The sequence below is a fragment of the Microbulbifer bruguierae genome (genome assembly GCF_029869925.1).
Lineage (GTDB): Bacteria > Pseudomonadota > Gammaproteobacteria > Pseudomonadales > Cellvibrionaceae > Microbulbifer > Microbulbifer bruguierae.
Genome location: NZ_CP118605.1, coordinates 2,146,028 through 2,203,698, shown reverse-complemented (window position 1 = coordinate 2,203,698; position 57,671 = coordinate 2,146,028). Strand labels below are relative to the sequence as shown.

Sequence of the window (57,671 nt, the reverse complement as noted above, 5' to 3'; positions counted from 1 at the left end):
GGACGTACTGCAACAACTGAATGCAAAGAGAGCAGAAATTGTCGACGCGGAATAAATCGGTTATCGCTCTGTTACTGGTGGCGCTGCCGGTGGCGGTGGTGGCGGCGCTGTCCAGTGGACCGGTCGCCATCGACCTGCCCGCCGCGCTGTTCGCCGGCTGGCGCGGGAACAGCAGTGACGCGGTGATCCTGTGGCAATTGCGGATGCCGCGCGCGGCGCTCGCATTACTGGTGGGTGCGGCGCTGGGTATGGGCGGCGCGGCGATGCAGGGCATGTTGCGCAACCCCCTCGCGGAACCGGCCCTGCTGGGGGTGAGTAGTGGCGCGGCACTGGCGGCGATACTGGTGCTGTATTACGGAACCCTGGTCAGTGGTGTGGCGAGTGGCATGGCGCTGCCGCTACTGGCGATTGTCGGCGCCCTGTTGGCGGTGGGCTGTGTGTGGTTGCTGGCGGGACGCGGCGCTAGTGCCAGTCGGCTGGTGTTGGCCGGGGTGGCCATCAATGCATTTCTGTCGGCGCTGATGGCGCTGGCCCTCAACTATGCGCCGAGCATGTTTGCGATGCAGGAAATCGTCTTCTGGTTGCTGGGGTCCCTGGCCAACCGCGGCTGGGACCAGGTGTTGCTGGCGCTGCCGTTTATTGCCGTGGGCGCGGTACTGCTGTTTCTCTCACGTAATTATCTGCGCGCGCTGTCCCTCGGCGAGGCCAGTGCCGCGTCCCTCGGCTTTGCCGGTCGGCGTTACCCATTACTGGTGCTGTTCGGTATCGCCTTTGCCGTGGGCAGTTCCGTTGCGGTGGCGGGCACCATCGGTTTTATCGGTCTTGTAGTGCCGCACCTGATGCGTCCGCTGGTGGCGCAGGACCCCGGACGCCTGTTGTGGGCGAGCGCCCTCGCCGGCGCCCTGTTGCTGCAATTGGCGGATGTGCTGGTGCTCAACACCGTGGGTACCCAGGAGTTGCGCATCGGTGCGGTCACCGCGTTTATCGGCGCCCCGTTCTTTTTCTGGTTGATCGTCAGCGGGCGGCGGGAGATGCGCTTGTGACTGAACAGGAACTTCCTGTGGTACTGCGCTGCAACGCACTGGCACTGACGCGCGATCGCCGGCCGGTGCTGGACGATGTCCACTGCGACATCCGCCCGGGCGAGCTGACCGCGGTCATCGGTCCCAATGGCGCCGGTAAAAGCAGTCTGCTGAGTGTGCTCGCCGGACTCCTGCCACCGAGCGCTGGCGAGGTATCCCTGGGAGTCCGCGCGCTGGCGGGTATCCCGGTAGCGGAGCGCGCGCGGCGCTGTGCCTTCCTGCCGCAGCAGGAGGTGCCGGCCTGGAGTATGGCGGCGCAAGACCTGGTGGCGCTGGGTCTGTTGCCCTGGGGGCGGGCCATCAGCAGGACAGCGGTGCGGGAACGGGTTGCCCGGGCCCTGGCGCAGGTCGATGCCACCGAACTGGCGCTCAGGCAGGTAACGCATCTTTCCGGTGGCGAGCTGCGGCGGGTACAGCTGGCGCGACTGCTGGTCGGCGATGCCCCGCTGCTGATTGCCGACGAGCCGGGTGCCGCCCTGGATATCCGCCACCAGTTGCAGCTGATGCAGACCTTCCGCCAGCAGTCGGACAGCGGCAAAACCGTGGTGCTGGCACTGCATGATCTGGGCCTCGCGGCGCGCTACTGTGACCGACTCCTGTTGATGCAGGGCGGGCGCTTGTTTGCGGAAGGTACGCCCGAGCAGGTGCTGACCCCGGCCCGGGTCGGCGAAGTGTACGGTATCCACAGCGAATTCCGTTGGCGCGACGGTCGCGCCGAATTCATCGCCGGCGACCTGCTGTAGTCCCGCCCGGCAATCCGCTATAATCCCGCCCGCTTCAGGTGCCCAGCAGCACTCGCCGCCACAAGCGGCTTGCTTGGCTGGGTTAAACGGGAAGTCCGGTGATCGCTTGTTCACAACAACTGGCTCAATCCGGCGCTGCCCCCGCAACGGTGATGTGCTGTCTGCTTGCTGCAGAGAGCGCTAAGCCCGATACCGGCCTCAGGCAATCCATATAGCGATAAAGCGGAGGGCTTTGTCTGGGCTTGTTTGCGGCACTTTGGGTTTATGCCAACTGGGGTTTGTCCTGTTTTGGTTTTCGCCCGCCGCTCTTTTCTCTCGCCCTTGTATTCCCCTCCCTCAATCGATCATTTTTCAGATTGGGGTTCTCATGCATCCATATTTTTCTTACATGCCTGCAGGTGTGTTCAGGCGTTCGGGTCTTTCCTGCGCACTCGCGCTGGTGGCACAGTCCGCGCTCGCCGCGGAAAATAACCTTGAACAGATCACCGTTACTGCCAGCCGGGTAGAAATTCCTCGCGCCGAGAGCGGTGTTTCCGTCTCCGTACTCACCGCGGCGGATATTGAAAAGCTCGGCTACAGCACCTTGCTGGACGTGGTCAAAACCCTGCCGGGGATTTCCGTCAGCAACAATGGCGGTCTCGGAAAAGTGAGCAACGTCTATGTGCGCGGTGAATCCGGCGCGCGCACCCTGGTACTGCTGGACGGCGTCAATGTGGCGGATCCTACCAATACCCAGGTCACCGCACAGTTTCAGCATCTGCTGGCGGGCGATGTCGAGCGCATCGAGGTTTTGCGCGGTCCCCAGGGCATGATGTACGGCGCCGGTGCCGGCGGTGTGATCAATATCATCACCAGGCGCGCCAAACAGCCGCTGGAGCTGCAGCTGTTTGCGGAAACCGGTCGTTACAACACCGACCGCACGCAGCTGGCGGCACGCGGCGAGCAGGGCGGCTGGAATTATCGGCTGAACCTGAGCCAGCTGAACAGCGACGGCTTCAACGCGCGGGTCGCGGACACCAGCGGCGAGCGCGACGGTTACGACAACCAGACCGCCAGCGCCGGCGTTGGCTATGCCTTCAGCGAGCGCCTGTCCGTAGAAGCACAGGTGCGCCAGACCGAGGCGGAAACCGGGTTCGACGGCTGCTACCTGGGCTGGGATGTGATCAACGACTGTTTGGATGACTATACCCAGACCAGCTATCAGCTGGGCGCAAACCTGTTGGCCGCGGGTGCCGATCACAAGGTCTCCCTGTCCGAACAGGCACTCGAACGGGAAAGCTTCTCTGCGGGCACCAGCAGTTACACCATGGAAGGCAGTATTACCGAACTGAACTATATCGGTAGCCGCGCGCTGGCCGGGGGTGCCTTCACCTGGGGCGCCGATCTGGATCGCCAGAATTACGAATCCGCCGGTACCACCCAGGAAATCGATATTGTCGGGCTCTACGGCGAGTGGCGTGCGGACCTGGCGGACAAGGTTTTTTACAGCGTCGGTTTTCGCCGCGACAGCCTGGAAGATCAGGATCACAACAGCTGGCGGATTTCCGCCGCACTGCCGCAGCTGATCGGGGACAACCAGCAAATCAAGTACCGCGCCAGCGCCAGCACCGGCTTCCGCGCGCCCAGCCCCTACGAGGTTTCCACCAACCTGATTGGCGGCGCCGCGCCGGTGGGGCCGGAAACCAGCCGCGGTTACGAGCTGGGCCTGGAGTACAGTTATGCAGAGCTGTTGCAGCTGGAGCTGGTGGCCTTCCAGCAGACGGTCACCGATGCCATTGTGTACGTCAACGGATTGGGCACCGGCTGGGGCGCCTACGCGCAGGACGATGGTGACAGCGATTCTGAAGGGGTGGAGCTGTCCCTGGCGGGCAACATCGGCGAAGCCGGTCGCTGGTATGCCAACGGTACCTGGCTCGACAGCACCGATAGTGCCGGTGAGCAGCGTCTGAATGTGGCACAGGAAGTCTACAATCTGGGCGGCAGCTACGCGCTGTTTGGGGACGCTCTGACATTGTCGGGCAACCTGCGCCATGTGGCGGATCGCCAGAGTCCGGCGCTGGTATTTGGTGGCGACCCGGAACAGCTGGACAGCTATAACCGCTTTGACCTGACGGCCATGTATCGACTCAACCAGCGCGTCAGCTTCAGTGTGCGCGGGGAAAACCTGCTCGACGAGGATTATCGTGAAGTCGCGGGCTACTATACGACGGGCGCGGCAGTGTATGCCGGAATCCAGTTCAACCTGAACTGATCCCCGGGAGCGCGGAGCTCCAGCTCCGCAAGCGGGCCGCGAAGGCCCGCCCTCCATTTCCCGTCCCACAACTTCCCAAAAATATTTTTCGTCCCGCGGGCGCGCACTGGCGGCCCGATACTCCACAACCTGCCGGCAATCGTTGCATACCGGGCCGCCAGTGCGCTTATCCCTCGGAAATTCCTGCACTCCGTTAGCTGTTATGCTTCGGTAAAATGTATTGGTTGATCGTTATGTCTGAACCCGAAAACAACAAACAAAATCGCCATAAAAAACGCATGCAGGCGCGCAAGGAAATCGTCGATGCCGGTGTCGCCAAGGCGCTGGAAGAGCGCGGTATCGTCATCGTGTACACCGGTGATGGCAAAGGCAAGACCACTGCTGCGATGGGCACCGTGACCCGCGCACTGGGTTACGGCTACAACGTGGTGGTGGGGCAATTTATCAAGGGGGTGTGGGAATGTGGCGAGAAAAACCTGCTGAGCCAATTGCCGCCCGAGCAATACCCGCTGCAGTGGTTTGAGATGGGCACCGACTTCACCTGGGAAACCCAGGACTTCGAGGCGGACAAGGCGGCGGCGCAGGCGGTGTGGGAAAAACTGAAGGCCGCACTGGCGGATGACAGCGTCTATCTGGTGGTGATGGATGAACTCACCTACGCGCTGAATTACAAATGGCTGGACAAGGCGGAAGTGATCGAAGCCATACACAACCGGCCACGGGAACAGAGTGTGATTATTACCGGGCGAGGGGCCAAACCGTATCTGCTGGATATTGCGGATACGGTGACGGAAATGAAATCCCACAAGCACGCGTTTGAACATGGTATTTCTGCGCGCAAGGGCGTGGAATGGTGAATTACAACGGACAGGGAAATGGGAGGGGGGAGCGCGGCTTGCGCCGCGCTCCCGGGAGTATCACATTTTCCAGTTCACCCGGAGGCCGGCGGTGCGGGGCTGGCCCCAGACACCGTAACCCCAGTCCGCTCCCAGCGTATTCTGGTAGGTGAAATATTCCTCGTCGGTAAGGTTTCTGGCAAAGGCTTCGACACTGTAAGTGTCATTGGGGGAGTGCCAGCTGACCTTGGCGTTGGCCAGACCATAGGCGGTCTGTTTCGAATAGGGGTCGTTTTCGATCTGTAAGTAGTGATCGTCCTGCCACGCGTAGTCGCCCTGGAAAACCAGCTCACCGTTGCCGCCGAGGCCTATGTAGTAACGGGCCATCAGGTTGTAGGTAAAGCCCGGTGCGGAGGGCAGTTCATTGCCGTCGAGGGTGTACGCATCTTCGGCGACCTGGAAAATCTGCTCCGAATCGAATTCGGTATCGAGCCAGCCGGCGCCGGCGATGACTTCAAAGTTGTCCGTAATCGGCGCGGTCAGTTCCACCTCGGCACCGGTGCCGGTGACATCGCCGGCGTTGGTGATCACACTGCCTTCCGCCACACTGATAAATACCTGTGCCTGATAGTCTTCCACGGTGTAATGGAAGGCGGCGGCGTTCAGTCGATAGACATCGGCGATGGTGGTTTTCAGGCCCAGCTCGAAGTTATCGATATTTTCCGCACCCACCGGGTCGGTGGCCAGGTCATTGCGGTTGTAGCTGCCGGAAAAGCCGCCGCTCTTGAAACCGGTGGAATAGCTGGCGTAGGCGAGGGTGTCCGGCGCCGGGCGCCAGTCGAGGCCGATGCGGCCGGTGGTGGCGTTGTCGCTCAGGTCTTTGCTGGTGTCGACCGCATCCTCGTAAAAACTGGGGCCGGCATCCTGGGTAAAGTCCCGCTCTTCTTCCGTATAGCGCAGGCCGCTCACCAGGGTCAGGGTGCTGGAGAGATCGTATTCCAGCTGGCCAAACAGCGCCCAGGATGCGCTGTCGAGGGTGACGATCTCCCGGTGCCAGAGGCCGTCTGCGGTGGTTGGCGCCTCGGTGACCAGGCCGCGGTCGTCCTTGTAGTAGTAAAAACCGGTTACCCAATTCGTGGTTTCGGAGCTGCCGTTGAGGCGGACTTCCTGGGTGTACTGTTCCGCATCCACCGCATACTGCTCGTCAAACCAGACGATGGCGGTGCCGTCACCGTCGTCCTGCAGGAACTTGTCCAGTTCTTCATAGGCGGTGATGGAAGTGAGGCTGAAACTGTCGAAATCCCAGCTGAGAGTGGCGGAGCTGCCGAAGGTGTCAATTTTGGTTGCCAGACCATCCGCGGCGCCGCTGGCAACATATTCCGGGCCGTATTTGCCGTCGGTGGCCTGGATGCCGGTGAGTCCGAAGGAGGCGCTGGTGCAGGCGCCGTTGTGGATGGCCGCCACGGAACATTTGTTCGCACCCTCCACCGCTTCTTCCAGGTAGCCCATATGGGCAAAGCCCACGGACTGCTGATCGGCTTCGCTGCCATGCACGTTCAGCAACAGGCTGCCGCTATCGCTGAGGTCAAACTCCAGTTGCGTGCGGTAACCAAAACTGTCGGTATCGTTGAGCTTGTCGCCGGTGACGGTATTGGTCTGCCAGCCATCGTTGTTCGTGCTTTTGATGGCGACGCGACCGCGAATATGTTCACTGAGTGGCCCGCTGACGGTGCCTTCGAGAATGCGTTCGGAATAGCTGCCGTAACTGGCACTGGCACTGGCTGCAAACTCGTCGGTGGGCTTGCGGGAAACGTAGTGCACCAGGCCACCGGTGGTGTTGCGGCCGTAGAGGGTGCCCTGGGGGCCGCGCAGCACCTCTACCCGTTCAAGGTCGAAGAGTTGAATCGCGGAGCCGGCGGGATTGCCGCGATAGACGTCGTCCACGTATATGGAAACCGGAGATTCCCAGGAGTCGGAGAAATTCACCAAACTGATACCGCGCAGGCTGACGGAGGGACTGGAGGCTTCGCCGAAGATGGCGAAGAAGTTCATGTTGGGCACCTGCTGGGTAATATCCAGTCCTTCCTCAAAGCCCATTTTGTCGATGGCGTCGCCGGAAAAGGCGCTGACCGCGACGGAAACGTCCTGCATCGACTGCTCGCGTTTCTGTGCGGTGACAGTGACTTCTTCCAGTACGGACTGCTGGGCGAGGGTAGGCACGGTGCCGAGTGTGGCGGTGAGGGCAATGGCGCTGGCTAACAGGGTGCGCCGGGTAAGCAGTGCTTTTATTGGTGCTGGTATTGTTCGTGGTGCTGTTATTGGTGTTGTTTCTGCTGTTGATACTGCGTCAGAGTGGTGATGATTGCTGCGATAGTTTGCAGACATTTTTTTCTCCTTGTGATCGCGCGAGTTCCGCAAATATCCGTATTGGTGTGCGCGATAAGATGGCGGGCGACAGTGCCCGGTATGCACGACGATGTTGCATCGCCGCAATGGTGCTGGAGGCTCTTGGGAAAAAGAGTCCAGAAAAAAGAGCGCCGGTATGGCTAATCTCTGGAGAAAACCCTACAAAAAATACGCTTATATCGCAATTTTGTAGTGTCGAGTGAGCAGGGAAGATTCTCTGAAATGAGACGTGAAGGCAAAGTGCCGGGCACTATGCCTTCACGTGGAGATTTACGTATCGGAAGCGTGGTGGGTTTACCTGGTCAGCCGCAACATCAACTTCATCATCTTATCCGCCAGCTTGCCGTATGGCGGCATTAAGAACTTCAGTGGATCCAGGGGCCCCTGGTAGAACACCGGGCGCAGTTTGGAGAAGGTGATAAAACCTTCGTAGCCGTGATAGTGACCCATGCCGCTTTCGCCCACGCCACCGAAGGGAATATCGTGCTGGCCTACATGCAGCACCGCGTTGTTCACACTCACACCGCCAGACATTACATGGTCGATGTAGTAATCCCGCAGGGATTTGTCGTTGGTGAACGGATAGATCGCCAGCGGGCGGTCGCCATTGTTGATGTACGCGGCCACTTCCTCACGGTTTTTGTAGGTCTTGATCGGCAGCAGTGGACCGAAGATTTCCCGCTTCATCACATCCATTTCTTCGCTGACATCAATCAGCAGATGCGCGGGGAATTTTTTCAGCGGGTCGTCCCGCTGGCCCTGGCCATCGGTAAGATCGATGACAGTGGCGCCTTTCTGCGTTGCGTCATCCAGGGTCTGCCAGATTCTTTGAAAGGAGCGCTCGTCGATCACCGAGGTGTAGTCCGGGTGCTGGATATCCGGGTAGCGCTGTTTGAAGATTTGCTTGGCCTTTTCGACAAAGGCTTCCACCTTGTCTTCCGGCAATAACAGGTAGTCGACGGTGGTGCAGATCTGGCCGGCGTTGAACAGTTTCCAGAAAAGTACGCGCTCGACCGCTTTGTCGATATCAAAATCGGGACCGACAATGGCCGGGGACTTGCCGCCCAGCTCCAGGGTAACCGGAACCAGGTTGGCGGCGGCGGCAGCCATGACCTTGCGGCCGGTGGTGCCGGAGCCGGTGAAGATCAGGTGGTCGAACTTGAGGGTGGAAAACTCGATGCCCACACCACCGCTTTCCTCGATAAATACCAGCTTGCTCTCGGGGAAATAGTCGCCGCTGATGCGCTTCAACAGCGCGGTGAGATTGCGGGAGTTCTCCGACATTTTCACCATCGCGCGGTTGCCGGCGGCGAAGATATTGATCAGCGGGCCGAAGGACAGGTTGATGGGGAAGTTCCACGGCACGATCACGCCCACTACGCCCAACGGCTGCGGAATCACTTTTACCGACGAGGTGGGGAAGGCGGTGATGTCGATATGGCGACGCTGTGGTTTCATCCACTTTTTCAGTCGCTTGATGGTGTCCTTGATGCTGTCCAGGGCAGGGAATATTTCCGCGAACAGGGTCTCGTGCTGAGAGCGGTTGCCATAGTCGCGGCTCACCGCCTGTACCAGTTCATCCTGGTGTTCGCGGATCATTCGCGCCAGCGCCTTGAGGTCGTTGATCCGCTGTTCGCGGTCCGGCGCGGGGTTGGCGAGGTAGGCCTGGCGCTGTGCGTGCAACAGCGATGACAGGGCCTGGGACTGATGGTTTTCTACGGGAGCGGCGATCTCGGTCATGCTTCTGGCTCGACTGGATGTTCGATTGTTGTATTCACTTGTCCGACAGTGCGCGAATGGCCACGGTCGAAAGCCGATTGTACGCGGGCTTTTCTTCACACTCTGGACGATTGCGGACGGATTTCGCAATGGGATAAAGGCGATATGAGGTGCCCACCGCAGCAGCATACGGTATCCGCTGCGGTGGGAATTGACCGAACTGGCCAGACGGTTGACATTTTGCGTCGCCCGCCGGCGCTGTCGTGGTTATTTCCTGGTGACGGTTCCGGTTTCCTCGGCGGTGAGCGCGGCCAAAGCGGCGAGCAGGGGCGATACCCGCGCTTCACTCAGCTCGCGGGCGATGTCGTCCAACTGCTGCTGCATCGGGTGGCGCTCCATGATCAGGTTGACGGGCTCCTCCTGCAGTGGCGCCGGCAGGGGCTCGGGGACCGGGGCCATGTCCGGGCTGCTCGGCAATTCGGGGCTGGCGGCGGGGCGCTCGAAGTCGCCGAACAGGGAGTTGGCGCGGTAGCGGCCAAAGTCCCCATCCATTTCCAGCGGGCTGGATGGTTCACCAGAACTGCCCGCGGCACCGGTCTCGATGCTGAGGTCGTTGCGGAATACCTGCGACCAGTCGTTGGGGTAGCGGTGGCCGTCTGTGGTGCCGAAGGCCGGGTCGAAGTGGTTGCCGTTGCGCCCGCCCTGCAGGTTGGCGGTGACGTCCTGGGTTTCTCTGGAGATCAGGCGGCCGTGCATTTCCGGGGCCTGGCGCTCCCATTCCCGCGGCGGGTAGATGTACTCCGGGTACAGCCGGGACAGGGTGATGTTGTCCACATTGGGGCCGGGGTTGAACAGGTCGGTGACATCGTCGTCGCGGTTGTTTTCCAGGTCCTGGTCCGGCCCGTGGCCGCCGTCGTCGGTGATTACCGCGGTGTTGTCGATCTGCTGCACCGTGGCGTCCAGGGGATAGTCGATGGTGACCGCAAAGGTGACGCTGCCGGTTTCCCCCGCGGCCAGGGTGCCGACGTCAAAGGTGAAGGTGTCGCCATTTTGCACCCAGCCGGAACTGGAGTTGGCGGCATCGAAGCTGGTGTTCGGCGGCAGCGTTTCCGTAATCACTACGCCATTGGCCTCGGCGGTGCCGAGATTGCCGTAGCTCAGGGTGTATACCAGGGTGTCGGTGGGGCCGGGTTCGGCGTCGCCGTGGTCCTTGTCCACAAACAGGTCCACGAACTCGATTTCCAGGGTCTCGTCGTCGCGGTTGTTGTCCGGGGTCGGGTCGAGGCCGTTGCTGCCATCGTCGTCCACCACCACGGTATTGGTCTGCGGGCCGACATTGGCGGGCACGCTGTCGCTCACCACCGCGGAGACGCTCAGGGTCACGCTGTCACCTACCGCCAGGTCGCCGATGTTCCAGGTGACAGTGCCGGCAGCGAGGTCGATCACGCCACCGTTGCTGGCGCTGAAATTGGTGAACAGGCTGGTGTCCGGCAGGCTGTCGGTGACTACCACACCGGTGCCGTCCTGGTTGCCTTCATTGCGCACTTCGATGGTCCAGGACACCGGGTCGCCGGGGTTGACCGGGTCCTCGAAGTTCTCGGTTTTCTCCGCCACATAGTCCGGGCGACCGTCGATGGGGGTGACTTCGTCGTCCTTGTTGTCCACCAGATTCTGATCCGGGCCGACATTGCCGTCGTCCTCGATACTGGCGCTGTTGCTGGTGCCCTCCACGCCGGCGGGCAGCGGGTCGATGACGGTGACCACCAGGGTGACCGAGCCGGTTTCACCGGCGGCGAGGGTGCCGATATCAAAGGTCAGGGTATCGCCGTCCAGTACCCAGCCGGGGTTGTCGGCGGGGTCGAAGGTGACGTAGTCCGGCAGGCTTTCGGTGATCACCACACCGGTGGCATCGGCAGTGCCGTTGTTGGCGTAATCCAGGGTGTAGGTGATGGTGTCGCCGGGTTCCGCCGGGTTGTCACCGTCCACGCCACCATCGTCCTTGTCGATGGCGAGATCCACATAGGTGATATCCAGATCTTCGTCGTCGCGGTTGTTGTCCGGGGTCGGGTCTTCGCCGTTGCTGCCGTCGTCGTCCACCACCACGGTATTGGTCTGGGTGGGGATATCCGTGGGCACCGAATCGCTCACCACCGCGGTGAGGGTGAAGGTCAGGGATTCGCCCGCCGCCAGGTCGCCGATGTCCCAGGTCACGGTGCCCGCCGCGAGGTCGATCACGCCGCCGTCGCTGGCGGTAAATTCGCTGAACAGGGTGGTATCCGGCAGGGTGTCGGTCACCACTACGCCGGTGCCGTCCTGGTTGCCCTGGTTGCTAACCTCGATGGTCCACTCGATGGTGTCACCGGGGTGGGCGGGGTCGTCGAAATTCTCGATCTTGTCGATCACATAATCCGGCTGGGCGATGACCGGGGTGGTGTCATCGTCGGTGTTGTTGCTCAGGTTCTGATCCGGGCCATTGCCTCCGCCATAGTCAATCTCGGTTTCGTTCAGTATTTCCTCTACACCGGCGGGCAGCGGGTCGTCGACGATCACGGTAAAGGTGACGCTGCCGTTTTCACCGGCCGCCACCGTGCCGAGATCCAGGGTAAGTGTGCCGTCTCCCTGATCCACCCAGCGCGGATCGGAGTTGGCCGCATCGAAGGTCACGTTGTCCGGCAGCGTCTCGGTGATGACGGTGTCTTCCGCATCAAACCCGCCGATATTGGCATACTGCAGTGTGTAGGTAACCGAGCCGCCCGGGGTGGTGGTGATGCCGCCGTCGTCCTTGGCGATGGCGAGGTCCACCAGGGTAATGTCGAATTCTTCGTCGTCGCGATTGTTTTCCGGGGTCGGGTCCTCCCCATTGGTGCCGTCGTCGGTGACTTCCACCGAGTTAACCTGGGTGGGCAGCAGCACCGGCGGTACATCTTCATTGACGGTGGTGGTCAGGGTCAGGGTGACGCTGTCGCCGGCGGCGAGGTCGCCGATATTCCAGGTCACGGTGCCGGCATCCAGATCCACGATGCCGCCATCGCTGGCAATAAAGCCGGCATCAAAAAAGTCGCCGGTGGGCAGGGTGTCGGTGACCACGACGCCGGTGCCATCCTGGTTGCCTTCGTTAGTGACCACGATATCCCAGCTGATAGTTTCCCCGGGGGCGGCGGGGTCATCGAACAGCTCGATTTTGTCGATCACATAATCCGGGCGCCCGTCGATGGGCGTTACCTCATCGTCGTCATTGTCTTCCGTATTCTGGTCCGGGCCGTGGTCGCCGTCGTCGGTGATGCTGGTGGTGTTGCTGGTTTCCTCCACGCCGCTGGGGATGGGATCGTCGATGATCACCGCGAACTCGACGGTGCCGGTTTCCCCGGCGGCGAGGTCGCCGACCTCGAAGCTGAAGGTGCCGTCGCCGTTGTCGATCCAGCCGGCGGTGGAGCTGCCGGCATCGAAGGTGGCGTATTCCGGCAGGGATTCGGTGATCACCACACCGGTGGCATCGGCGGTGCCGTTGTTGGCGTAATCCAGGGTGTAGACCAGGGTATCGCCGGGTTCGACGGTCACGCCGGCATCGTCCTTGTCGATGGCGAGATCCACATAGGCGATGTCGAAGTCTTCGTCGTCGCGGTTGTTGTCCGGGGTCGGGTCCTCGCCGTTGGTGCCGTCATCTTCCACCACCACACTGTTGATCTGGGTGGGAATATCCGTGGGCACCGATTCGTTGACCACCGCACTCAGGGTGAAGGTGTAGCTGTCGCCAACCGCCATGTCGCCAATTTCCCAGGTGACGGTACCCGCGCCCAGGTCGATAACACCGCCGTCGCTGGCGGTGAAATTATTGAACAGGCTGGTGTCCGGCAGGGAGTCGGTGACCACTACGCCGGTACCGTCCTGATTGCCTTCGTTGGTGACTTCAATGGTCCAGGAAATGGTGTCGCCGGGGTTGGCCGGATCCTCGAAGTTCTCGATCTTGTCGATCACATAATCCGGTGCGGCTTCCAGTGGGGTGACGTCTGTGTCGATATTGTTGTCGGGGGTTGGATCGGTGCCGTTGCTTTCGTCGCCGTCGATGGAAACCGTGTTGTTGGTTTCCTCGACGCCTGTGGGCAGCGGATCGATGACGGTAACCACCAGCTCGATACTGCCGGTTTCACCGGCGGCCAGGTCGCCGATGTCATAGGTCAGGGTATCGCCATTCAACACCCAGCCGGGGTTGGCGGCGGGATCGAAGGTCACATATTCCGGCAGGGATTCGGTGATGACCACGCCGGTGGCGTCGATATTGCCGGCGTTTTCATAGTCGATGGTGTAAACGATATCGCCACCAGGCACCGCGGTAATACCGCCGTCATCCTTGTCGACCACCAGGTCCACTGCACCGATCTCCGCAGTGACTTCGTCATCGACTTCATACTCCCGCTCGATGTCGCTGTCATCGCCGCCCTCGGGGGTGTCGAGGCTGGTGTATTCGCCTTCCACCAGGTTGGTGGTGGTCTGGCCCACGGCGGAGGGGTCAGTGGTTACCCGCGCATCGACGGTGATGGTGATGACGGTGTTGGGATCGATCTCGCTGATATCCAGCGACAGCAGGTTGGCGGTGGAATTGTCGACGATGGTGGGCGAGCCGCCAGCCACGTCGATCTGCACATTCTCCACCGCGGACAGGTATGGCGGCAGCGCGTCCTCGATGGTGACGTTGTAGGCATTGGCGCCGCTGTCGGGATCCAGCTGAAGGGTGATCTGGTAGGTGGCGATACCGCCCAGGGTGAGCGGTGTGTCGCTCAGCAATTCCTTGTCCAGATCCAGCAGCGGTTCCACCACGTCCACGGTGGCGTCGTCACTGATGCTGGTATCCGGGGTGCCGTCGCCGTCGGTGTCGTAATCCAGGGTGGCTTCATCCGTGAGGGTGGTGCCGTCCACGTTGGAGGGAATATCGGCAACCCGCGCACGGAAGGTGAAGGTGATGGTTTCGTCGGTGCTGTTGTCGGTATCGGTATTGACGATGGTGCCGAAGTCGACACTCACGGTGTTGTTGGCCGGGTCGTCGGTAACAACGATGTCGTCCGGGTTGTAGTCGATGGCGTCGGGGTTGCTCGCGGTCACGCTGACCAGATCGAGAAATTCGAGCCCGGGGCCATAGACATCGGTGAGCTGGCCGGTGAGTGACGCCTCCGGCAGGGTCAGGGTGACCGAGAAGGTGACGATCTCGCCGATGGTGGCCTCGGTGTCGTCGTTGAGGTCGTCGTTCTGCGAGGTCGATACCAGTACCTTGTCGATCTCCGGCGAGTTCACGGTGATGTCGACGTCGTCACTGGCAGTGTAATCGTTGATGCCGCCTTCACCGGTGCGCTCATTGTCATCGTCCCCATCCAGGCTGGTCCAGTCCACATCCGCGGCGTTGGTGATGGTGTCGCCGCTGATGGTGTTGGCGAGGGTACCGTTGACGGTGATGGTCACCACGCTGCCGGGATCCAGATCGAGTTCTGCCTGCGGATCCAGCACCAGTTCGCCGGCGACAATGTCGAAGAAGCCGGAAACATCGGTGGTGCTGTCGGCAGTCTGCAGCATCGCGCTGAAGGTGATATTGGTCAGCTCCGGGGGCAGCGGATCGCTGAAGCTGATGTCGTTGGCGGTGGTGCTGCTGCCGTCGTCCGGGTTGGTGATGGTGATGGTGTAACTGACGTCGTCGCCGTTGTCGCCGTTGGTGATGTTGGCGCTCTTGTCGATGGTCAGCACCGGCTCGATCACGGTGACGGTGGTGGAGGCTTCCGAAGTGCCATTGTCGGTAATGAACTGGGCGTTGTTGATCAGCTCGGTACCGGCCTGGTTGGACTCGACGTTGGTGACCCGCACCGTGTACACGAGCGTGATCATGTCCGGGACGTCATCGGTGCCGACGTTTTCGACGGTTGCGGAACCGAAATCCAAACTGGTGGTGCCGTCGGGATTGACGACCACGGTCGGGTCGCCGAAGCCGCCATTCTGAATGACGATATCGTCGCCGATCGTGATGCTGTCCAGGCTGAGGAACTCCATCCCCGCCGGCAGGGTATCCAGAATCTGGGCGTTGATCACCACACCCTCGGGGACTTCGAAACTGGCCTGATAGGTGACCTCTTCGCCGATCACCGCTTCGGTGAGTCCGTTGTATTCATCCTCCACCGAACTGCTGACGATGGTTTTGCCGGCTTCCACCGTCGCCACGGTAAACTGGAAACTGTCGTCGGTTTCGTAATCATTCAGTGCGCCACCGGCGCCGTCCTCGCCGGTGCGCTCGTTGGGGTCATCGCCGTCGATGCTTTCCCAGTCGACGGTGGCGGTGTTGTTGACCACCGAACCGAGCACCACGTCGTTGACCACATCCGCGCGGACTACCAGGGTCAGGGTCGAGCCCTGGGGCAGGTCAAAGGATTGGTCCGGGGCCGTTTGAACGGTATTGCCGTTGACCTCAAACAGATCGAAGACGCTCGCACCGTCCAGTTCGGCACTGACCAGTATGACGTTGGTCAGTTCTGGTGGCAGGGTATCGATAAAGGTCGCGTCGAAGGCATCGGTATCGGAGAACCCGGTGTGTGAAATCACGATGGTGTATTCGACCGTATCACCCGCGTCGATCGGCTGCGGGGTGTTGGTCAGGGTTTTGTCCACCTGCAGGTCCGGCTCGATGACCGTCACCTCCTCCGCCGAATCGGTGTCGTTGACGGTGGGGTTGTCGACGCCGTCATCGGTGCTGTCCCAGATAAACTGCGCGCTGTTGTTCAGCTGGTCGCCGCTTTGGTTCACCACGTCGTTGGCGACGAGGACCTCGTATTCGATGGTGATGGTTTCGTCGACGGCGTTATCGCGATTGATGTTGTCCAGGTCGCCCAGGTCGAAGGTTACCTGCTGGCCGTTGGTAGAGACATTGAGGTCGCTCTCGCCCCAGGGGAGGTCACTGCCATTTTCGATATCGCCGGAAGAGGAAGTGACACTGGTGACACCGAGAAACACCAGACCGTCGTCCAGGGTATCGACGACGCTGGCCGACGGGGTTACCCCCTCGGCAATGGTCAGGGTCAGGGAGTAGGTGATCACCTCGCCGATCACCGCCTCGTCGTTGGCGTTATTGGGGCCATCGATGTTGGTGCCTAAGAGGGCTTTGTCCACCGCGTTTTCTTTCACCGTGACGGTGGCGTCGTCCTGCCAGTTGAGGTTGGAGTTGCCCTCGGTGTAGTCGTTGCCCTCATCCACGCCGCCATACTGTTCCAGCTGTGCCGTATTTTCGATTTCCTGGCCCGGCTGTACCGCGTCGGTGGCGATCAGGTCGTAGGTGATGATGATGATGTTGCTGCCATCGGTGGTGTCGCCGCTATCCGGGTCGCGGCCCTCATTCAGTGCGCCCTCGTCAGCGGAAGGATCGACCAGGGTGATACCGCCGCCAAACAGGTCCTCCGGGTTGCCGGTAAAGTCGATCTGGGTGCCGTCGCCGGTGTAGACCTGCAGGTTCAGTCCGTCCGGGGGTATTTCGAAACCGTCCGGCAGGGTGTCGCTGATGACCAGATTGAAGGCATCGGAACCGCCGGTATTTTCCAGGGTAATGGCAAAGCGCACCGTGTCGCCGGCGTCCACGTCGCTGAGATTCGAATCGATTGGCAGGTTGTCCAGGTCACCGCTGGTGACGGGGACGCCCCAGGGCGGCGTGCCTGGAACGGGATCTGTACCGGCATCAGCGAAATCCACCGGCCCCGGGGGCTCCGGATCGAACACACCGCCGTCGTCGACGCCGGTGGAGACTACGCCCTTGGTGACATTTACATCCGGTGATACGACTTCGATTTGAATATTGCCCGGCGGCAGGGTGAGGGTTTCATCGGTGCCGTTGACGGTGACCTGGGCGACGTTGGTCAGGAACAGGCCGTCGGTAAACGGCTGGTCCTGTACCTGCACCGTAAACAGCAGCTGCACATGGCCGCCGATGGACTCCAACTGATCGATGGGGTCGAAATTCCAGGTGATGGAATTGTTGCCGTCGTCGGCGCTGGTGGTGATGTTGATTCCGTCCAGATAGCCGTCCGGCCAGTTGTCGAAGTCGGTGTCGGGGCCGAAGCCCCACTCATTGATGCCGGGGATGGTGGTGCCCTCACCGGTGTCGGTAAAAGTAGGGGCCACGGCATCGAACACCGGCTGCGGCAAGTAGTCGGTGATCACCAGACCGTTGTTGTCCAGGGTGGACAGGTTGATATCAATGGCGAAAGTTACCGTCTGGCCGACGGCGATATCGGTGAGATCGTCGGGGTCGGTGCTGTCGTCAATGGCATAGACGCTCTTGCTGGAACTGGCCGTGCCGATGGTAAGGCTCGCATCACCTTCGTTGTCGACTTCGGCTCCGGTGGTGGTATCGGTCGCGGTGACGGTGGACTGGTTGTTGATGACATCCAGAATGTTTACCGGCCCGCCGGTGGCGAGATAGTTCTCGCGGATGGTGCCCTCATAGGTGATCACCACGGTGGTGGTGCCGTCGATGTCATTGTCGGAAAACATGTCGCCGTCCAGGCTGCCATCGGCACTGATACCGAGGTCGATCAGTTCTTGCGACAGGTCGATACTGATATCGGTACTGCCGTCACCGGCATTTTCCGTCACCGTTACATTGCCGTCGCCGAAAGCGCCTGGTCCGAAGCTGTCGCCGTTCACAAACAGTTCAAAGGAAAAAGAGTCCGGATCGATTTCCATGCCATCGCCGACACTGTCCGTCAGCACCAGATCCGCCAGTTGCATATAGTCGGAAATTTCCAGGGTCAGGGTGTATTCCACCGTGTCGCCCGGGGTGTAATCCGTATCGCCGATGGGGTCGATGATCGCAACGTCTTTCTGCAGTGCGGTGGCCACGGCGACGATGATGGCGTCATCGTCGTCGCTGACGGTCTGGTCCTGGTAGTCGCCGGTGACACTGGCGGTGTTGCGCACCACATCGTCGGCGCCATCGTTGATCACGATGGGATTGCCATCGGCATCGAAGGCCGGCACGTAGCCCCGATAGGTGATGACAATATCGTTGCTGTCTTCGGTACCTTGGATGGGGTTGAGAAATTCGATGATCAGCTGCGCATCGTTGTTGGCGCCTGCAGGGGGCTCGGTGAGGATGTAATCTGCATTTGGAGCCGGAGCCGGCACCAGGGTATTGCCGGCGGCGTCGGTGACCGTAACGGAACCCGTCTGGTAGTAGAAATTATTGGGAACATCCTCGGTGACCACGAGATTTTCGATCGTCGACAGATTGGCGATATCCACCGTCACCTGCCAGACCACCGGTTCACTGGGGCCGGTAACGGTTTCGCCATCATCACCGATGGAAATGTTATCGCCATCGCCGTCCTGGGCGACTTTATCTACATCAATCACGGTGGGGGTGATTTCCGTTTCGATCGGGTTGCCGATAATCGGCGGGTCTACATCCGGGTTGTTCAGCGGGTCGTTGCCGTAGGCAAAGCCCGGGCGCACCCAGATGGGAATCGGAACCCCGACAAGGGCGCCGGCGGCTTCATCGAGAATCGCGGAGACATTGAAATCGAACGACGGCTGGTCCGGCGAAAACGAACCGAACGGCAGCTGAATCGCATACCAGGTGGCCCCTTCCTCACCGGGGGGCAGTGGAATGGCGCCGGTCTGGTTGAAGTCGTAGGGGTGGTACTCCACTACATTGCCGTCGCTGTCTACCCACTGGCCGTCTTCGTAGGTGTAGGTAATTACCGAGGCGCCGTCGAGACCGCTGACACTGCCGAGCTCCAGCCCCGGGCCGGCGACAATATCCATAAACGGGCCATAGCCCTCTGTGTCGCCGTCGTTTTCAAAAGAAAAGCCGATATCGGTGGACTCGTTGATAAAGTCCTCGGCAGGTGCATCCACCGTGGCCGAGGGCGTCGCCACCATCAACCCTTCCCAGGTGCCCTGCAGCAGTTTGGAAAAAACAATATCGGTTTCCACTTCGCCCTGTTGCTGCTCGAGATCCCAGTCGCCGCCGCGCAGGGCGCTGCCGGTGGGGTCATCGGAAGCGGCCACATCGGCGCCGGTGAGATCGGCAACCTGCTGGATGAAATGTTCCCCGGTAAGGCTGTAACCGGTATTGCAGCCGTACATCAGGATATCCGCACCGGCGCTGAGGCTCGCGGCCCAGTTTTGCAGCTGGGCCGTGTGGCTGCCGGCGTCGCCCGCACTGCTGAGGGAGTCCAGTGACAGTTGCTCCCCACCCACGTCGATACCGCCGGCGCCGCCGTGAGAAATCAGGTGTACGGCGTCAAAGGTGGTGCCGCTTTGTGCGCTGGCATCCTGCAAAAAGTCCGTTACGGTCTGCAGACTGTCGCTGGCGTCCAGGGTGAGCAGGGTGACAACGCGATCGCCGATAGTGAGTTGCAGGGAATCTTCCCCTTGCACGACGTCGCTGGCCTGTTGCAACAGGTCGTCGATCAGGGCCTGGGCCTGATCCAGTTGCAGGTCGATCACTACCAGTTCGTTGCGCTGATTCGTATCAGTCACGGTGCCGTTGATGGTTTGCTTGTCGCCGTCGTACTGAGTGGCGGACTTGTCGCTCTGATCCTGTTTGGCATGTTGACCTGCATCACTGTCCACAGGCCCGTTATCGCTGTCCCCATGGCTGAGGGACTGGCTGGCATCCGCGGCGATGGTGGCATCCAGCAGAACCCGTTTCTCCAGCGCGCGGCGCACACTGGAGAGCTGTCTGCCGTGCAGGTTGATGGCCTTGGCCAGGGACGATCTGGAAAACTCGTTGAGCTCCATGGGATACCTCTTTCCTTGTCGATATTGCACGGCTTTCCCGCCGCGCAAAAAAACTGTCAGTTACTGCTGCAATTGCCGCAGCGTCACACGCCGCTTTCCCGAATCAATACGCCGGCCACACGATCCACCGCCAGAGACAGCAGGCTGGTGGGCTTGCCGAGCAGTACTAGATAACCGCTGCGCTGGGCGCTGTTCAATGTCGCGCGGGCGTCGGCATCGAAGGTGAACGAGAGAATATGCAGTGCTTCCGCCGCGCGTTCCGGCTCGTCCGCCACTGTCTGCAGCGGACCGCCGTAGGCGGAGGCCAGCGCCGGGTCCTGGATACGGCGCGAGGCAATCTGTTCCGCGCTGTGCACGGTGGCCGCCAGCGGCAGCCACTGGCCTTGCACAAACAATTTGCCTCGCAACGGCTGCCCGGAGTTCTGTTGCAGGCGCGCCAGCTGCTGGGCTTTGCCGTAGGCGCGGCCGGCGAGACTGTCGCGGCGGGCGATGGACAGGAAGGGCTGGTTGACCTCGAGGTATTGTCCTTCGTGCAACCCTGGTGATACCCAGTCCACGGTGCCGGCAACCTTGGCGACGATTTCCAGCTGCTTTTTCTCGGTGAGCAGCGCGTGTAGCAGTTGTCGCTTGCTGAGCAGATCCTGGAGATAGACCCCGTCGAGGGCATCCAGGCTTTCGGCAAAACCGTCACTTTGCTGGCGGCGGTTGAGCATTCCCAGCTCTTGTTGCGTGCGCGCGATACGGTAATCCAGTTCGGTGTCGCGCAGCTGTGCAATCACACTGCCCGAGACCACCGTGCCGCCGGGCTCCAGAGCCAGTTTTTCCAACACGGCGCCGGCGGGGGATTTGACCTGTTGCTGGGCGGAAAAATAGGTGCTGGCTGGAAGTTGTACCGGCCATGGCAGGGGAATCAGCAGGACCGCCAGTAACGCCGAAAATGCGAAAATAAATTTCGGATTGAGCAGCTGCACGAACGCGAAAAAATCAGACCGCGATGGTTGTGTCGGCGGTGTGCCGTTATCCGTGTTCTGGCTAGTCATGGCTTGGGATTGCGGCTGTTCTTTCTGTACTTTCTGTTCGTTTTGTTCTTTCACAAAAGCAATAAACGCGCGCGCTTCCCGTACCGCCGGCAATACCAGGAGCAGAAAAAGGCACAGCACCAGAATCAGAATTCCGGCGGCCTTGAACAGCAGCTGGTAGGCGCCGTAACTGATCAGTGCGAACACCGAAGTGCGGTAGATAAGGCTTGTCAGGCCGAACAGCACCAGCAGTTTCTGCCGGCGACTGATCGCCGGCTTGGGTCCGCGCAATAACTGGACCCAGAGCCAGTGCCGCAGGGTTGTACTCGCGCCTTGATGCAGGTTTTTTTCCCCGGTGAAATCGCTCAATAGATAGTAGCCGTCGAATTTCATCAGCGGGTTGGCGTTGATCAGCAGGGTGCTGACCAGCGAGGTGGTGAACAGGTAGAACATCAGCGCCCGCAATGGACCGTCGTCCAGCAGGCACCAGGTGGTGGCGGCAGCGGCGCCAATGGCAGCTTCGAACAGCACGCCGGCAGCGGAGATATGCAGCCGCGCCTTGCGCGGCAGCCGCCAGGCATCGGTAATTTCGCTGAACATGATCGGCATCATCGCGATCAGTCCCACACCGACACTGTTGGCGCGCACACCATAGAGCCGCGCGACACTGGCGTGCCCGAGTTCGTGAAACAGACTGAGGATCAGGTAGCAGAGAAAAAACACCAGCGCGCCGGCGGCATTCCAGCTCGCATCAAAATACGCAAAAAATTCACCGCTGTGCTGACCGATGGAGATGGCCGAAAAAATGGCCGCTGCCAGCAACAGCGCATAAAACCAGGGCGATTGACTGGCGCGGGCCAGGGGCAATAGCAGTCGGCTGCTGAGTTCCGGGGTAAACAGTGGCCGGCGCCAGAACAGGGTGCGCTGCAGTTTTTGCAGCCGCTGTTGTTGTGGACTGATCGCCGCCAGTTTCTGCAGCAGCGGCAGACTTTCGCTCTGCAACAGTTCATTGTCGCGCACAAAGCCGGCGACGGCTTCCACCTGTGACGGCTCCAGCCGGCAGCCCTGTTCCGCGGCAATGCTGCGGGCGATTTTTTCCGCGCTGCCCTGGTGCCAGTGGTGCAGCACCAGCAATTCCAGCTCTCCCAGCTCCAGGTATTGGCCGCGCAGAGGATCGTACAGCATCCAGCCGGTCTCGCCGTCGTCTTCCGCGAGTCGGTGAAACCGCAGGTCGCTGCGCAGTTTCGGCCAGCCCGTACGCGGCGGCGAAGTGGGGCCTGTGCCGGCCGCGTGTGCAGGCGGTGCCGCGATGAAGGGCTGGTTGGCGTATGGCGTTGACTGCACGTTTACCTCTCTACTTCTTTACCTCTGCTGCGATTACACCCCGATCCAACGGCGGGCGGTGGCCAGTGGTCGGCGCAGCAGGTAATAAATGAGAGGCACACGGGCACCGTAAAGGCGCGCGTGACCGCGGGTGTTGATGGGAATCTGCGGCTGGTCCTCGTCAATGGTGGCGAGCAGGCGGTAACTGGCGGGGAGGTTTTCACCCTCGCTGGTGAGCAGACTGTGGTAGTGCAGTTGTCCCTCGATCGGCGCCAGTGGGTTGGATTCCGCATAAAACACCGTGCGCGCCTGTTGTGGCAGGCCGATGGCATCCACGGTGGGCAGATCGATCTGAATCTGGCGCGCGTCCGGCTTTACGATTTCCATGACTTTTTCACCGGCGCGGATCCGCCGCCCGATCCACTCGGCGGGGTCGGTATAAATGGCCACACCTGAGGCGGGCGCCTTTACCCGGGTTTTTTCCAGCAGGGTGTTCTGGTATTCCAGATCAAGCTTGCGAATGGACAGGTCTGTTTCCGCCTGTGCCAGCTTGTGGCCCGCGGAGGCCTGCTGGAAATTGTATTGGCGAGTCATGCGCAGGCGCTCCTGGTAGAGCACAATCTCCTGCTGCACACGGTCGATTTCTGCGGTGACCTCTGCATCTTCCAGGGTGAACAGCAGCTGTCCACTTTGCACCGGGGCATTGGGTGGAATCACGATTTCCCGCACGACACCATCGGTGCGCGCAGACACAATACGCGGCTCTATCGCCGCCAGGGTAGCCGGTGCCAGCACACTCTGGCGCACCGGAATCAGGCCGATGGCGGCGAGGGCGGCGGCGACCAGCAATGGTCGCCGACGGCACCAGCGGCGCAGGGAAAATCGCCGCGCACCGCGCTGGGCCAGTATCGCCTGATGCACGGCAGCGGCCAGCTCCCGCAGCACCTGCAACTCCTGTTCGGAGAAGCGTCGCTGGCGCAGTATGGCCAGGCAGCCTTCAGGGTTTTTATTGCCCAGTGGCATCAGCGTCAGGGTTTGGCTGGCGACCTCATTGCGGTGGTGTTCCGGCGGGGGAATTTCCAGTTGCAGTGGCGGTTGCGCGGTGGCGTCGGCGAAGTGGCGGCGCACCTGTTCGCGCCATCCCTGGGCCTCGCTGCTGGTGGCATCCACGGTGGAAACATTGGAGGCGGCGATCAGTTTCAGGTGCGGGCCGGAAAAAAACAGGCAGCTGTCAAACGCGAGCAGTTGCTGACTGTCACTGCTGGCAATCTGCGCGATCTGCTGCAGGTTGCTGGCATTGCGCAGCCGGTTTTCCAGCGCGAGAAAATGATTCAGTTTTTCCAGCAGCCGCGCATCCACGTCAGTCGGCTCCGTCGCGTTTGTTGGATGGCCTGTCCGCGAGCAGTGCCGCGGATTTGTCATCAGGGCGGTCGAGAGCAAAGTGCGCTTCGCCGCTCATCCCGGAAATCAGCAATGCGCCAGAGGCGGACAGCGGGGAAATTTCGCCGGGTGTTTTTTCGATGTTGCCGATCACTCGCACCGTGCGGGTAACCGGATCCACCACCGGCACTATCCGCTGCAGGGTGGCGGTGTACTCGCGTCCGGTTTCATTGATCACGACCCTGAACGTGTCGCCGATGGAGAGGTGTTCCAGCCAGGCGGAATCGATGATGGCTTCCACTTCCAGCCCCCGGTTGTCCACCAGCTCCAGCAGTGGTGCACCGACTTCCACCCGCTGGTGGGGCTCGATACTGCGACTGATCACAAAACCGGAGAAAGGTGCGCGCACCTCGCAGTAACCGGTGCGGTGCTTGAGCACTTTGGTATTGGCGGTGGCTTCTGCAAGCTGTGATTCGCTCTGTACCATTTCCAGCTCGCTGATATTGCCGCCCAGCTGTTTGAGGGAAATATTGGCATCCAGTTGCCGGCGGGCAAGGGCGCGGCGGGTGTCGGCGCCCTCCAGTTCGGCCTTGAGTTCGGTGCAGTCGAAACGCGCCAGCAGATCGCCTTTGTCGAAACGGTCGCCGGCACGCAGGCGCACTTCGGTAATGCGTCCGGCCAGTTCGCTGGAAAGCTGTACCCGGCTGAGGGCGTTGAGTTTGGCGGGGGCGGTGTGATTGCTGTCGACGGAAGGCTGGCTGGCACTGTGCGCCTGCAGCGGGGTTGGCAGAGCGCAACACAGGGTGAGCGCGGCTGCGAAAATGAGCGCGGGCAGGGGATGTCGCGCTGCCGCTACAGCAGGTTGGTTCACCCCGGAATCAGAGACTTCTCCCTCGGATACTGCTACGGATACTTCTACCACGGATACCTCTACCTCGGTCTGGTACAGACACTCCATCCTCAGAGTGTCTCGTACATTGCGACCATCATTACCGTCGGACTGCGAACGTCTGCATGCATTGAGTGCGATGGCGTTTACCAGTAAGCGGCATCCAGCCCGTCTTCACGGATTTCCGCCTCGCGTTTCTCGGCGCCGTCCGAGTTGTACCCGCCGACCGGCAACAGTTCCATGCTCGCGCCCTGGGTGCGCATGTCTGCTACCTGCTGCTCGATAACCTCCAGCGGCTGGCGGTAGTCGATATAAAACTCCGGCTGGAAGCCCACGGCGTTGGCGAGGCGGCTGTTGGCGCTGCGCCAGTCGGCATAGCTGGCATCGCGCTCCACATTCGAGAGCAGGGCCTGGGTGGCGGCGTGAATGGTTTCCAGTTCGGTGCCCTGGCTGGACTGCCAGCGGGCGCGGGACTGGCTCGCCATGGCGCCGTCGATGTCTGCCAGTTCTTCGGCATAACCGTGATTCAGCTGTGCGCGGCGCATGTGGCTGTAGGCCAGGTTGACCTGGGTGAGTACTGCCACGGTGAGCGCGGCGCGGCGCACATCGCCGAGGCGCTCACTGTCACGGGCGTAGCCCACCAGATCGCGGCCGGCCACCACGGTGCCGAGCAGGTCCCAGGTCAGCCTCAGACTGCTTTCGGCCCAGTCGTTGTACAGCAGGTAGCTGTTGTCGTCGTAGAAATAGCCGGTGCGCAATTCCAGGCCGGGCAGCAGTTGCAGGCAGGCCTTGCGGATTTCGGTGGCGGCGATGCGCTCGCGATAGTCTTCTTCCAGCAGTTCCGGGCGGTTGCGCAGGCTGTACTGCTCCAGCTCCGGCACACTCATTTCCGCAAACGGGCTGCGCAGGATATCGCTCTGGCTGGCGCTGACGGTGAACTCTGTCCCGGGGGGCAGACCCATCATCGACGCCAGTTCCATTTTTGCGTTGAACATGTCCGCTTCCAGGGCCAGCAGCTGTTGCATCAGGTCCAGCAGGTCGCGGCGGTAGGAAAGGCTGGCCTCGGTCTGGCGCAGGCCGCGCTCGGCACTTTGGCGGGATTTCTCCAGCGCGCGGTGGGTCTGTTCGATCAGCCCGGGCAGCTGAGTGTGGGCGCGCTGGGCGGCGGCGGCCATCCAGAAGGCGTACTCCACATCCATGATGACGTTGTGCATCAATTTGCGCTGACGCTCGATGGCGATCATCACCCCGTCCGCGGCCTGTTTGGCCGACAGGTAGTTGATGCCGAAATCCAGCACATTCCACGACAGTTCCAGCCCCGCGGTGCTGTAGGTTTTGTCCAGGGAGGTGGACTGGGCCAGGGACTGGTTGCCGTTGACGTCCTCACTGGAGGCAAAGTGCTGCTTGTTGCGATGGTGGTAGCCGGCGCTGGCGGCAATTTCTGGCAGCATGTCCCAGCGGGACAGTCGCAGGTTGCGGTTGGCGACCACCGCCTCCATCAGTTTGAGGCGGTTGTCCATGTTGTAGGCGATGGCGCGGGCAATCGCTTCGTTGAGGTCAATCGGACCGGTAACCGGTTGCTGATTGCCGAACACCGTCATCCAGTCAGTGCTGGCTCGTTGGTCCACGCTGGCTTCATCGATTGCTTCGGGGGTGACAGAGCAAGCGGCAATGGTTGCCACGGTAAGGCTGAACGCGGCGAGGGGAGCCAGGCGCATATCTCTTTGTCCTTAGGATACTTATTGACTGCTGAGTGCACGTTACTGCTGCGCCCGTTAAATTTAGTACAGGGGTGTAATTTGCAAGCAATTGGGGCGGATAAAAGCGCTAATAGTGCATCGGTGGCGTGTGACTAGACGGCGAGAGCCAGTCGTGTTGTTTGGCGGGGAGCAGTAACGCCATCGCCCGGTTTGTGGCGTGGATTTTTGCAATAGATGCGTTGTTCATTTATTGTTCAGTTTTTGTGGCTGGCCCCGGCTTATCCCCCCTGGCCCCGGGGGAGGCGGATAGCGCCAGGTGGCGGCAGACTGTTACCGCTGGCAAAATTCGCCCCAAAAAATGACAGTCCTAACAGTGACTGCAACCACCACCGCGATGAGAGAGGCCTGCCCCGTGGCCAGTATTGAATTCAATGGCATAACCAAGCATTACGGCGACGGTCCCGCCACGGTACCTGGCCTTGATCTGCATATTCGCGATGGCGAATTCATGGTGCTGGTGGGCCCGTCCGGCTGCGGCAAGTCCACCGTGCTGCGGATGATCGCCGGGCTGGAGACGATCACCAGCGGCGACCTGTTTATCGGCGGCCACCGGGTCAACGACCTGCCTCCCAAAGACCGGGACATCGCCATGGTGTTCCAGAACTACGCCCTCTACCCGCACATGACCGTGTTTGAAAACATGGCCTTTGGTCTGCGGGTGCGCCACGCCCCCAAGCTCGCGATCGAGCGCCGGGTACGGGAGACCGCCGAGTCCCTGGGGCTGACGGACTTCCTGCAGCGCAAGCCCGGGCAGCTGTCCGGCGGTCAGTGCCAGCGGGTGGCGCTGGGGCGCGCGATGGTGCGCGACCCCCAGGTATTCCTGTTCGACGAGCCGCTGTCCAATCTCGACGCCGAGCTGCGGGTGCAGATGCGCGCCTATATCCATCGCCTGCACCGGGAATACGGCACCACCTCGGTGTATGTGACCCACGACCAGGTGGAGGCTATGACCCTGGGTACCCGTATCGCCATCCTCAATCAGGGGCGGCTGATGCAGGTGGGCAGCCCGCTGGAACTGTACAACGACCCGTACAACACCTTTGTGGCCAGCTTTATGGGCTCGCCGCCGATGAACCTGGTGCCGGTGCGGAACACCGGCAGCGGTCTGTTCAACGAGCTGGTGAAACTGCCACTGGAGGGCCTGGATGGTCTCGGCAGCGCGCTGGTTTTCGGGGTGCGCCCGGAAAAGCTGCTGCACACGGAGCGCGCCCCGGCCCACTGGCCGCGACTGCGCGGCGCCATCGAGCTGGTGGAAAGCCTGGGGGCCGAGCGGCTGGTACACCTGCGCGCTGGCGACAGCAAGGTGATTGCACGCCTGCCAGGTATGCATCTACTTACTCCCGGGGAATCCCTGGAGCTGGCCTTCGATCCTGCCGCGGTTTACCTGTTTGATGGCGACAGCCAGCAGCGCATCCGTCACATTGATAGGCGCGCCGGAGTTGGCGTGTGTTGATGCCCCACTCCCCAAGACCCCACCTCTCCCGTAGGAGCCTGCCTGCAGGCGAACCCCCGACCGGATTTGCGCCAAGGTTCGCACTGTGGCCGTCACCGGGGAAGGCTTCGCCTGCAGGCAGGCTCCTACAGAGAGTGTTTGTTCTGTTGTTGCTGTTTTTGTGCGCCGGCCGCGCCAGTGCTGCCGACACCCTCAACTTGTGGCACGGCTACCGCGGTGCCGAGCGCGCCGCCTTCGAGCAGTTGATCGAGGAATACAACCGCAGCCAGAGCGCGGTGCAGGTCAGGACCCTGGCGGTGCCCTTCGGCAGTCTCGCGGACAAGCTCGCCGCGGCGCTGCCGCGGAGGCAGGGTCCGGACCTGTTTGTGTTTGCCCACGACCGCCTCGGCGGCTGGGTCAGTGCCGGGCATACGGTGGCGCCGATCGACGAGTATGTGAGTGAAGCCCTGCTGGCCCGTTTTCCGGACAATCTGGTGGCGGCGATGACCTACGGCGGCCAGCTCTACGGTCTGCCGTTCAATTTCAAAAGCCCGGCACTGATCGTCAATACCGATCTGGTGCCGTCGCCACCGGCGGACACCGACGCGCTGGTTGTGGAGGCCCGTCGTCTCACCGATCGCAAGGCAGGCCGCTTTGGCCTCGCTTACAGCTACACTGAGCCCTTTTTTCACGGCGCGCTGATGAACAGCTTTGGCTCCGGTCCCTTCGATCGTGCAGGCAACCTGGATCTCAACAGTCTCGCCAATATCCGCTCCCTGCAGATGCTCACCCGGTGGGCGCGGCAGGATCGCATTCTGCCGGAGGAGCCCAGCAGTACCCTGGTGACCAGCCTGTTCAACCAGCAGCGCGCGGCCATGGTGATCAGCGGTCCCTGGATGCTGGGGGAGATAGCGCCATCGGTAAATTACCGGGTGGTGCCGCTGCCGCTGAACAGCGAAAGCGGGCAGCACCTGGCCCCCTGGGTGGCTGTGGAGGGTCTGTTTCTTTCTCCCTGGTCGCAGCAGCCCGCCGCCGCGGTGGCGGTAATGGCACATCTCACCAGCCGTAAAGCGGCGGAAAGAATGGCTATTGAGGGCGGACAGCTGCCCGCCAATATTCGCGCCTTCGCACACCCGAGTATTGCGACTAATGACAGCGCCATGGCGTTTCGCCGCCAACTGGAATACGCGGTGCCCATTCCCAGCTGGCCAGCCATGACCCTGATCTGGGTGCCGCTGGAAAACGCGCTCAAGAAAGTGGTGAAAGGTGCGGCGCAGCCGGAAGCGGAATTGCGCCAGCTGCAGCGGCAGATTGGCGCCGATCTGGCCCAGCTGGAACGCTCCCGCGCCCGCGGTGATGGCATGCCGGCGCAGATGCCGCGGGGTCTTTGGCTGTTACCGCTGCTGTTGGTGGCCGCCGCCCTTTACTGCTGGCGACGGTATCGGTGTCAGTTGAGCGCCGGCTGGCGGGCCAACCGCAGCGCCTATCTGTATGTGCTGCCGGCGGTGCTGGGCATGCTGGTGCTGGTGTTTTTTCCGCTGCTTTACGGTCTGTTGCTGTCGTTTACCGACACCACGGTATTTAACGAACATACGCCGCTGTGGTCCCGCTGGGTGGGATTGGACAACTACGCTTCTATTCTCGGGAATTTCAGTGTCTGGAGCGGGGAGGGCGCCGCGCGCAGTCTGGATTTCGACAACTTCTACTGGACCCTGTGGATAACCGTGCTGTGGACCGCGAGCAACGTACTGCTGGCGGTGGGACTGGCGCTGGTACTGGCACTGGCGCTGGACAAGCCGATCTTCGGCCGCGGCCTGTTTCGCCTGATCCTGATCCTGCCGTGGGCCATACCCAATTACATCACCGCGCTGGTATGGAAGGGCATGTTCCACCCGCAGTTCGGGGTGATCAACCAGGGCTTGCAGGTGATCGGGTTGGCGCCGGTGGCCTGGTTTGATTCCATCGGCGCCAGCTTTTTTGCCGGGCTGGTGACCAACGTCTGGCTGAGTATTCCGTTCATGATGGTGGTCATACTCGGCGGCCTGCAGTCGATACCGAAGGAGTTGTACGAAGCCGCGCGGGTGGAAGGCGCCGGCCGCTGGCTGCAGTTTCGCACCATCACCCTGCCGCTGCTAAAGCCGGTACTGATCCCGGCGGTAATCCTGTCGGTGGTGTGGACCTTCAATATGTTCAACGTCATTTATCTGGTCAGCGACGGCGCCCCGGCCGGGGCCAACGATATCCTGATCACCAAGGCGTTCCGCATCGGCTTTGAAAAATACCAGTACGCCTACGCCGCCGCTTACTCGATGGTGATCCTCGCACTGCTGTTCTGTTACGCCCTGTGGCAGACCCGGGTAAGCCGCACCCTGGAGGCCTCCCGATGAGTAACCGCCACCAATTCGCCTGCAAGCAGGCTCCCACCGGTGTGGTGTTGGAGGGTGTGGTGTTGGAGGTAGTGGGATGATACCGGGAGAAAACCGTAGGAGCCTGCCTGCAGGCGAACCACCGCGGACCTGGCTGCATAGCCTGTACCGGTTCGCGTGCGAACTGGCTCCTGTGAGAGCGCTTGGGCGTGTGTTGCGGGATATTTTCAGCTGGCGCTTCGCCCTGCTGCTGTTCGCTTCGCTGATTGTCATCTACCCGCTGTTGTGGGTGGTAAGCCTCGCCTTTTCCGGCCAGCAATCGCTTACCCTGGTGCAGTTGCCGGCGGATGCCACTTTCGGTGAGCAGTTGATGGCCCTGATTCCCCTGCCGGAGCAGTGGACCCTGGCGAATTTCCGTTCGGTACTCACCGAGCAGCCGTTCCTGCGCTGGCTGGGCAACAGCCTGATCATTGCATTGGCCACCACTGCGGTCGGCCTGTCTCTCAGCTGCTCCGCGGCTTACGCCTTTTCCCGCTTCCGCTTTGCCGGGCGCGAACGCGGCCTGATGCTGTTCCTGATTTCGCAGATGTTTCCCGCAGTGCTGATGCTGATTCCCCTGTACGTGATCGTGGTGCAGTGGCTGGGACTGGGCAATTCCTGGCTGGGGCTGATCCTGGTGTATGCCATCACCGCGCTGCCGTTCTGCGTGTGGATGCTGAAGGGTTACTTCGATACCTTGCCCTACGAAATCGAAGAGTCTGCGCTGCTGGAGGGCGCCTCCCGCTGGACCATCTTTACCCGCATTATCCTGCCCCTGGCGCGCCCGGCGATTGCGGTAACCGGACTGTTCGCCTTTATGACCGCATGGAACGAATTCATTCTCGCCTCCATTTTTATGGACGATGAATCGCTGTATACCGTACCCGTGGGGCTGCGTTTCTTCGTCAGCGACTACGCCTCCGAATGGGGTTACTTCGCTGCCGGCTCCATACTGGTGTCGTTGCCGGTAATGCTGCTGTTTCTCGCGTTGCAGCGGTTCCTGGTTTCCGGACTCTCCGCTGGTGCGGTAAAAGGATAAACCCGCCGGTTCTGTGTTTCCCCTGTCGCCATGCTGATTTGCACTTCTTTCTGCCGGCTATTGCGCCATTCCTGTGCAAAATGCCGGATAACGTTTAATGCATTGATTTTAAAGGATATTTTTATTCCCGCTTTGCTGGTTTCAAGGTGGGATAGTCCATTTTGAGGTAATTCCCCAAGGTGGGACGACTCAATCTGGAGCGTGGCGGGACTATAGCGTGGCGCCAGATCGGGTTATCCTTTTGCGGTCTCAGTGATACCCGGTTTCGGCGAAATCAATAACGAAAATAACGTGACGATGGGGGAGACAACTCCATGAATAAAATGACCGGATTCAAGAAGAATTCCATCGCGGTAGCGATCGCCACCCTCGCTGGCGTTAGCGGCGCCGCCTTTGCACAGAGTGAGCTGGATGCCGCACTCGAAGAAGTGGTGGTGCTGGGTATTCGCGGCAGTCTCGAGAAATCCATGGATGCGAAGCGCGATGCCAAAGGTATCGTCGATGCCATCTCCGCGGAAGATATCGGCAAATTCCCCGACACCAACCTCGCGGAATCCATGCAGCGTATTACCGGTGTGTCCATTGACCGGGTCAACGGCGAAGGCAGTAAAGTCACCGTGCGCGGCCTGGGTCCGGACTTCAACCTGGTAACCCTGAACGGACGCCAGCTGGCGCGCACCACCGGCGGCCGCTCCTTCGACTTCCAGAATATTGCCTCCGATATGGTTACCGGTGTGGAAGTGGCCAAAACCAGCGATGCCACCCTGCCGTCCGGCGGCATGGGCGCCACCATCAATATGCTGACAGCGCGGCCCTTCAATACGCCGGAGCGCACCGCGCGCTTTGCGGTCAAGGGCGTGTTGGATGAATCTTCCGATGACGCCAGCATCACTCCGGAATACAGCGGCTTTTACTCCGACACCTTTGCCGATGGCAAATTCGGTGTGGCCATTTCCGGCAGTGTGTCCGAGCGTGAGAGCGGAAGCTCCCAGGCCGTGGTGCCCGGCGGCTGGATCAGCTCCGAAGGCCAGATGGACAATAACTGGGACGGCGTCAACGATGCCTGGGGTGCGGTTCCGCTAGTCAACCAGGTAAACCGTCCGGGCGAAGGGGATATCTATTCCGTTTCCCAGAACACCGGTTACAAGTTCGAAGAGCAGCAGCGTGAGCGCGCCAATGGCCAGCTGGTGCTGCAGTGGGCACCGACTGACGATATAACCGCGACGGTCGATTACAACTATTACAAGAACAAGATCGCCAAGCAGTTTAACGATATTTCCGTATACCACAGCTGGCAGAATGACCAGCGCGGTGTGTGGAGCGATGGACCCATTGCCTCGCCGATCATCTATACCGAACTCTACCCGAGCTACACCGACGACACCAAAGCCCCAAGTGACGTTGCCATGGGTGGCGGCAGTACCCGCGAAGTGTACGAAGGCGATATGTTCGCGGTAAACCTGGAGTGGCAGGTGAGCGACAGCCTGAACCTGTTCTTTGACGGCCAGCACTCCGAGGCCGAGCGCCGCCCGGACAGCCCCTGGGGTACCAGCAATGTGCTGAGCCTTGCGGCACTGGTGCGCGATGGCAGTAGCGTTGACTATACCGGCGAAATTCCCGCAGTTTACGTTTACACCAAAGACGGTATCAAAGCCGCGGATATTGAAGTTACCGGCTCTGTATTCACCAACAGCAAAGATCACTCAGAGATTGACCAGTTCCGCTTTGGCGGTAACTTTGAGCTGAACGAGTCCAGTGATATCGATTTCGGTATCGCCCGCCAGGAAGTCAGCAATCGCAGCCAGTCCACCTTTGTGCAACGCAACTCCTGGGGCGGCGAAGCGGGTACTCCCGCAGATCTGGATGATTCCCTGTTTGTGGCGAAAAGCATTTCCGATCGCTTTAATGAATCCTGGGGCGATTTCTCCGAAATTGGCGGGCTGGAGCCTCTGGATATCTACTATGCCTGGGACTTCGAAGCCGTTCGCGCAGCGGCGGAATCGCTTTACGGGGATAGTGCAGTAGACCTGGGATATGCCAACCGCCTCGGTGACTGCGGTACCGCCTTCTGTGCTTCCACCGATTACGCCTCCGACACGGACCGTGGGACCACCGAAATTTCCAACTCGGCGTATGCCCAGTACAACTTCTCTTCAGAAATGTTCCGCATGCCCTATCAGGTACATGCCGGTCTGCGTTATGAGGAAACCGAAGTCGATTCCGTTTCCGTAGTGCCGTCCTACACCGGTGCCGAGTGGAAATCGAATAACGAGGTCGTGGTTACCGGTGACGGTACCCAGGAGTACCTGCGCGAAACCGGTGAATACGACTACTGGTTGCCGAGTATTTCTTTCAAGCTGAATTTGATTGATGACATAGTCGCCCGCGCCGCGGTCAGCAAAGCGATCACTCGCCCCAGCTATGAAGATATCAAAGGCGGCACCACCATCGGCACCGTGGCCAACGGCGGTATCGGCGGCGGATCCAGTGGTAACCCGGGCCTGTTGCCGTTTGAATCCATCAATTACGATCTCTCTGTCGAGTGGTATTACGGCGAAGCCAGCTACGCGTCCATGGGCCTGTTCCGCAAAAAGGTTTCCAACTTCATTAGCGGTGGTATAACCAATAAAACCGTGTTCAACATCCCCAACCCGGCGGATGGTGCACTGGTGGATGAGGCGCGGGCGAATGGTGCCAACAGCGCTGGGGCTATTCGAGAATATATTGCGACCAATTATGCCGACAGTCCGTTTGTTGAAGTCACCCTCGATGACGAAGGAAACTTCGACCAGATCTTTATTTACGGCAATCCGGCCACCGACAACGACATGGTGTTCCGCATCAGCCAGCCGGTAAATGGCGATGTGGAAAATACCATCGATGGCGTGGAGCTGGCGGTACAGCATATGTTCGGCGAGAGCGGATTTGGTATGCAGGCCAACTACACCTACGTGGACTCGGAGCTGGAGTATGATCCGTTTATCCTGGCTGATCAGGAAGCGATGGTCGGATTGAGTGACTCGGCCAACCTGGTTGGCTTCTATGACAAGCACGGTTTCCAGGCCCGGGTTGCCTACAACTGGCGCGACGACTTCCTGATGTCGCGCGGACAGGAAACGGGTCCGAATCCGCAGTACACCGAAGCCTACAGTCAGATCGATCTGAACGTTAGCTACGAAGTGCCGCAACTGGAAGGTCTGCAGGTGTTCCTGGAAGGCATCAATGTGACCGACGAGCACAAACGCGATCACGGCCGTGCCAAGGGGCAGCTGATGGGCCTCTACCAGGGTGGACCGCGCTGGCAGCTGGGGGCGCGCTACGCCTTCTAAACCATTTCACAGGATGGGTTGGAATCCCTGAAAAACTACTGCGCGTGCGTCTGGCGGCGACCGGCGGTGCTCAAAATGCTCATGTATAACTAATACATTCCGCTTTCTGCGCTCCGGCGGTCACCACCAGTCACCCGCTCGCTACGTTTTTCATAAATTCCGTGAAGCAGGGAAGCCGCTGGTCGAAGGACCAGTGGCTTTTTTGCCAGAAAATAACAACAAAATAATCGAGATGAGATTTACGTTATGGCCAATGCGGTATTGCTGAATAACGTCGAACACCGTGAATTACGTGTGATCACCCAGCGCTCGGGCAAGCTGGGGGACAACAGCTGGTATGCGCTTACTTTCCCGTTGGAATTTCGCGCTTTGCAGGGTCAGTACCCGATTTTCTTCCAGAAAGACCCCAATACCGGTAACTTCTTCCCCCTCGCCTTACTGGGCCTGCAACCGGGAGAAAACCTGTATCTCCGTGGCGAGCAGTGGGTGGCCTCCCATATTCCCCTTACCATCCGCCGCGAACCTTTCCTGATCGGGCGGCAACACTTTGTTGAAGACGGCGTGCAGAAAACCCGCCGGGTCATCCATATCGACCTGGACAGTCCGCGTGTCAGCCGCGAGCAGGGTGAACCGCTGTTTCTCGAATACGGTGGCAGCACGCCTTTCCTCGACAACGTCTCGGATATGCTGGATGCCATCCACAATGGTATCGAGCAGAGCGAAAAATTTGTCCGCGCCTTGCAGATTCACGGGCTGCTGGAATCTTTCACTCTGGATGTCACCCTGAACAATGGCGAGAGTAATCAGCTCAAGGGTTTTTACACCATCGATGAGGAACGCCTGCGCGCGCTCAATGCCGAAGATCTGAATGAGCTGCACCGGGCTGGCTTCCTCGAAGCCATCTACATGGTGATGGCCTCGCAGTCGCAAATGCGCCGCCTGATCGATGAAAAAAATCGTCGCATCGAGCTGCAGTAAGGGGGCGATGATGTCCACCCTGATGGAGCCCGGAACACCCTTTATCGAACGCGTCGGTCTGCCTGAAGTGCAGGTGCTACAGGGCGTTACACCGGAAAATGTTCTGGAGGCAGTGGCCGGGGTTGGTCATCCGCTGATCCTGCGGAATTATTGCGCGCACTTTCCGGCGGTGGCCGCGGGCAAACAATCCCCGCAGGCCATGGCAGAATATCTGCTACAGCATTACAGCGGCAATCCGATTATCGGCTGTTACGGTGGTGCAGATGCGGGCGGTCGGGTGTTTTACAACGAGGACATGAGCGGGTTCAATTTTGACAGCCGCCGGGTGCCACTCGGGGCGCTGCTCGATGAAATCCTGACTTCCGCGCACGCGCCAGCAATGCCCATGCGCTACATGCCCTCGAGCGAGGTGTCCTACTGGTTTCCACGATTTTCCACGGATAACGATGCCGGTGTCGGCAGTGTATCTCCCATCGGCTCTCTGTGGCTGGGTAACAAAGTACGCGTGGCCGCCCATTACGATTTTCCAGACAATCTCGCGTGTAATATCGCGGGTATTCGCCGCTTTACCCTGTTACCTCCGGAACAGATCGCCAACCTCTACCCGGGTCCACTGGAGTTTGCTCCCGGCGGCCAGGAAGTGAGTCTTGTGGATTTCTACAACCCGGATTTTGAAAGGTTTCCGCGCTTTCACGCGGCCCTTGAACATGCGCAGGTGGCGGAGTTGAATGCGGGGGATGCCCTGTATATTCCCGGTATGTGGTGGCACCACGTGGAAAGCCTGGGCGTGTTGAACGTGCTTTACACCCACTGGTGGCGGGATTCCGAAGCTTATATGGGGCGGCCCACCAATGCATTGCTGCACGCAGTACTCGGTCTGCGCAACCTGCCGGCGCGTCAGCGCGAGGCGTGGAAGGCGCTGTTTGACTACTACATCTTTGATGCCGAAGACGACGCCGCTGGACATATTCCGGAAAATGCCCGGGGGGTTTTACAGCAACCACTGGGGCTGGAGGCTGCCATGCAGTTACGCGCAAAACTGCTGAACGATTTAAAGCGCTGAAGAAAAATACATAAAACAATAAATCATTGAGAGATTACTCCCGTGAATGACGAGAAAAGAATTCGCAGGGTCATCGTTGCCGGCGGCGGTACCGCCGGCTGGATGGCCGCTGCGGCACTGGCCAAGCTGCTGGGCAAAAACCTCGATATCAAACTGGTGGAGTCGGAAGCCATCGGTACCGTGGGCGTGGGCGAAGCGACCATTCCCACCCTGCACCTTTTCCACCAACTGCTCGGTATCGACGAGCGCGAGATGATGGCCTACACCAATGCCACCTTCAAACTGGGGATCGCTTTCGAAAACTGGAAGGACGTGGGCGAGCAATACATCCATTCCTTCGGCGCTGCCGGCAAGGATTGCTGGGCGTGTAATTTCAGCCATTTCTGGGTAAAGGGACGGCAGCTAGGTATTCACCACGATATTGGTGATTACACCAAAGAGCATCTGGGGGCGCGGGAAGGGCGCTTTGCAGTATCGCCGCGCGCCGAGCGCACCCACGCCTACCACTTTGATGCCAGTCTGTACGCGAAGTACCTGCGCAGCCTGGCGGAAAAACACGGTGCACAGCGTATCGAAGGGAAAATCGAGCAGGTACAGCTGGATCACCACAACGGGCATATCAAAGCGCTGAAGCTGGACAGCGGTGAGCTGCTGGAAGGCGACCTGTTTATTGACTGTACCGGTTTCCGCGGATTGCTGATCGACCAGGCGCTGCACACCGGTTACGACGACTGGGGCCACTGGCTGCCCTGCGATCGCGCGGTCGCGGTTCAGACCGGCAAGGGTGAAAACCCGGTGGCCTATACCCGCTCCATCGCGCGGGAATCTGGTTGGCAGTGGCGTATTCCCCTGCAGTTCCGCACCGGCAATGGACTGGTGTTCTGCAGTCACTATATGAATGAACAGCGGGCCATAGATCAACTGCTGGAAAATGTGGAAGGCGAGCCGCTGATGCAACCGCGGGTTATTCCCTTCCGCACCGGCACCCGCCGCAAGCACTGGAATAAAAACTGCGTGGCCATCGGATTGTCCAGTGGATTTATCGAGCCGCTGGAGTCCACCAGTATCCATCTGATTCAGCGCAGTATCGTCCGCCTGCTGACCTTTTTCCCGTCGAACGGTTTTGTGCAGGCGGATATCAATGAGTTCAACAATCTCATTCGCGAGGAAACGGAAAATGTACGCGACTTTGTGGTGCTGCATTACAAGCTGACCAACCGCGAGGATTCCGAGTTCTGGCGCCATTGCCGCAGTATGGACATTCCCGACAGCCTCGCCCACCGCATGGAAATGTTCGAACAGGGCGGGCGGGTTTACCAGAATGGCACCGAACTGTTTGGCGAGAGTTCCTGGCTGCAGGTTTTACTGGGGCAGGGGCTGATGCCGCGCAGCTACCACCCCATCGTGGACGTGATGAGCGACGAAGAACTGGCACGTTTCCTGTCGGGTATACGCAGCGATGTACGCGCAACCGTGGACAGCTGGCCAAATCATCTGGAATTTATTCACCATTATTGTCGGGCAAAACAGGCGTGATGCCCCAGCTTGGTGAATTTTTTGAAAGTGGGACGATTCCCGCCTCCTCAGCCGTTACAAACCGGGACTTATAGCGAAAGCCACCGAAAACAATAACGACTGTGATGAGGGAAAATCCATGGGTACCTTTCAAATTCGCAACACACTGGCGGCATCGGTTGCCGCCGCGGCCATTTCGACGACAGGCTGTGGTGGTGGCGACAACAATGGGCAGGTCAAGCTACCGGTGGATCCACCGGTCGGTGAGCGCCCCGAGCGCTGTCTCGAAGATCCGCTCAACTCCGGTTATTGCCTGGTATGGGCGGACGAATTTTCTGGGGACGCCATCGATCCGGAAAAGTGGAACCACGAAAAGAACTGCACCGGCGGCGGCAACAACGAAGCTCAGTGCTATGTAGATGACGAGAAAAATTCCTGGGTGGCCAACGACCTGCTGACCATCAAGGCCATCCGCGAAGATGCCAGCGGCCCCAATCGGGTGGATGACGACCCGAATTACGACCCCGATGACACCTCCGGCAATGGCTCCTACACCTCCGCACGTCTGCGCAGCAAAGGACTTGGCGACTGGAAATACGGCCGTTTTGAAATGCGCGCGAAACTGCCCCAGGGACAGGGAAGCTGGCCGGCCTTCTGGATGTTGCCCAGTGAATGGGCTTATGGCAGTTGGCCGCTCTCCGGGGAAATTGACATTCTCGAAGCGGTAAACCTGAAAGTCGGTGGCGAAGACCAGATCCACGGCACTCTGCACTATGGGGATATCTGGCCGGGTAATGTGTACACCGGGGAGGCCTACCGGATCCCCGGTGACCTGAATCCCGCGGACGATTTCCACACCTATGCGGTGGAGTGGGAAGAGGGCGAAATTCGCTGGTATGTAGACGGCGATCACTACGCCACCCAAACCCGCGATGGCTGGTTCACCACCGCGGCGCTGGAAAATCCCAATGCGCCCTTTGACCAGAGTTTTCACCTGATCCTGAACCTCGCCGTGGGTGGCGACTGGCCCGCAAACGTCAACGATACCGGTATCGACGAAAGCGCCTTCCCGCAGGAATACCAGATCGATTACGTACGGGTCTATCAATGCACCGAGGACTTCGACACCGGCCGCGGCTGCGCCAGCAGCGATGGGGAATTCGTTCACAACCCCGGCGCGGAGCCACCGAAAACACCGGACCAGGCCGGGGATGAACTGGTCATCTTCGACGGTGAAATCCATCCGCCCTACCAGTGGTATACCTACACCACCGATGGCGAGGTGGATATGGAGATCGTGGCGTCATCTCCGGAAGGTGTGTACGGCGCGGGTGACTGCTTTTGTGGCGATGTGGCGGAGATTTCCTGGAACACCAACGAAGGTATCGGTTTTTTCCAGTCTACCTCCAGCTACGACCTGAGTGATTACACCTACATCGAATTCGATTTGAGAGTGCTGCAGGAGCCGGTCTACGCCGACTCCCCGACCCTCACCTTCCGCGCTGACTGTGTTTATCCGTGCAGTTCCGGTGACTACCCACTGGATATGCCGCCCAAAAATAACTGGCGACATATCCAGATCCCGATCCTGGAACTGGAGCAGGCCGGCCTCAACAGCAAGCGCATCAACACGCCATTTGTACTTTCACCGGAATGGGGGCGTCAGCTGGGCGCGGTGGTTCAGGTGGATAATGTGAAACTCATCCGATAAATCCCTCTCCAATCCGTCCCATTTTGGGTTTTCTGCGGAAGTGACAAGGTGGTCTGCACCATTTTGTGGAGGAAGCAGGAAGTGGGACGACCCTTTTCGGCGCAATTCGTATAACAGAGCCTGGAAAAGCCGGGTAGCGGGCCAGAACTAACTGACCATCCGGTTTAACAAAGTCACAGGACAAATCAAAAAATAATGGCATTTCGGAATGGGAGTAGTGCGGTGATGAAAAAGCGAATTTTGCTGGGCGTCATCTCCGGTTTGATTGCAGGCGGGGGACTCGCCGGCTGCACTGAACAGGACGGTGATAACAGCAATGATAACCAGGTGATTGCTGAACCACCGCAACCATCGGCGGATGTCAGTGCGCACTGGCCGCAGTTACGCAGTGGCATTGCCAAAGATCCGGCGGTGGAATCCCATATCGATACGTTGCTCAGCCAGATGAGCATCGAGGAAAAAGTCGGTCAGATGGTCCAGGTGGAAATCCGCACGGCCACCCCGGACGATGTAAAAAAGTACCACATCGGCTCCATCCTCAATGGTGGCGGCGCCTTCCCAAATAACGACAAGCACGCGAGTGTGGCGGATTGGGTTGCGCTGGCCGACGCCTATTACCAGGCCGCCATGGACACCAGTGACGGCGGTATTGCGATCCCGGTAATTTGGGGTACCGATGCGGTGCACGGCCACAACAATGTGATCGGTGCGACCCTGTTCCCCCACAACATCGCTCTCGGCGCGGCCCACAATCCTGAGCTGATGCGCAAAATCGGCGCGGCCACCGCGGCAGAGGTTTCCGCCACCGGCATCGATTGGGTGTTCGCCCCCACCCTCGCGGTGGTGCGTGACGACCGCTGGGGCCGTACCTACGAATCCTATTCCGAAGATCCCGAACTGGTCCGCGCCTACGCCGGCAAAATGGTGCAGGGAATGCAGGGTGCCCCCGGCAGTGAAGACCTGCTGAAGGGTAAACACGTGGTGGGCACCGCCAAACATTTCCTCGCCGATGGTGGCACCCTGAACGGCATCGACCGCGGTGATGCAATTGTCAGTGAGGAGGAACTGGTGCGTCTGCATGCCCAGGGTTACTTCACGGCAATCGAGTCCGGTGTGCAGACGGTGATGGCCTCCTTCAGCAGCTGGAATGGCGAGAAGATGCACGGCCACAAATATCTGCTGACCGACGTGCTGAAAAACCGCCTCGGTTTTGATGGTTTTATCGTTGGCGACTGGGCAGGGCATCAGTTCGTCAACGGCTGCAGTAGTGTGAGCTGTCCGCAATCCATCAATGCCGGTCTCGACATGTTCATGGCGCCGGACCCGAGCTGGAAAGAACTGTACAAAAATACCCTGGCGGAGGCCAAAAGCGGTGTGATCTCCGCGGAGCGACTCGATGATGCGGTGCGCCGTATCCTGCGGGTGAAAATCCGCTCGGGTCTGTTTGACGCGGGTGCACCGTCCACGCGCCCCTACGCCGCGGATGAATCCCTGATCGGCGCCCCGGAACATCGCGCGGTCGCCCGTCAGGCAGTGCGTGAATCCCTGGTGATGTTGAAAAACAACGGCAACCTGTTGCCGCTGGCCCGCGACCAGCGTGTGCTGGTAGCTGGCGATGGTGCCGACAATATCGGCAAGCAGGCCGGTGGCTGGAGTATTACCTGGCAGGGTACCGGCAATCAGAACAGCGACTTCCCCGGTGCCACTTCTGTTTACGGTGGCATCGCCGAGGTGGTGGAAGCTGCTGGCGGCTCGGTCGAGCTCTCCGTGGACGGCAGCTTTGACCAGAAACCGGATGTGGCCATCGTGGTCTTTGGTGAAGATCCCTACGCGGAAATGCAGGGCGATGTGTCCAATCTCGACTACAAGGGCGATGCGGATCTCGCGCTGATGCAGCGCTTGCGCGCCCAGGGCATTCCAGTGGTATCGCTGTTTATCACCGGTCGTGCGCTGTGGGTGAATCCGGAAATCAATGCGTCCGATGCCTTTGTCACCATCTGGCAGCCGGGTACCGAAGGCGGCGGTGTGGCCGATGTGATCTTCCGCAATGCCGATGGCGAAGTGAACCACGACTTCAAAGGTTCACTCACTTTTTCCTGGCCCAACGATGCGCAGCCCACCCCGCGCAATCGCGGGCAAAATGACGCGCTGGCCCAGTTTCCGTTCGGCTATGGACTGAACTACACCAGCAGCGTGCAGGTGGCGGCACTTTCGCAGCACAGTGGCCTGCAACTGAACAGCGGCGACGAAACACTGGCGGTATTTAATGGCCGCGCTCTGGATCCCTGGAGTTTTCAGGTCACCGATGCGGGCAACAATCACTCGGTGATCTCCAGCAGCGTCGCCGATCTGCAGGGCATCCGCGTGCAGTCCGTGGATCGCAAGGTTCAGGAAGACAGCCGCCGGTTACAGTGGAGCGGAGAGGGCAATGCGATGGCCGGCTTCTTTGCCAATCGCCGCACCGACCTGTCCAGCTATCTCGGCAAGCAGGGCGCGCTGGTTTTTGATGTGAAAGTGGATGGCGCTCCGAGTGATGCGGTTTCGCTGGGTATCAACTGCGGCATGGATTGTGGCGCGGAGCAGTCCATTACCGGATTGTTGCAAGACGCAATCCCCGGCGAGTGGAAAACCGTGGCGGTAGATTTGCAGTGCCTGGCAAATGCCGGGGCAAAAATGGATATGGTGCTGTCACCTTTCTATGTGCGCACCGCAGGTGCACTGGATATGACCATTCACGATATCCACATTGCGTCGCAGACGGATGCAGATATTCACTGCGGTTAATGTAACGTTTGGAAAAGGCCGGTTGCCGAACTCCCACCTTGTCGGCAGCCGGTGTTCGCGAAGCCCGGGAATCTAGCACCTAGGAGTGCTTGTCTAACAGGCGTCTAGTCATAGAATTCTATAAATAGGGCTCTATAAAAGTCGCGGGCTCGACCATTAATAAGAATAAATACTGATCCATCAGTAACGCAGTTCCATACCCGATCTTTCCACAGATCGATTAGTTGTACCCCTCTGCCAGCTATTCCGGCGGATTTCGAGCAGTATCGGACACTCAGCCTGCCCAGATTTTTCGGGACGGGATCTTTGTGCCCGAAAAAAGCTGATCAGACGAATTTGCTGTTTTATCTGATCCATAAAATTCATAACAAGCATGATGGGAAAACAATGAAAACCAACAGAGCATCGGTTAAAAACCGGTTGCTGCTGACGGCCGCGTGTCTGTTGGCGCAACCTGCGATTTTTACCACCACCCAGGCGCAGACCGCGCCCGTGTGGGCAGAAGAATTTGACGGAGAGCGAATCAATCGCGATACCTGGAGCTTCACCACCGGCGGTGATGGCAATGGTAATGGCGAGCTGCAGTACTACACCGCCTCACACAAAAATGCCTACCTGGAAGACGGCAATCTGGTGATCGAGGCGCGTCGGGAAAATTACGAAGGCAAGGAATTTACTTCCGCCCGCCTGCACACCAACGGCCGCTTCGGTTTCAAATACGGCACCCTGGAAGCGCGAATTAAACTGCCAAAACTGGACAATGGCCTGTGGCCGGCATTCTGGATGCTGGGCAATAATTTCGGTGTGGATGGCTGGCCCAAGTCCGGCGAGATCGACATCCTGGAAGCGGGTTACAAGGCTGCTATCGATAACGGCACTGTGAATAACGCGGTTTCCGGTGCACTGCACTGGTGGCACGAGTCCGGCGACTGGAGCGACTGGCTGCAGGCGGACCACGCCGCCGAAGTGGTACTTGAAAACAATCTCTACGAGCAGTATCACACCTATCGCCTGGACTGGACCCCGGACGCGGTGGCGATCTCCGTGGACGGGACCGAGATCCTGAACATGGATATCACCGACCCCAATCTGTCGGAGTTCCGCGACAACCCGAACCACATCCTGCTCAACCTGGCGGTGGGTGGCTGGAATTTTGTCGAGATTACCGATCCCGCGCAGATCACCGCACAGTTCCCTGCAAAAATGTACGTGGACTATGTGCGCCTCTACGCGAACGAATACACCGAGCTGGATGTGGCCAGCGATCATTACTATCGCGGTGATTTCGGCATCATGACCGAAACCTATCCGGTGCTGGATGAATTCAACTGGGGCGATCACGCCAACCTGTATATCTGGAACAACATGACCGCCGTGGCCACGGTGCCCTCGGAAGGTAGTGCCGCGTTGTCATACTCCGTTGCTGCGGGCGACTGGTGGGGCATGGGATTGCTGCATAAAGATTACAATATGCGCAATTACAAGCACGGTTACCTGCACTTCGATGCCAAGGTCAATTCCAGTGTGAATATCGAAGTGAATATGGCCAGCACTTCCGGTGGCGACAGCAGTGTGGTGCTGGCACAGGGGAGTGAACAGTACGGCCTCGAGCGCGATGGCGAATGGCATCACGTGGCCATTCCGCTGTCGAAATTCGGCGGCCTGGATATGGAAACGGTGAAAACTTTTTTCAGTGTTTCCGGTCCCGGTGCGGCGGAAGCCTTTGAAATCGCCTTCGACAATATCTACCTGACCGAAAGCATCGCGCTGGAAGCACCGGAGTACGGCAGTTACGGCATTTACACCGAAACCAGCGCGCATATGGATGCGGGCAATTTCGGTTTCGGGGTCAACGGTGATCTTTTTGTGTGGGACGAGACCCTGACCCTCGGCAGCGGCGACAGTCGCGAAGGTAATACTGCGCTCAACCTGACCTCGACCGGCAAAGGCTGGTTTGGCCTCGGGCTTACCGCCCGCGAAGGCTTCAACCTGACTGCGTTCGACAACGATACCGCGGCGCTGCATTTTTCCATGAAAACCACCGACCAGACCGAGTTTCGCATCGGTATGAAGGGCGGCAACGTGGATGGCATCGGCCAGGTATGGCTCGACTTCAAACCCGGCGCCGACCCCTATGGCTTCGCCCGCGATGGCCAGTGGCACGACATTGTGATTCCCATGAATGAACTGGCGCCGGATCTGGACCTGGCGGATATGCGCCAGGTGTTGCAGGTGCTGGGCTTCGGTGAGGTTGCGAACCTGTCCATTGACGATGTGTATATTTCCGGAGGCGCGCAGGCGCAGGACCCGGACACCGATGGTGAAGTGGTGAACCGCGCACCGTCCGCTGCAGTAAAACCCTCGCTGATGGGTGGCCCCGTTGGTACTGCGGTGACGTTTGACGGTTCCCGCTCCACCGATGTCAACGGCGATGCACTGACGTATAGCTGGGATTTTGGTGACGGCACTATGGTAGAAAATATGGGCGCAGAAGGTGCGACCATTTCCCACACCTACGCAGACAACGGCAGTTATCGTGTGCTGCTGACGGTGAGTGACGGACAGACTGCCGACACCGCGGTGACCAATATTTTCATCGACGACAATTACGGCTCAGCGAAAAGCAGCAAGCGCGGACTCGGTTACGGTCACCATTCGGAAGAAGACCTGGCGGTAATGTCCCATGGTATTTCCTGGTGGTACAACTGGAGTCACGCGCCTGACGTACAGGTTGCCGATATCTACCAGAACTATGGTGTCGAGTTTGTGCCCATGGCCTGGAACGGTGCCTTCAACGACCAGGCGATGCGCGACTATATTGCCGCACACCCGGGGGTGAAATATATCCTCGCGTTCAACGAGCCGAACTTTCTCGACCAAGCCAGTATGACGCCCTCACAGGCTGCTGCCGAGTGGCCGCGTCTCGAAGCCATCGCCGATGAATTCGGTCTGGATATTGTGAGTGTGGCGATGAATTTCTGTGGCAACTGCGTCACTGAAAACGGCACCACCTATTATGACCCGATTGATTACTTCGACGATTTCTTCGCGGTGTGCCCGGACTGTCGCGTGGATGCCATGTCCATTCACGCCTATATGCCGGTGGTGGGCGCCATCGAGTGGTATGTGGACCTGTTCAAGAAATACAACCGCCCGATCTGGCTCACTGAATTTTCCGCCTGGGAAGACACCACCACCGAAGCAGACCAGCAGAAGTTCCTGATCCAGACCGTGGACTATCTGGAAAATGATCCGGATGTGGCCCGTTACGCTTGGTTCACCGGTCGTCGTAACGGTCATCCCTATAACGGCCTGTTCGATTATCGTCAGTCTGGCGTACTCACCGAACTCGGCAATATCTACGTGAATATGCCGGTCCATGGTGCGGCCAGTGTGCACAACCTGCCGAAGAAAGTGCAGGCGGAAGCCTACGGCAGCCAGAGTGCGGTGCGGGTGGACAAGACCACTGACGTCAGCGGATTCCTGGATATCACCGAAACCGCGGCGGATAGCTGGGTGGAATACAACCTGGTGGGTGCTGCCGGCAGCGCGGAACTGAAACTGCGTGTGGCGGCGGAAACCGCGACCAGTATCGACGTCCTGATCGACGGTGTCAGCCAGGGCAGCGTCGCGGTATCGGCGACGGCGGGCGGCTGGGACACGCTGACCACGAGCGTGAACCTGAACGACGGCGCGCAGAAACTGCGCCTGGTATTTGCCGGTGCGGTGCAGCTCAACTGGCTCGACATAGGCGGCAACAGCAATCCCGATCCGGAACCCAGCGCCAATCTCGCGCTGAACAAAACTGTCACCGTGTCTTCGATGGAAAATGGTGACCTGAATGGCGATGCCGCGGTGGATGGTGATTTGGGCACCCGCTGGTCCAGCGCCTGGAGCGATCCGCAGTGGATTTCTGTAGACCTGGGCAGTATTTCTTCCGTCGATCGCGTGGTGCTGAAATGGGAAGCCGCCTACGGCCGTGCCTATGAGATCCAGGTATCCGACGACGGTCAGAACTGGAATACCGTGGCCACGGTCACCGACAGCGACGGCAGTGAGGATGTCCTGTCTGGCCTTAATGCCAGCGGCCAGTATGTGCGCGTCTATATCAGTGAACGCGCCACCGGCTGGGGCGCCTCCCTGTGGGAACTCGAGATCTACGGCAGCGGCGGCGATGATGACAATGAGCCGCCCTGTTGCGATCCGCAGCCCGGTGGCGATCTGGCTCTCAACAAGCCGGTGACCGCCTCGTCCGCTGAAGGTAACTACTGGTTCCCGGAGTACGCGGTTGACGGTGACGCTGGCACCCGCTGGTCCTCGGATTTCAGTGACGACCAGTGGCTGCAGGTGGATCTCGGTGCCGTATACAGCCTCAGTCAGGTGGTCCTCAGCTGGGAGGGCGCTTATGGCAAGGCCTATAAAATCCAAGTGTCGCAGGATGGCAGTAACTGGACCGCAGCGGCAACCATTCAGGATGGTGATGGTGGCCTGGATCAGATCAGTGTCAACGCGAGTGGCCGCTACGTACGTCTGCAGGGCGTCGAGCGCGGCACCGGCTATGGCTACTCGCTGTGGCGGTTTGAAGTGTATTGAGTCGGTATTTGACGTTTGATTAGGGCACCGATATCCGTCGGTGCCTCTAATCAATGTATTAATGATCGACGGACAGCAAGCCGGCTTACGGAATTGCCGCGCTTGCGGACAGCGCCTGCCTGCGATATTCCGTCGGCGACATTCCCACAAGTCGGCTGAAAAAACGGTGGAACGCGGATTTGCTGTTAAAGCCGGATTCCAGCAGAACATCCAGTACGTTCATATCCGCCTTGTCCGGATCGGCCAGCAGTGTCTTGGCAGCTTCTACCCGGTAGCTGTTTACGTATTCGAAAAAGTTGGTGCCGAAGTGCTTGTTGATCACCGCGGAAACCTCCTTCGCCGGCAGGTCAATGCGCTCGGAAAACTGTTCCAGGTTGAGGTTTTTCTTGAGGTAAATCCTGTCGTTCTCCATCGCGTTGCGCACTTTGGCAATCGCGGGTTCGGAGGGCTCCTCTTCGGCGCTGGTTTCGCGGGTCTCCTCCTCCGGTTGGGTCACCAGCAACTGATGTGCATAGGTGAGGCTGTAGGCAAAGAAGGCATTGATCAGGATAAACGCCAGATAGTTGTCGGCGATGCCCATATAGTCCGCCACCACATCGCTGGAGAATTTCGCCACAACATGGACCACCATGGTCCAGCTCCAGGAAAGAAATACCCCCCAGGCCAGGGACCAGAGCCAGTTCAGCTCTGTCTCTGAATAGTGGGAATATTCATTCTTGAGTGCGGTGCGATAGCGGCGCACTTGCAGCAGCGCGGCGGCGGCGTAGACAAATGGCACCAGCGAGGCGAGATCCCACACAAATTCTATCGCGGTGGAGGGCAGGGCGGAGCCCGGTTGCCCAATATGCCGCAGGTCGTTGCTGGACATGCCGAAGATCGTGATACACACCAGCACCGCCACTGTGGGCAGCAGGTGTATGGCCTGGCGACGGTTGAGTGCCAGTTTTTGCTGGGTCAGCGAGCATACATAGAGATAGATCGCCGGGCCTTTCAGCAATAGCGCGGCGAATAGCAGATAGGGCAGGAGTGTTTGTTCAAACCAGGGAACCAGGGTGAACTGATCGTTCCAGAGTAACAGCGTGCAACCGGAAGCCACCGCAATAATCAGCAGGAACGCCGTGAGCATCTGGCCTTCATGGCGGGTGCGGGTGGGCAATATTGCCTGGAATACCGCCAGTAACAGGCATTCCGCCGCGGTCATCAGCAGAACCACGTCGTGAATATTGAAAATATATTGTTTCATTTTTTCATCGCCGTTTGGATTGGGACCTGTGTGCGTGGGCCGCAGCAGGTTCTCATTGTTATGTTTTATCGCTCTTATTGACTGGAGTATAAGAGAATTCACCTTCCGGTAGGAGCATTGGCCGCGACTGCGCCGTTTCCAGCCATCCCGTTTGCGGAATTTGCGAAAGTGACACTGCCCAGTTTGGTGATTTATTCAAAGTGGGGCGACGCACAGACGCTAGCGTCGCACACTGCATCTATCGGGTTTCCCGTAACTGGTGTGGCGAAGGGGCGCTCCTGAGATCAGGGCTCCCCGACGAAGTTCGCCTTACTGGGCCCGACTTCATCTCTCTTCTCCCGCTAGCAGGTCTTTTCTCGTCGACCTCCTATTATTGGCTGGACCGGCAGGGTAAACCTGCCGGCACTTTTTTCTTTCCCTCAATTATTCAAACTCTGGACGCGGCCGATGTTGGTGGCGCCTCATCCCTCTTTATTGGTATCCCCCTCAGGGGGGGAGGGCTGGAGTTTTTGTCGGCAAATCATTACCTTATAGCGCCATTTTTTCGGGCTGTGACGGGGCGCCGGAGTGGGTGGTCCGGGTCATCAATTTCACGCCTGTATGAAGGAAACATTTAAGGAAAGCGCCATGAGCAGAATCGTCGCGGATATCGGCGGCACCAACGCCCGCTTCGCCATCGCCCACCCGTATCAGGGAGGCTACCGGCTGGAAGATATCCAGGTGGTGAACTGCGCCAAGTTTGCCGACTTCTATAGCGCACTGGGACAGTGGCTCGAAGGGCTGGAGGGTGAGCGCCCGCGGCAGGCCTGTATCGCCGTGGCGGGTCCGGTGGAAAAGACGGCCGCAGGCGGCCGGGTGACCATGACCAATCTTGGCTGGGATATCCGCGCGGAAGAACTGTGCGCGCGTTTCCGCCTGGATCGCGCCCTGGTGGTCAACGACTTCGCTGCCCTGGCACTGTCCCTGCCGCGCCTGCCGGAAACGGATAAGTGGGCGCTGCGGGATGTACCGGCACAGCAGAATGGCCCCATGGTGGTGGTCGGCCCCGGCACCGGTCTCGGTGTCGCGGCACTGGTACACGACGGCGGCAACTACCGCGTAGTACCGGGGGAGGGCGGCCACGCCAACCTGCCCGCGGGCAGTGAGCGGGAACTGGAACTGCTGCGGATTCTCGCCCGCGACCAGATGCCGGTGTACAACGAGTATGTGCTGAGTGGTGGCGGCCTGGTCAATCTGTACCGCGCGGTCTGCGCCCTGCACGGCCGCCCCGCGGAGGACCTGACCCCGCCGGATGTGAGCGGGCGTGGTCTCGACGGCTCTGACCCCCTGTGCCGGGAAACCCTGATCGATTTCCTCAACTTCCTCGGTAGCGCTGCCGGTGATGCGGCCCTCTATTATGTGGCCCGCGGCGGTGTGTTCCTGGGCGGTGGCGTGCTGCCGCGGATCGAGTCCCTGTTGCCGGAAAGCGAGTTTGAGCAGCGTTTCACCGCCAAGGGGCGTCTGGGCGAGTGGCTCAAGGGGGTGCGGGTCGAGGTGCTCAAGGCGGGCTACCCGGCCCTGATCGGCGCCGCTGCCTGGCTGGAAAACTGAAGTTCAACGCCGCTAACACCGGCCAGTCCCTTCTTCTTCACTTCTTTTATGCGGGCTGAACATTTTTTGATCGGTCTGTATAATCCGCCCCCGTGGTGACAATCGGCCGGCCTCCTCCTGCGCCGGCCTCAGCTTCTCCCCCCTCCTCCCCCCCAGGGGGCGGAGGATATGGACTGCGGGTACGCCTAGGATGGCGCTACTCACCATAAAGCATAAGTCCAAGGGAGAAGATGATGAGTCTGACTAACAAAGGTTTCCGACCGGCGATGCTGTCCGCAGCCATTGCCGCGTCTGTAAGCGCATCCATCGGCGCCTACGCTCAAGAACAGAGCGAAGCGCTGGAAGAAGTGGTAGTAACCGGCATTCGTTCCAGTGTGCTGGATTCTCTGTCCGCTAAACGCGATGCGGACGTTGTTGCCGATGTGGTTGACGCCGGTGCGCTGGCATCGCTGCCCGATCAGTCCATCGCCGACGCCCTCGGCCGCCTGCCCGGTGTAACCACTGTGCGCTCCAACGGCCAGTCTTCGCAGCTGAACGTTCGCGGTATGAACGGCGACTTCCTGCAGACCACCCTGAACGGCCGCGAGCAGGCGTCTACCGCCGGCTACACCGAGAGCACCCGCTGGATCTCTTTCGACCAGTACCCGGCCGAGCTGATCAGCCAGGCGGCGGTGTACAAATCGCCGAAAGCTTCCCTGATCGAGGGTGGTGTCGCCGGCTCCGTTGAGCTGAAGACCGCCAACCCCCTGGACGCCCCGAACCAGCACAACTTCAACGCCAACCTGCGCGCCTCCTACAATGACGGCGCCGAGGAAGTAGGTGCCGATGAGTTCGGCCAGCGCGTGACCCTGTCCTACATGGGCAAGTTTCTGGAAGACAAGCTGGGCGTATCCCTGGGTTACTCCCACCTGGAGCAGCCGAACAACTTCAGCAAGGCCCGCGCCGGTGCTGACGACCAGAACGGCTATGTGACGGACGCCGACGGCAATGCTCGTCCGCAAGCCTTCCAGTGGCAGGCCGGTAACGGCACCGACACCCGCAATGGCTACATGGCCAATTTCGTATTCCAGCCCACCGACAATCTGCAGGCGAAACTGGACTACTTCAAATCCGATTTCGAGCGCGTGGATACCCGTCACGGTATCACCGTAGCCGGCCTGTCCCGTGTGGATGCCACCGACACCTCCGTGAGCAACGGCGTAGTGACCGATGGCACTATCGGTATTGGCGACCCCACCGCGACCAGCCCCTGGTTCGAAGCCCGTACCGAAGACCAGTCCACGCAGGCGGATACCGAGAGCCTGGGCCTGAACCTCGAGTGGAACATCAACGAGCGCAACACCATTGCGTTCGACTACTCCAGCAGTGAAGGCACCAAGACCCGCAAGGACCAGATCGCGTCCATGCACGCCTACGTTTACGGCACCGATGGCAGTGGCAACACCACCTGGATGGAAGATCCCAACCAGTCCCTGAGCTACTCGCTGAATGGCAGCGGCTTCCCCACCGCAATGTTCGACGGGGTGGACTTCACCAGCCTGGACAGCATGCGCCTGTCCCGCTACGAAGAGTATCCGCACACCTACACCGATGAAGTCGAAGCCTTCAAGGTGGACTACAAGTTTGACCTGGAGTGGGGTGCCATTGCCTCCATCGAAGCGGGCATTCGCAGTTCCGAGCGCACCTTCGACTCCAAGCGCGGCGCCTTCCTGTATGGAAGCCGTGACGGTCAGTTCAACGGATACTGTGCTGACAACCTCACCTCCGGTGACAACTTCATCGAGTGTATGCCGCAGTCCCTGGACGGCTTCGTAACCGTGGGTTCCGTTGATGGCGCGCCGGATCACCTGGTTATTACCAACATGGACGCGCTGGCCGACAGCATTTTCGGTGCGGGCAACTCCCAGGGTAAACAGGTATTCAGCCAGGACTGGACCTTTGTTGAGTCCGGTGCGGTTAAAGAAGAAGTATTCGCCTACTACCTGATGGCGAATCTGGACACCCAGCTGGGCAGCATCCCGGTGACCGGTAACTTCGGTGTGCGCGTTGTTGATACCGATGTGAAATCCAGCGGCCTGCAGAACGTAGGTGAAGGCAATGGTATCTCCATCACCGATGATGTGGGTGCAACCCAGAGCAACTACGACTACGTAACCTACGGTCCGGAATTCACCGACACCCTGCCGTCGTTGAACCTGAACTTCCACCTGAGCGAGCAGGACACCGTCCGCTTTGCCGCGGCCAAGGTTATGGGGCGTCCGCCGGTTGGTCAGCTGAAAGGCGGCGCCGGTTCCTGGAACACCACCGGTACCAACGAGTACAACGTGTGGACCAAAGGTTCTCCTTACCTGGATCCGTTCCGTGCCAACCAGATCGACCTGGCCTACGAGCACTACTTTGAAGAGGGTGGCGCGGTTACCGCAGCCCTGTTCTGGAAAGACATCGAGACTCTGGTTGAAAAGCAGTACATCTTCCTGGATACCCTGGACGAGCGCTCTGCACTGTTCGATGAGCTGGGCATCGTCATTCCGGAAGGTATGGTCGCTGGTGCATTCGAAACCTTCGTCAACAACGACAAGGGCGGTTACATCCGCGGTCTCGAACTGGCCGGTACCAAAACCTTCGACACCCTCCCAGGTGTGTTCTCCGGTCTGGGTATGACCGCGAGCTACTCCTACACCGAGAGTGAAACCGAAATCACCGGCGGTAACCTGTACGGCCAGACCCTGCCGCTGCCGGGCCTGTCTGAAAACGTCTGGAGCACCACCGTGTTCTGGGATATCGGCAACTTCAGCTCTCACGTGAACGTGCGCTACCGCGACGAGTTCATCCTGAACATGCCGATTCCGGGCAGCTCCACACCGGTTATGTCCCAGGACTACACCACTGTGGATGCACAGGTGTCCTACGGCTTTGATAGCGGCGTCGACGTGGTCTTCTCCATCAATAACCTGACCGACGAAGGTGATGTTATTGAATATGGTGTGGACAACGCCTTTGGCGAGTACAGCGAGTTCGGCCGCCAGTTCTACCTGGGCGTGAACTACAAGTACTAAGCAACAGTGAGTATCCCGGGGCTGGTTTTGACATCAATCCCGGGGCTTCACAGGGAACCGCCCGCCGCCGTTCAAACACTGTTTGATCGAGCGCGCCGGGCGGTTTTTTTTGCGAGATAAATGCGAGATAAAAGAGGCCTGACAAACAGGTCCGCAGTTTGGGAGAGAAGTCCATGAACAAGCAGAACAAACGTGTCCTCATTCTCGGTGGCGGCACCGCCGGCTGGATCACCGCTAACCTGATGGCCACCCACTGGGCCGACAAGGGCTTCGAAATCACCCTGGTGGAGTCGCCGGATATCGGCATCATCGGTGTGGGTGAGGGTTCCACACCGCCGCTGAAAGGCTTCATGGACGTGATCGGCGTGAAAGAATCCGAGTGGATGCCGGAGTGTAACGCCACCTACAAAGTCGGCATCACCTTCAAAGACTGGTCGGTAAAGCCCGGCTTCAGCGAGTACGTGCATCCCTTCCTGGCACAGCCGGATGAATTCACCGCGCCGGCGTTCTTCCACAACAGCTTTCTGCGCCGCAAGGGCATCGACCTGGAAGGGCACCCGGACCACTTCTTCCTCGCCACCGAGCTGATCCGCCAGAAGCTGGCGCCCATCGTGCCGGAACACTTTCCGTTCGAAATCGCCTACGGCTACCACTTTGATTCCGGCCTGCTGGGGAAATTTCTCGCCCGTGTCGCCGAGCGGAAAGGCGTCCGCTACAAAACCGCCACCGTCACCGAAACCCTTCTGGATGCGCAGGGTAATATCGACTGCCTGAAAACTGCCGAGGGCGAGACCCTGAAAGCGGACCTGTACGTGGACTGCTCCGGCTTCCGCGGCCAGTTGATCCAGCAGGCACTGGGCGTGCCGTTCAAAAGCTGTGCGGAAAGCCTGTTCAATGATTCCGCGGTGGTGTTCGCCACCGAACAGGAAGCGGACTATGCACCCCACACCATTTCCACGGCGCTCAAATACGGCTGGGCTTGGAAGATCCCGCTGACCAATCGCAACGGCAATGGCTACGTCTACAGCTCGAAATTTGTCGACGACGACATGGCCGAGACCGAATTCCGCGCACATCTGGGTTTGCTCGACAGCGACGTCGAAGCGCGCCGCCTGAAATTCAAGGTGGGCCGCGTCGAACAGCACTGGGCAAAAAACTGCCTGGCCGTAGGCCTGTCCCAGGGCTTTATCGAACCGCTGGAAGCGACCGCGCTGGATATGGTGCAGGAAACCGTCACCCGCTTTATCGAGTCCTACAACAACGGCAACTACACCGATCAGTACCGCCAGGAATTCAACGATCGCATCAGCGCGCGCTTCGATGCGGTGCGCGACTACATCGTGTGCCACTACCGCATTTCCTCGCGCACCGACACCGACTACTGGATTGCCAACGGCACCAACGAAAAAATCTCCCCCTCCCTGCGCTCGATCCTGATGTCGTGGATGGCCGGCAAGAACATCACCGACGAACTGCTCGCGCAGAAGCTGGATGTGTACTTCCCCAACGTGTCCTGGAACTGCCTGCTCACCGGTAAGGGCATCTACCCCACCCAGGAGCAACTGCGTCCCGGCAACGAGCTGGCGAATCAGTACAAAACCTCCGAGATCCGGGAATTCATTCGCCGCTGCGCGCTCAACTTCAACCCTCATCTGCAACAGCTTGCGTCGTTGCGGAGTCAGTGATCTGAATCGGTAGGCTCGGCTCAAGTTCGGCAGAAACCACTGCCGAACTTGAACCCTCCCAAGGTCACTGCTGCCGCACTAAGCAGTGCTGACAAACTCGAATCTTTTAGAGCCCGACCAGTCGGAGTTCTCCTCCTTCCTTTCCCTCAATTGTCGCAGACGCCATCTGATGAGTTGCAACACCAAGTTGTTGACTTTTACGTCACGCTAGCGCAAGTTCAATCCTCAAAGAGTTGCCGCTGAAATAGTCAAGAAGTTCGTAGTTTGTTTGGATTTTTTCAATGACCGGAGTGGTTCGGTCGTTAGCTGCAGAGTAACCGGAAGCACATTTGGGCGATGGTGGCCTTTGTGCAACAATTTCTCAGCCGGTCCAGGTGTGGATGGAAAATCCCAAAAACAGTGCGGATCTGGTCCTGGTTCTTGAGGCGAACAAAAGTAGTGGGTTGGTTGTTCGTTGGACTTCCAGTACAGAGTTGGAGATTTGTTACGCTAATGCTCAAATTTATGAGTATAGAAATTTTTTCGCGGCAATTGACTCTAAATTAAGAGAATCAAAAGAATACAGCGTGATCCTTAGGAAGGAAAACAGGCTTGCAGGCTGTTCTAAATAATTGAAATTTTTGGGATCAGAGTAGAGTGGCATTCAGAAGTTTGGAATTTGGAGGCCAGGGATTTGGGATGCGGGAATAATGTAGAGGATGAATAGAGATGAGCTTAAAGAGATTTTTATTGATATTTTGTGTTTCACTCTTAAGCTCAATGTTGGCAGGGTGTAAAGAAGTTAAATATTACGGATATGAACTGGCAAGCCAAGAGTTATCGGGCGGCGTTTTGCGCATTAATTTCGTGGGAAATTATCGTGAAGCTTACGAAGAAAGTGGGGGGAGCTTTTTGGAATGGGGCTTTCCGTACAATTTGCAGTTTTCTTTTTCGTGCTCTGGTCGCTGTGTAGTAGAAGGTCTTGTAATAAAAGAAGTTAAACTCTTAGGGTTGAAAACAAATAATCAATACGAGTTTTCTGATTTGGGTTTTGGTGATCCTAAGCTATACGATGGTAGAAAGGTGTTTAGGGCGTCAATTGGGCCTTTAACAGCTGAAAATTTTCAGTATGAAGACTATCAGATTAGTGGGGTGGCGCAGTTGGTAAATTCTGGTTCGCAGGTGGTAAGAGAGGAATTTGTATTGTTCCTAAAGACAGATTTTCGTATAGAAAAACGCAGTGATTTCTTTGACGAGGCGACAAGTATATAAAAGCGAATCGAAGGGGTCACTAAGTTTAAGGAGTTTTGGAGTTTTGGGGGCATGGGAGTTTTGGAGTTTTGGGGTCAGAGTAAAATTTTGTGTTTTCCGTTGTTGAATGATTGAGGTTATTGATATGTTATCGGTTATATGGCTTCTTGTATTTATCTCTATTTTTTTGCGGATGATGATTGTTAGCCGAGCAAGGTTTAAACATTATCTCCATCTTAGGCAGAAGTACCCTTCTCTCTTTGAGCAGAGTAGTCTCCCCTGGTACATGAGAGCTAATGATCAATTAGTTTATACAAGTATTCTTTTGAAGAAAAAATATCTAACTATTAACGGCAATCATGAAGAATGCGAGAAAATAAGACGATCCGTTTTGCTTGACTTATATATTGTTGCTCTGTTTTTTCTGTTAACAATTTTTCAGTTTGTTAGGCAGTCTGGATAGTAAGTTATAAGTTTAAGTTTTGGGGTCAGAGTAAGTTTTGGGATCAGAGTAAAATTTTGGTGTCAATGAATAAGATTTTTGGGGATAGAGGCATATGCTTGCTACTTGTGTTGCTTTGTGCGAGCGGATGCTCCTTCGTGATTGAAAGAGATCATCTGGCCAATGTTGCCAGGGAAGATCTTGGCGCTGTGATAGGAAAAAATACTAACCTACCGATACTTAAGTATGTAGGTGAGGACTTTATTGTGGTCTCAATTTCATCGGAAGTGGATCTGGTGGAAATGGCTCGCGGTCATAACATTGTCGCGGCGGACGTTCACTTCTGTGATGATACGGAATCAAAGTATTTTGTAGGGTTGGATCTTGTTTACTTGGAAGGGTGGAATGTAGATTCACGATCCTTGTGGGATAGAGCTAAAAGCGAGTCTCCAGATGTTTACGATCTAATCGTCTATACACACTGGGAGGTCACAAAAGATGCGAACAAAGGGTGGAGTGGTTATAGCAAGTTGGGATTCGATTTACATGAGTCGCCGAGAGATGTTTGCATCAGGCTAAGATATTTCGATATGGTTCGCGTAGTTTATTCAAATGAAATAAAAATCTCTGGAGATGAGATTCAGGAGCTCCTAAGTAGATAATGGGTTCTACCCCGTTATTAGGGAAATTTAGAGGTCGGAGTAAAATTTTGTGAGGGGAGTGCATGGTGGCTTAGGTGAATGATAAATATCGCAAGCAGCTGGTTAGCGTGCTCCGGATTTTTATGATTTCTTGCTTCGGTGGCGTACTTTGGTTTTTGGAGTTTTACATTTTTAATTCCCAAGAAAAATTTCATGAAATCCCGTTGAGTGTTATTTTAGGGAAATTTTTTCTCGGGTTTATTGTGTTTCTAGTGTATTCATTTTTTGCCATTGTTTATCGAAGAAAGTAAGGGTTTTTCAAACGGTGGGCATGAATTTTGGGGATTTTTGGGTCAGAGTAAAATTTTGACGCCCAATGGATCTTGCTGAAATTGCGATCCCTTATCCTGATGGCCATATATTCAAGGGGGAATTTATGGCCAGACTGCCCCGACTCGCGCCTGCGGGCACGCCCCTGCATTTGATCCAAAGAGGCAACAATCGCCAGATCTGTTTTTGCTGCGAAGATGATTTCATAGCTTACGCGGGCTGGCTGAAAGAGTACTCAATACTGTACAAAGTGAGTATTCATGCTTGGGTGTTTTTTTTAACGGAAAGCGGAGCGCTCGCATACCGGCTAACGGAATAACTGGCCCCCCGCCTATGTCTCCCCAGCGTGCAAGTGAAAAAGCCAGATTGGCGCAAACTTCAACATTAGGGTAGCCACTTTCCGGTAGTCTCTGGTCTGTTCACCAATCGT

28 protein-coding genes and 1 riboswitch (1 of these 29 cut by a window edge) are annotated in these 57,671 nt (G+C 58.8%); of the genes, 20 read left to right on the top strand and 8 right to left on the bottom strand.

The window, feature by feature from the left end:
• The 5 genes from PVT68_RS09205 to cobO all read left to right on the top strand — a co-directional run.
• Positions 1-55: the 3' portion of an ABC transporter substrate-binding protein gene (locus PVT68_RS09205; protein ID WP_280322447.1), read on the top strand. 779 nt of this gene lie to the left of the window's left edge; only the last 55 of its 834 coding nucleotides appear in the window; its start codon lies off the left edge, out of view; it ends in the stop codon at positions 53-55.
• Positions 39-1,043: a FecCD family ABC transporter permease gene (locus PVT68_RS09200; RefSeq protein WP_280322446.1), complete on the top strand. Its 1,005-nt coding sequence runs from the start codon at positions 39-41 to the stop codon at positions 1,041-1,043. Before PVT68_RS09205 ends, PVT68_RS09200 begins: the two co-directional genes overlap by 17 nt.
• A complete protein-coding gene (locus tag PVT68_RS09195; RefSeq protein WP_280322445.1) occupies positions 1,040-1,825 on the top strand; it encodes an ABC transporter ATP-binding protein in 786 nt (261 codons plus the stop codon). The genes PVT68_RS09200 and PVT68_RS09195 overlap by 4 nt, the downstream gene beginning before the upstream one ends.
• 19 nt (positions 1,826-1,844) lie before the next feature.
• Positions 1,845-2,040, top strand: a riboswitch (cobalamin riboswitch).
• A gap of 152 nt (positions 2,041-2,192) precedes the next feature.
• The gene (locus tag PVT68_RS09190; protein WP_280322444.1) at positions 2,193-4,076 is read left to right on the top strand and encodes a TonB-dependent receptor plug domain-containing protein; all 1,884 of its coding nucleotides are present in this window, start codon (positions 2,193-2,195) and stop codon (positions 4,074-4,076) included.
• A gap of 233 nt (positions 4,077-4,309) precedes the next feature.
• Complete coding sequence (cobO, locus tag PVT68_RS09185) at positions 4,310-4,933, top strand: cob(I)yrinic acid a,c-diamide adenosyltransferase (RefSeq protein ID WP_280322443.1); 624 nt, start codon at positions 4,310-4,312, stop codon at positions 4,931-4,933.
• Between the two features lie 60 nt (positions 4,934-4,993).
• Here cobO and PVT68_RS09180 read toward each other — a convergent pair whose 3' ends face one another.
• The 7 genes from PVT68_RS09180 to PVT68_RS09150 form a co-directional block, all read right to left on the bottom strand.
• Complete coding sequence (locus PVT68_RS09180; protein WP_280322442.1) at positions 4,994-7,297, bottom strand: TonB-dependent receptor; 2,304 nt, start codon at positions 7,295-7,297, stop codon at positions 4,994-4,996.
• A gap of 315 nt (positions 7,298-7,612) precedes the next feature.
• Entirely contained in the window at positions 7,613-9,058 is a 1,446-nt protein-coding gene (locus PVT68_RS09175; protein WP_280322441.1) for a coniferyl aldehyde dehydrogenase, read from the bottom strand.
• Positions 9,059-9,304: 246 nt separating this feature from the next.
• Positions 9,305-19,804, bottom strand: a complete 10,500-nt coding sequence (locus tag PVT68_RS09170) for an isopeptide-forming domain-containing fimbrial protein (RefSeq protein WP_280322440.1) — start codon at positions 19,802-19,804, stop codon at positions 9,305-9,307.
• An 83-nt stretch (positions 19,805-19,887) separates the two neighbouring features.
• Complete coding sequence (locus tag PVT68_RS09165; RefSeq protein ID WP_280322439.1) at positions 19,888-22,167, bottom strand: hypothetical protein; 2,280 nt, start codon at positions 22,165-22,167, stop codon at positions 19,888-19,890.
• Between the two features lie 33 nt (positions 22,168-22,200).
• Entirely contained in the window at positions 22,201-23,505 is a 1,305-nt protein-coding gene (locus tag PVT68_RS09160; protein WP_280322438.1) for an efflux RND transporter periplasmic adaptor subunit, read from the bottom strand.
• 1 nt (position 23,506) lies between these two features.
• Positions 23,507-24,484 carry an efflux RND transporter periplasmic adaptor subunit gene (locus tag PVT68_RS09155; protein ID WP_280322437.1) on the bottom strand — a complete coding sequence of 326 codons (978 nt, stop codon included), beginning with the start codon at positions 24,482-24,484 and terminating at the stop codon, positions 23,507-23,509.
• A 77-nt stretch (positions 24,485-24,561) separates the two neighbouring features.
• On the bottom strand, positions 24,562-26,133 hold the full coding sequence (locus PVT68_RS09150) for a TolC family protein (RefSeq protein WP_280322436.1): 1,572 nt from the start codon (positions 26,131-26,133) through the stop codon (positions 24,562-24,564).
• A 394-nt stretch (positions 26,134-26,527) separates the two neighbouring features.
• On the opposite strand from PVT68_RS09150, the gene PVT68_RS09145 reads away from it, so the two are divergent.
• From PVT68_RS09145 to PVT68_RS09100, 10 genes are all read left to right on the top strand, one after another.
• The gene (locus PVT68_RS09145) at positions 26,528-27,628 is read left to right on the top strand and encodes an ABC transporter ATP-binding protein (protein ID WP_280322435.1); all 1,101 of its coding nucleotides are present in this window, start codon (positions 26,528-26,530) and stop codon (positions 27,626-27,628) included.
• Positions 27,629-27,774: 146 nt separating this feature from the next.
• A complete protein-coding gene (locus PVT68_RS09140) occupies positions 27,775-29,994 on the top strand; it encodes an extracellular solute-binding protein (protein ID WP_280322434.1) in 2,220 nt (739 codons plus the stop codon).
• A gap of 190 nt (positions 29,995-30,184) precedes the next feature.
• Positions 30,185-31,051: a sugar ABC transporter permease gene (locus tag PVT68_RS09135; RefSeq protein ID WP_280322433.1), complete on the top strand. Its 867-nt coding sequence runs from the start codon at positions 30,185-30,187 to the stop codon at positions 31,049-31,051.
• Between the two features lie 314 nt (positions 31,052-31,365).
• Positions 31,366-34,380 carry a TonB-dependent receptor gene (locus PVT68_RS09130; protein WP_280322432.1) on the top strand — a complete coding sequence of 1,005 codons (3,015 nt, stop codon included), beginning with the start codon at positions 31,366-31,368 and terminating at the stop codon, positions 34,378-34,380.
• 246 nt (positions 34,381-34,626) lie between these two features.
• Positions 34,627-35,358: a SapC family protein gene (locus tag PVT68_RS09125; RefSeq protein ID WP_280322431.1), complete on the top strand. Its 732-nt coding sequence runs from the start codon at positions 34,627-34,629 to the stop codon at positions 35,356-35,358.
• A gap of 10 nt (positions 35,359-35,368) precedes the next feature.
• The gene (locus PVT68_RS09120) at positions 35,369-36,421 is read left to right on the top strand and encodes a cupin-like domain-containing protein (RefSeq protein ID WP_280322430.1); all 1,053 of its coding nucleotides are present in this window, start codon (positions 35,369-35,371) and stop codon (positions 36,419-36,421) included.
• Positions 36,422-36,463: 42 nt separating this feature from the next.
• Complete coding sequence (locus PVT68_RS09115; protein WP_280322429.1) at positions 36,464-37,957, top strand: tryptophan halogenase family protein; 1,494 nt, start codon at positions 36,464-36,466, stop codon at positions 37,955-37,957.
• Positions 37,958-38,075: 118 nt separating this feature from the next.
• Positions 38,076-39,647: a glycoside hydrolase family 16 protein gene (locus PVT68_RS09110; RefSeq protein WP_280322428.1), complete on the top strand. Its 1,572-nt coding sequence runs from the start codon at positions 38,076-38,078 to the stop codon at positions 39,645-39,647.
• Positions 39,648-39,872: 225 nt separating this feature from the next.
• Positions 39,873-42,431 carry a glycoside hydrolase family 3 protein gene (locus tag PVT68_RS09105; protein WP_280322427.1) on the top strand — a complete coding sequence of 853 codons (2,559 nt, stop codon included), beginning with the start codon at positions 39,873-39,875 and terminating at the stop codon, positions 42,429-42,431.
• Between the two features lie 387 nt (positions 42,432-42,818).
• Entirely contained in the window at positions 42,819-47,024 is a 4,206-nt protein-coding gene (locus tag PVT68_RS09100; RefSeq protein WP_280322426.1) for a glycosyl hydrolase, read from the top strand.
• A gap of 85 nt (positions 47,025-47,109) precedes the next feature.
• Here the strand turns inward: PVT68_RS09100 and PVT68_RS09095 are convergent, their stop codons facing one another.
• Positions 47,110-48,267: a helix-turn-helix domain-containing protein gene (locus PVT68_RS09095; protein WP_280322425.1), complete on the bottom strand. Its 1,158-nt coding sequence runs from the start codon at positions 48,265-48,267 to the stop codon at positions 47,110-47,112.
• A gap of 627 nt (positions 48,268-48,894) precedes the next feature.
• On the opposite strand from PVT68_RS09095, the gene glk reads away from it, so the two are divergent.
• The 5 genes from glk (at position 48,895) to PVT68_RS09070 (ending at position 56,932) form a co-directional block, all read left to right on the top strand.
• Complete coding sequence (gene glk / locus PVT68_RS09090; RefSeq protein WP_280322424.1) at positions 48,895-49,857, top strand: glucokinase; 963 nt, start codon at positions 48,895-48,897, stop codon at positions 49,855-49,857.
• Positions 49,858-50,090: 233 nt separating this feature from the next.
• Positions 50,091-52,913 (top strand): TonB-dependent receptor, encoded by a 2,823-nt coding sequence (locus PVT68_RS09085; protein WP_280322423.1) that lies wholly within the window; start codon positions 50,091-50,093, stop codon positions 52,911-52,913.
• 173 nt (positions 52,914-53,086) lie between these two features.
• The gene (locus tag PVT68_RS09080; protein WP_280322422.1) at positions 53,087-54,598 is read left to right on the top strand and encodes a tryptophan halogenase family protein; all 1,512 of its coding nucleotides are present in this window, start codon (positions 53,087-53,089) and stop codon (positions 54,596-54,598) included.
• Positions 54,599-55,306: 708 nt separating this feature from the next.
• Positions 55,307-55,849, top strand: a complete 543-nt coding sequence (locus PVT68_RS09075; RefSeq protein WP_280322421.1) for a hypothetical protein — start codon at positions 55,307-55,309, stop codon at positions 55,847-55,849.
• A 579-nt stretch (positions 55,850-56,428) separates the two neighbouring features.
• Complete coding sequence (locus PVT68_RS09070) at positions 56,429-56,932, top strand: hypothetical protein (RefSeq protein ID WP_280322420.1); 504 nt, start codon at positions 56,429-56,431, stop codon at positions 56,930-56,932.
• The last annotated feature ends 739 nt before the right edge of the window (positions 56,933-57,671 follow it).

Excerpts from the sequence above, each read along its gene's own strand:
- PVT68_RS09190 (WP_280322444.1), top strand. The coding sequence starts at position 2,193 with ATGCATCCATATTTTTCTTACATGCCTGCAGGTGTGTTCAGGCGTTCG.
- cobO (WP_280322443.1), top strand. The coding sequence starts at position 4,310 with ATGTCTGAACCCGAAAACAACAAACAAAATCGCCATAAAAAACGCATG.
- PVT68_RS09180 (WP_280322442.1), bottom strand. The coding sequence starts at position 7,297 with ATGTCTGCAAACTATCGCAGCAATCATCACCACTCTGACGCAGTATCA.
- PVT68_RS09175 (WP_280322441.1), bottom strand. The coding sequence starts at position 9,058 with ATGACCGAGATCGCCGCTCCCGTAGAAAACCATCAGTCCCAGGCCCTG.
- PVT68_RS09170 (WP_280322440.1), bottom strand. The coding sequence starts at position 19,804 with ATGGAGCTCAACGAGTTTTCCAGATCGTCCCTGGCCAAGGCCATCAAC.
- PVT68_RS09155 (WP_280322437.1), bottom strand. The coding sequence starts at position 24,484 with ATGGAGTGTCTGTACCAGACCGAGGTAGAGGTATCCGTGGTAGAAGTA.
- PVT68_RS09150 (WP_280322436.1), bottom strand. The coding sequence starts at position 26,133 with ATGCGCCTGGCTCCCCTCGCCGCGTTCAGCCTTACCGTGGCAACCATT.
- PVT68_RS09130 (WP_280322432.1), top strand. The coding sequence starts at position 31,366 with ATGAATAAAATGACCGGATTCAAGAAGAATTCCATCGCGGTAGCGATC.
- PVT68_RS09125 (WP_280322431.1), top strand. The coding sequence starts at position 34,627 with ATGGCCAATGCGGTATTGCTGAATAACGTCGAACACCGTGAATTACGT.
- PVT68_RS09120 (WP_280322430.1), top strand. The coding sequence starts at position 35,369 with ATGTCCACCCTGATGGAGCCCGGAACACCCTTTATCGAACGCGTCGGT.
- PVT68_RS09110 (WP_280322428.1), top strand. The coding sequence starts at position 38,076 with ATGGGTACCTTTCAAATTCGCAACACACTGGCGGCATCGGTTGCCGCC.
- PVT68_RS09105 (WP_280322427.1), top strand. The coding sequence starts at position 39,873 with ATGAAAAAGCGAATTTTGCTGGGCGTCATCTCCGGTTTGATTGCAGGC.
- PVT68_RS09100 (WP_280322426.1), top strand. The coding sequence starts at position 42,819 with ATGAAAACCAACAGAGCATCGGTTAAAAACCGGTTGCTGCTGACGGCC.
- PVT68_RS09095 (WP_280322425.1), bottom strand. The coding sequence starts at position 48,267 with ATGAAACAATATATTTTCAATATTCACGACGTGGTTCTGCTGATGACC.
- glk (WP_280322424.1), top strand. The coding sequence starts at position 48,895 with ATGAGCAGAATCGTCGCGGATATCGGCGGCACCAACGCCCGCTTCGCC.
- PVT68_RS09085 (WP_280322423.1), top strand. The coding sequence starts at position 50,091 with ATGAGTCTGACTAACAAAGGTTTCCGACCGGCGATGCTGTCCGCAGCC.
- PVT68_RS09080 (WP_280322422.1), top strand. The coding sequence starts at position 53,087 with ATGAACAAGCAGAACAAACGTGTCCTCATTCTCGGTGGCGGCACCGCC.
- PVT68_RS09075 (WP_280322421.1), top strand. The coding sequence starts at position 55,307 with ATGAGCTTAAAGAGATTTTTATTGATATTTTGTGTTTCACTCTTAAGC.